The sequence below is a fragment of the Paraburkholderia sp. RL17-347-BIC-D genome, from assembly GCF_046027915.1.
GTDB lineage: Bacteria > Pseudomonadota > Gammaproteobacteria > Burkholderiales > Burkholderiaceae > Paraburkholderia.
In genome coordinates this window covers 1-57,671 of the sequence record NZ_JARESS010000019.1, presented here as the reverse complement: position 1 = coordinate 57,671, position 57,671 = coordinate 1, and the positions used below count along the sequence as shown (strand labels likewise).

Annotated in this window: 43 protein-coding genes and 1 tRNA gene; 35 read left to right on the top strand and 9 right to left on the bottom strand. The window is 62.9% G+C overall.

Annotated features, from left to right (window positions below; all coding sequences use genetic code 11):
- Positions 1 to 183 precede the first annotated feature (183 nt).
- Positions 184 to 259 (bottom strand) — tRNA-Ala (locus P0D96_RS24420).
- A gap of 571 nt (positions 260 to 830) precedes the next feature.
- Between P0D96_RS24420 and P0D96_RS24415 the strand changes: the two genes are divergently transcribed.
- The 3 genes from P0D96_RS24415 to P0D96_RS24405 all read left to right on the top strand — a co-directional run bounded on the left by P0D96_RS24415 (position 831) and on the right by P0D96_RS24405 (position 4,381).
- Positions 831 to 1,733 (top strand): methyltransferase, encoded by a 903-nt coding sequence (locus P0D96_RS24415; protein WP_408182071.1) that lies wholly within the window; start codon positions 831 to 833, stop codon positions 1,731 to 1,733.
- Positions 1,734 to 1,864: 131 nt separating this feature from the next.
- Positions 1,865 to 2,998: an acyltransferase family protein gene (locus P0D96_RS24410; RefSeq protein WP_408315738.1), complete on the top strand. Its 1,134-nt coding sequence runs from the start codon at positions 1,865 to 1,867 to the stop codon at positions 2,996 to 2,998.
- Between the two features lie 120 nt (positions 2,999 to 3,118).
- On the top strand, positions 3,119 to 4,381 hold the full coding sequence (locus P0D96_RS24405; RefSeq protein ID WP_408280071.1) for an MFS transporter: 1,263 nt from the start codon (positions 3,119 to 3,121) through the stop codon (positions 4,379 to 4,381).
- A gap of 18 nt (positions 4,382 to 4,399) precedes the next feature.
- Here the strand turns inward: P0D96_RS24405 and P0D96_RS24400 are convergent, their stop codons facing one another.
- Positions 4,400 to 5,311: a DMT family transporter gene (locus P0D96_RS24400; RefSeq protein ID WP_408182066.1), complete on the bottom strand. Its 912-nt coding sequence runs from the start codon at positions 5,309 to 5,311 to the stop codon at positions 4,400 to 4,402.
- A 127-nt stretch (positions 5,312 to 5,438) separates the two neighbouring features.
- Between P0D96_RS24400 and P0D96_RS24395 the strand changes: the two genes are divergently transcribed.
- Both P0D96_RS24395 and P0D96_RS24390 read left to right on the top strand, forming a co-directional pair.
- The gene (locus tag P0D96_RS24395; protein ID WP_408315735.1) at positions 5,439 to 6,368 is read left to right on the top strand and encodes a LysR family transcriptional regulator; all 930 of its coding nucleotides are present in this window, start codon (positions 5,439 to 5,441) and stop codon (positions 6,366 to 6,368) included.
- Between the two features lie 92 nt (positions 6,369 to 6,460).
- The gene (locus P0D96_RS24390) at positions 6,461 to 7,552 is read left to right on the top strand and encodes an asparaginase (RefSeq protein ID WP_408315733.1); all 1,092 of its coding nucleotides are present in this window, start codon (positions 6,461 to 6,463) and stop codon (positions 7,550 to 7,552) included.
- 275 nt (positions 7,553 to 7,827) lie between these two features.
- Here P0D96_RS24390 and P0D96_RS24385 read toward each other — a convergent pair whose 3' ends face one another.
- Complete coding sequence (locus P0D96_RS24385; RefSeq protein WP_132375160.1) at positions 7,828 to 8,805, bottom strand: chemotaxis protein; 978 nt, start codon at positions 8,803 to 8,805, stop codon at positions 7,828 to 7,830.
- 411 nt (positions 8,806 to 9,216) lie between these two features.
- Between P0D96_RS24385 and P0D96_RS24380 the strand changes: the two genes are divergently transcribed.
- The 3 genes from P0D96_RS24380 (at position 9,217) to P0D96_RS24370 (ending at position 12,843) form a co-directional block, all read left to right on the top strand.
- Positions 9,217 to 9,786, top strand: a complete 570-nt coding sequence (locus tag P0D96_RS24380; protein WP_408315731.1) for a DUF4142 domain-containing protein — start codon at positions 9,217 to 9,219, stop codon at positions 9,784 to 9,786.
- 197 nt (positions 9,787 to 9,983) lie between these two features.
- A complete protein-coding gene (locus P0D96_RS24375; RefSeq protein ID WP_408315728.1) occupies positions 9,984 to 11,708 on the top strand; it encodes a tetratricopeptide repeat protein in 1,725 nt (574 codons plus the stop codon).
- A gap of 109 nt (positions 11,709 to 11,817) precedes the next feature.
- Positions 11,818 to 12,843: an aldo/keto reductase gene (locus P0D96_RS24370; protein ID WP_408182652.1), complete on the top strand. Its 1,026-nt coding sequence runs from the start codon at positions 11,818 to 11,820 to the stop codon at positions 12,841 to 12,843.
- Positions 12,844 to 12,893: 50 nt separating this feature from the next.
- On the opposite strand, the gene P0D96_RS24365 is transcribed toward P0D96_RS24370, so the two are convergent.
- The 3 genes from P0D96_RS24365 to P0D96_RS24355 form a co-directional block, all read right to left on the bottom strand.
- Positions 12,894 to 13,337, bottom strand: a complete 444-nt coding sequence (locus P0D96_RS24365; protein WP_408315726.1) for a cyclic nucleotide-binding domain-containing protein — start codon at positions 13,335 to 13,337, stop codon at positions 12,894 to 12,896.
- Positions 13,338 to 13,471: 134 nt separating this feature from the next.
- Positions 13,472 to 14,368: an SDR family oxidoreductase gene (locus P0D96_RS24360; protein WP_408182649.1), complete on the bottom strand. Its 897-nt coding sequence runs from the start codon at positions 14,366 to 14,368 to the stop codon at positions 13,472 to 13,474.
- Between the two features lie 71 nt (positions 14,369 to 14,439).
- On the bottom strand, positions 14,440 to 15,183 hold the full coding sequence (locus P0D96_RS24355; protein WP_408315723.1) for an SDR family oxidoreductase: 744 nt from the start codon (positions 15,181 to 15,183) through the stop codon (positions 14,440 to 14,442).
- Positions 15,184 to 15,348: 165 nt separating this feature from the next.
- Between P0D96_RS24355 and P0D96_RS24350 the strand changes: the two genes are divergently transcribed.
- Positions 15,349 to 16,260 (top strand): LysR family transcriptional regulator, encoded by a 912-nt coding sequence (locus P0D96_RS24350; protein ID WP_408315720.1) that lies wholly within the window; start codon positions 15,349 to 15,351, stop codon positions 16,258 to 16,260.
- Between the two features lie 57 nt (positions 16,261 to 16,317).
- Here P0D96_RS24350 and P0D96_RS24345 read toward each other — a convergent pair whose 3' ends face one another.
- Positions 16,318 to 17,349 carry a glutathione S-transferase family protein gene (locus P0D96_RS24345; RefSeq protein ID WP_408315717.1) on the bottom strand — a complete coding sequence of 344 codons (1,032 nt, stop codon included), beginning with the start codon at positions 17,347 to 17,349 and terminating at the stop codon, positions 16,318 to 16,320.
- A gap of 227 nt (positions 17,350 to 17,576) precedes the next feature.
- On the opposite strand from P0D96_RS24345, the gene P0D96_RS24340 reads away from it, so the two are divergent.
- A complete protein-coding gene (locus tag P0D96_RS24340; protein ID WP_408182644.1) occupies positions 17,577 to 18,500 on the top strand; it encodes a LysR family transcriptional regulator in 924 nt (307 codons plus the stop codon).
- Positions 18,501 to 18,627: 127 nt separating this feature from the next.
- Entirely contained in the window at positions 18,628 to 18,945 is a 318-nt protein-coding gene (locus P0D96_RS24335) for a single-stranded DNA-binding protein (RefSeq protein ID WP_132375150.1), read from the top strand.
- Here P0D96_RS24335 and P0D96_RS24330 read toward each other — a convergent pair.
- Complete coding sequence (locus P0D96_RS24330; protein ID WP_408182642.1) at positions 18,915 to 19,841, bottom strand: LysR family transcriptional regulator; 927 nt, start codon at positions 19,839 to 19,841, stop codon at positions 18,915 to 18,917. The two genes, P0D96_RS24335 and P0D96_RS24330, sit on opposite strands and share 31 nt — an antisense overlap.
- A 132-nt stretch (positions 19,842 to 19,973) precedes the next feature.
- On the opposite strand from P0D96_RS24330, the gene P0D96_RS24325 reads away from it, so the two are divergent.
- The 21 genes from P0D96_RS24325 (at position 19,974) to P0D96_RS24225 (ending at position 54,062) form a co-directional block, all read left to right on the top strand.
- Positions 19,974 to 21,737, top strand: coding sequence for an acyl-CoA dehydrogenase family protein (locus P0D96_RS24325; protein ID WP_408182640.1), 1,764 nt, complete (start codon positions 19,974 to 19,976; stop codon positions 21,735 to 21,737).
- The gene (locus tag P0D96_RS24320; RefSeq protein WP_408315714.1) at positions 21,737 to 22,942 is read left to right on the top strand and encodes a CaiB/BaiF CoA transferase family protein; all 1,206 of its coding nucleotides are present in this window, start codon (positions 21,737 to 21,739) and stop codon (positions 22,940 to 22,942) included. Before P0D96_RS24325 ends, P0D96_RS24320 begins: the two co-directional genes overlap by 1 nt.
- A gap of 69 nt (positions 22,943 to 23,011) precedes the next feature.
- Positions 23,012 to 24,325, top strand: coding sequence for an MFS transporter (locus P0D96_RS24315; protein ID WP_408315712.1), 1,314 nt, complete (start codon positions 23,012 to 23,014; stop codon positions 24,323 to 24,325).
- A gap of 156 nt (positions 24,326 to 24,481) precedes the next feature.
- Positions 24,482 to 26,044 carry a cysteate racemase gene (gene cuyB, locus P0D96_RS24310; RefSeq protein WP_408315709.1) on the top strand — a complete coding sequence of 521 codons (1,563 nt, stop codon included), beginning with the start codon at positions 24,482 to 24,484 and terminating at the stop codon, positions 26,042 to 26,044.
- A gap of 289 nt (positions 26,045 to 26,333) precedes the next feature.
- Positions 26,334 to 32,219, top strand: a complete 5,886-nt coding sequence (uvrA, locus tag P0D96_RS24305; RefSeq protein WP_408315706.1) for an excinuclease ABC subunit UvrA — start codon at positions 26,334 to 26,336, stop codon at positions 32,217 to 32,219.
- A gap of 1,038 nt (positions 32,220 to 33,257) precedes the next feature.
- The gene (locus tag P0D96_RS24300; protein WP_207915680.1) at positions 33,258 to 33,923 is read left to right on the top strand and encodes an energy transducer TonB; all 666 of its coding nucleotides are present in this window, start codon (positions 33,258 to 33,260) and stop codon (positions 33,921 to 33,923) included.
- Between the two features lie 76 nt (positions 33,924 to 33,999).
- A complete protein-coding gene (locus P0D96_RS24295) occupies positions 34,000 to 34,908 on the top strand; it encodes a MotA/TolQ/ExbB proton channel family protein (protein WP_408280116.1) in 909 nt (302 codons plus the stop codon).
- A gap of 12 nt (positions 34,909 to 34,920) precedes the next feature.
- Positions 34,921 to 35,343: an ExbD/TolR family protein gene (locus P0D96_RS24290; protein ID WP_012432473.1), complete on the top strand. Its 423-nt coding sequence runs from the start codon at positions 34,921 to 34,923 to the stop codon at positions 35,341 to 35,343.
- A 57-nt stretch (positions 35,344 to 35,400) separates the two neighbouring features.
- The gene (locus P0D96_RS24285; protein WP_011487696.1) at positions 35,401 to 35,829 is read left to right on the top strand and encodes an ExbD/TolR family protein; all 429 of its coding nucleotides are present in this window, start codon (positions 35,401 to 35,403) and stop codon (positions 35,827 to 35,829) included.
- Positions 35,830 to 35,838: 9 nt separating this feature from the next.
- Positions 35,839 to 37,023, top strand: a complete 1,185-nt coding sequence (locus tag P0D96_RS24280) for a tetratricopeptide repeat protein (RefSeq protein ID WP_408315703.1) — start codon at positions 35,839 to 35,841, stop codon at positions 37,021 to 37,023.
- 304 nt (positions 37,024 to 37,327) lie between these two features.
- Positions 37,328 to 37,903 (top strand): helix-turn-helix domain-containing protein, encoded by a 576-nt coding sequence (locus tag P0D96_RS24275; protein WP_132375140.1) that lies wholly within the window; start codon positions 37,328 to 37,330, stop codon positions 37,901 to 37,903.
- 302 nt (positions 37,904 to 38,205) lie between these two features.
- Positions 38,206 to 40,947: a TonB-dependent receptor plug domain-containing protein gene (locus P0D96_RS24270; RefSeq protein WP_408280122.1), complete on the top strand. Its 2,742-nt coding sequence runs from the start codon at positions 38,206 to 38,208 to the stop codon at positions 40,945 to 40,947.
- Between the two features lie 282 nt (positions 40,948 to 41,229).
- Positions 41,230 to 43,119 (top strand): extracellular solute-binding protein, encoded by a 1,890-nt coding sequence (locus P0D96_RS24265; protein ID WP_408183156.1) that lies wholly within the window; start codon positions 41,230 to 41,232, stop codon positions 43,117 to 43,119.
- Between the two features lie 8 nt (positions 43,120 to 43,127).
- On the top strand, positions 43,128 to 44,180 hold the full coding sequence (locus tag P0D96_RS24260; protein ID WP_091795321.1) for a microcin C ABC transporter permease YejB: 1,053 nt from the start codon (positions 43,128 to 43,130) through the stop codon (positions 44,178 to 44,180).
- A complete protein-coding gene (locus tag P0D96_RS24255) occupies positions 44,134 to 45,249 on the top strand; it encodes an ABC transporter permease (RefSeq protein WP_132375138.1) in 1,116 nt (371 codons plus the stop codon). The genes P0D96_RS24260 and P0D96_RS24255 overlap by 47 nt, the downstream gene beginning before the upstream one ends.
- Positions 45,246 to 46,913 (top strand): ABC transporter ATP-binding protein, encoded by a 1,668-nt coding sequence (locus P0D96_RS24250; RefSeq protein WP_408315698.1) that lies wholly within the window; start codon positions 45,246 to 45,248, stop codon positions 46,911 to 46,913. The genes P0D96_RS24255 and P0D96_RS24250 overlap by 4 nt, the downstream gene beginning before the upstream one ends.
- Entirely contained in the window at positions 46,906 to 48,342 is a 1,437-nt protein-coding gene (locus P0D96_RS24245; protein WP_408315696.1) for a TldD/PmbA family protein, read from the top strand. Before P0D96_RS24250 ends, P0D96_RS24245 begins: the two co-directional genes overlap by 8 nt.
- Complete coding sequence (locus P0D96_RS24240; protein ID WP_408315921.1) at positions 48,342 to 49,703, top strand: TldD/PmbA family protein; 1,362 nt, start codon at positions 48,342 to 48,344, stop codon at positions 49,701 to 49,703. Before P0D96_RS24245 ends, P0D96_RS24240 begins: the two co-directional genes overlap by 1 nt.
- A gap of 4 nt (positions 49,704 to 49,707) precedes the next feature.
- Entirely contained in the window at positions 49,708 to 50,289 is a 582-nt protein-coding gene (locus P0D96_RS24235) for a GNAT family N-acetyltransferase (protein ID WP_408280135.1), read from the top strand.
- 4 nt (positions 50,290 to 50,293) lie between these two features.
- Positions 50,294 to 50,842: a GNAT family N-acetyltransferase gene (locus P0D96_RS24230; RefSeq protein ID WP_132375133.1), complete on the top strand. Its 549-nt coding sequence runs from the start codon at positions 50,294 to 50,296 to the stop codon at positions 50,840 to 50,842.
- 13 nt (positions 50,843 to 50,855) lie between these two features.
- Positions 50,856 to 54,062, top strand: coding sequence for a multidrug efflux RND transporter permease subunit (locus tag P0D96_RS24225; RefSeq protein WP_408315693.1), 3,207 nt, complete (start codon positions 50,856 to 50,858; stop codon positions 54,060 to 54,062).
- A gap of 22 nt (positions 54,063 to 54,084) precedes the next feature.
- Here P0D96_RS24225 and P0D96_RS24220 read toward each other — a convergent pair whose 3' ends face one another.
- The gene (locus tag P0D96_RS24220) at positions 54,085 to 54,438 is read right to left on the bottom strand and encodes a DUF4148 domain-containing protein (protein ID WP_408280142.1); all 354 of its coding nucleotides are present in this window, start codon (positions 54,436 to 54,438) and stop codon (positions 54,085 to 54,087) included.
- A gap of 365 nt (positions 54,439 to 54,803) precedes the next feature.
- Here P0D96_RS24220 and P0D96_RS24215 point away from each other — a divergent pair, with 365 nt between their 5' ends.
- From P0D96_RS24215 to P0D96_RS24205, 3 genes are read left to right on the top strand one after another with little or no spacing between them, the layout of a single operon-like run.
- Positions 54,804 to 55,481, top strand: a complete 678-nt coding sequence (locus P0D96_RS24215; RefSeq protein ID WP_310812328.1) for a response regulator transcription factor — start codon at positions 54,804 to 54,806, stop codon at positions 55,479 to 55,481.
- A gap of 13 nt (positions 55,482 to 55,494) precedes the next feature.
- A complete protein-coding gene (locus P0D96_RS24210) occupies positions 55,495 to 56,892 on the top strand; it encodes a HAMP domain-containing sensor histidine kinase (RefSeq protein ID WP_408315691.1) in 1,398 nt (465 codons plus the stop codon).
- Positions 56,893 to 56,927: 35 nt separating this feature from the next.
- Positions 56,928 to 57,629: a response regulator transcription factor gene (locus P0D96_RS24205; RefSeq protein ID WP_408315688.1), complete on the top strand. Its 702-nt coding sequence runs from the start codon at positions 56,928 to 56,930 to the stop codon at positions 57,627 to 57,629.
- Positions 57,630 to 57,671: the final 42 nt, after the last annotated feature.

The following is a 57,671-nucleotide window of genomic DNA, read 5'->3' as shown; positions in this document are numbered from 1 at the left end:
GTGTGCAAAAGGGGGAAGTTGGCCAGACGGCGTCCGGTGCGACGGGCAAACCGTATCAGCGCGCGGTGCTGGAGATGCAAGCATTGTGTCAGTTGACAGCGCCAGACGGCATGCTCCGCATCACTGTGGGGAGCAGTGCGTTACATCGTGAGACGAAGTGCGCTGTTCCCAGAGACAAATTCTTGGTGGAGCGGAGGAGGCTCGAACTCCCGACCTTCGCATTGCGAACGCGACGCTCTCCCAGCTGAGCTACCGCCCCATCGTTTGACGATATTAGCACGGCGTTCAGTTCACGTATTCGCGCCGCACCGCGCAATAATACAACATCGGTCAGATGGGGTATAGCGCGCTGTACATGAAAGACACTCGTGAAGACAACTTCTTCATGTGCATGTCGCCAGCGACTCCTGAACGTAGTGTTCATCAAAGGCCGCCGATTCTGACAGGCGCCCGAGCGGCTGCCGTTCGCCAATACTTGACGGTAACCGGCGTCTCCCCGTAGGCCATCGAGGCGAGGCGTGCGCGGTGTGTTTACGGGGCGTGCGAAGTGTGCCAGACTGTTATTGTCCGGTTTGCAGAAATTCTTTGAAAATCAATGACTTGCGGCGTGGGCGTCGGTCCGGTGCGGCGAATCCCCCTCTCTCCGCCAGGAACGAATGATAAGCCGTTGAATCCGTAAGGATTCAGCGGCTTTTTGTTTTGGCTTGCCGACCGAGCGTCGACCCGGGCTCTTCGCGCCGTATCCGCACGTCGAACCCAATAGCGCAACGCGCAATCCAACGGACCTTCGATGCGGTAGACTTCCGCGGAACCACCCCGGAGATCGCGCAATGGATCGCAAGGTCAATCTGCTATCTGGACTGAATCTGTCTACTGCAATTGGTGCGGAAATCGGCGCACTCTGCCGGCCGGTGGTGACACGATCGGACGGTACGGTCTATTACATCGACCACGCCAGCACCGACGCTCTGCGCGAAAAATATAAACATGATCCGAACGTCGACATCGGCGCGCTCGTCGATGTCGACGCCGTCTGGGGCAAGCAATCGCTCTCCGAAGCGCTAGGTGGCAAATCCGTCGACTACGTGATCGCATCCCATGTGGTCGAACATGTGCCCGATCTGGTCGGCTGGTTTGCCGAGATTGGCGCGATCCTCAAGCCGGATGGCCAACTGCGTCTCGCGGTGCCCGACAAGCGCTTTACTTTCGATCTGATGCGGGAGGAGTCGCGCATCAGCGACGTGTTGAGCGCTCATATCGTGCGGGCGCGCATTCCTCAGCCGCAGGCCATCCTCGACCATGTCGTGAATGTGCGTTACGACGTGAATGCAGGGGCGATCTGGGCCGGTCTCGCGTCCGGTGGACGGCCGGCGCATACGTTCGCGGAGGGCATGGCCGCTGCCCAGGATGCTTTTGCCAACGGCAATTATCATGACGTGCACGTCTGGGTGTTCACGCCAGCCACGTTTGCGCGGATTTGCCGCCTGCTCGTCGAAAACGGCCTGCTGAGCATGTCGTGCGCGAACTTCTTCGACACCGCAAGAAACGAACTCGAGTTTCTGGTTCACATGCAGCAGTGCGCCGATGTCGAATTCGCATGCGCCAGTTGGGCGCGCATGGAAGCGGCCGCCGCACCGTTGCCGCCGGACCAGCCTGCGGCATTGCTTCAGGTTCGCGCCGTGCCTTCGCGGCTGCATCGTGTGGTGCGGCGCGTGGGACGTCTGCTGTCGTAGTGCGAAGCAGAGGACCAGCGCTTCAGTTTCGTCCGCTTGCGGCGCTCGCCTGTCTGGCTCGATTTCGACTCGACTACGCTCGTTTCTGAATCTTGCAGCCGCGGGTATTCTGTAATCTGTAAAATGCGCGGATGGAAACACACAGCATCCGCGACGCAAGTTCTTTGCGCTACGTAACCGGCCTCGATGGACTCCGTGCCATTTCGATGATGCTGGTCGTCCTGTTTCATTACACGAGCTATTTTTCCAGTCGCCTTTCCGGGTTGGGCGGCGTTTGGTCCGTCATCGTGCGTATTGCGTCGACCGGCTGGATAGGCGTGGACGTGTTTTTCGTAATCTCGGGCTTTCTCATCACCACAACGCTATTGAAGCGGCCCGTCAATTCAATCGCGTCATATTCGAAGTTCATTCGGCGCCGGGCAATTCGGTTGCTGCCGGCCTACGTCGCGAGCCTGCTGATATTCACGCTTGTTGCGCTGCTCATCGATCCGCATACCAAAGTGCTGAGAAACGAGTATTTGCTATGGACATTCACGGCCAGTCTGCAATCGCTGTTCGGCGACCGGGTTGCGCTGGCCGATCAACACTTCACCATGGCGCATTTCTGGACGCTCGCTGTGGAATGGCATTTTTATCTCGTCTTCCCGATTCTCGTTGCCCGTTTCCATTCGTACTTTCGCCCGGCCGTGGCGCTGTTGCTGGTGGCGATAGCGTTCAGGGTGGTGTGTCATTTTGCCGGGGTTTCCGACAACGGTATCTATACTTTCACGCTTTGCCGGATCGACTCGATTGCCGTAGGTTGTTTGTTGGCACTGGTGCCTGCCCATCTTCGTTCCAGGCAGTCCGCAGCGGCGGGCGTGCTCGGCGCGGTGATTTTCATGGCGGTCTGGATTGCGTTGGCCTGTTCGGATGTCCCGTTCAAGACCTTGGCGTGGCTTCAGACGTTCGGATACACGCTGTTAGCGGTGTCCGTCGCGTTGATGATTTACCGGGTCATTCATTCCCCGCCGCGCTCGGTAATCGTGCGTGCGCTGGAATTCAAGCCGCTTACTGCAATAGGACGCGCAAGCTATAGCCCATACATCTGGCACGTGCCTTTTTATCCCACCATCGTGCTGGTGGCGCAACACAACTTCACGGACATCAGGCTTGCCTATCTTGTCGCGGTATTGGCCGGCGTCGTGATGACGGCGGTGCTCGGCAGCCTTTCTTATCTGCTCGTCGAATCCCGATTCACCCGGGCGCGTCCAGCGGTGCTGGCGTGAAGGCGGGGTGCCACTTGATGTATGGCGGCGAGACCGGCCGCACGAGGCGGTAAACCAAAACAAATCATCTTGCTCTAAACTAGCGGCCGCCCAAGCCCCCCAGTCAAGAGCAAGAACTCCATGCCTCCAGCGCCCGCCGAGCCACCCGGTTCCTCATCCGTTAGTTTGCCGAAACACCCCGCATTTCAGCGTTTCTGGTGCACCCGCATCCTCTCCTCGCTGTCGTTCCAGATGCTCGCGGTGGCAATGGGCTGGCACATCTACGCGCTCACGCATAGCGCCTTCGCGCTCGGCCTCGTCGGCCTCGCGCAATTTCTACCGATGTTCGTGCTAACGCTCGTCGTTGGACACGTCGCCGACCGCTACGACCGCCGCCGCATCGCGGCCATCTGCCAAAGCCTCGAAAGCGTCGCTGCATTGTTATTCGCTTTCGGCACCTTCGGCGGATGGATCAGCGCGCCCGTGATCTATGTGCTGGCCGCATGCGTCGGCGCGGCGCGCGCCTTCGAATCGCCCGCGGTGGCTTCGCTGTTGCCGGGCGTCGTGCCGCGCGGGCAGTTGCCCAAAGCAACCGCATGGGCCACTTCCGCGAATCAGACCGCGCAGATCGCAGGCCCGGCGTTGGGCGGTCTGCTCTATGGCATCGGCCCCGGCGCGACCTATCTCGCCTGCACGCTGTCGTTCGCGGCCGCGGCAACGGCCGTGTGGGGCATCTCGCTACAGACGAAGCCGGCGAACCGCGCGCCCGTCACGCTTGAATCGGTGTTCTCGGGCATTGCCTTCATTCGCAAGGAACCGGTGATTCTCGGCGCGTTGTCGCTCGATCTGTTCGCCGTGCTATTCGGCGGCACGACCGCGCTATTGCCGGTCTTCGCACGCGATATGCTGCACACGGGCCCGCTCGGTCTCGGACTGTTGCGCTCCGGCACCGCCATCGGCGCGCTCGCGGGCACCATCTGGCTCGCGCATTTCCCGCTGCGCAACCGGCCCGGTGCGGCGATGTTCGGCGGCGTGATCGCGTTCGGCGCGGCCACGGTCGTGTTCGGTCTGTCGCATCAATTTCTCGTGTCGCTTCTCGCGCTGATGGTGCTCGGTGCTTCCGACACCATCAGCGTGGTCGTGCGTCTGTCGCTCGTGCAACTGCGCACGCCGGATGAAATGCTGGGGCGCGTCAGTGCAGTCAATTCGCTTTTCATCGGGACGTCGAATCAATTGGGCGAATTCGAATCCGGCGTGTCGGCGGGGTGGTGGGGCGCGCGACCCGCCGTGCTGGTGGGCGGCGTAGCGACCATCGCGGTCGCCTTGCTATGGATGCGCTTCTTCCCCGAACTCCGGCGCACGCGCTCGCTGGAGCGCGAAGAGGAACTGGCGCCGAGCCATTGATCGACGCAAGACGTTGCGTCAGGCCTGCGCGGCACTCACACGCAGCGCGGTCCATCGCACCGTCGCCAGAATCGATGCCGCGACGATCAATGCGCCGCCGACCCACGCGGTCACCGAAATCCGTTCACCCAGCCAGATGCAGGCAAACAACGCCCCGAACGCCGGTTCGCTGCCCATCAGCAGCGAGACGCGTGTCGGGCTGCTGCGTTTGATCGCGAAGTTCTGCGCGAAGAACGCGAACAGCGTGCAAGCGATCACCAGATAGCCGACATAGCCCCAGAACGCCGCATGTCCCGCAATCGAGGGCAAGGGCTGCCACTGCTGTGGCGCAAACAGCCAGGCGGCCGCCGCGCTGCCGAATGCCACCACGCCTGACTGAACCGCTGTCACCGAGAGCGGCGGCAGGGCCGAATCACGCATCACGCGTTTGGTCACGCACACCGTCAACGCGCGCAGCAGGGCGGCGAGCAGAATCAGCGCGTCGCCGGGATTGAGGCTCAGCGCGCCGTCGCCGGCGAGCAGCCATGCGCCCAGCAGTGAAAGCGCCACCGCCAGCCATTCGACACGGCTCGGCTTGCGCTTGAGCAACAACCATTCGACGATGGGCGTCAGCACCACGCACAAGCTGATCAGAAACGCGGCGTTGGCGGCGCGCGTCATCAGGATGCCGAACGTTTCGCACAGGAAGATGCCGAGAAGCAGCGCGCCGGCGATCAGCACGCCGCGCAGCGTGCGGCCATCGGCGGCGCGCAGGTGGCGAAGGGCGGGCGACAGGATCACGAAAGTGATACCGAAGCGCAGCGCGAGCAAACCGAGCACCGGATAAAACACCAGGGCGCTTTTGACCACACCGTAACTGGTGCCCCACACGACGGCGACGGCGAGCAGCATCAGATCGGACAACATGAGCAGGCGTTCTTGTTTCGACATGGACGGACCTCGAGCTAACGAGACCGTATTGTCGAACTTTGCGCCAAGCGTGATAATCGGGTCTCGGCGCATAGCGTTTATGTCGCAAATGCATAAATAGCCTGCCCGCACTCACGGACCTGGAACGATGACCCCAACCGAGCTTTTCGCGTTGCTACCGGACATGGCGGTTTTCGCGCGCGTCGTCGACGCCGGCAATTTCTCGGTGGCGGCGCGGCAACTCGGCAGCACGCCGTCCACGGTCAGCCGTCAGATCAAGCGTCTCGAAGACGCCCTGGCGACCCGTCTGCTGGAGCGTTCCACGCGCGCGGTACGGGTGACGGAATCGGGTGCCCAGGTGGCGCGATTCTGTCGCGACATGGTGAGCGCAGCGTCGGGCGCGGTGGACGCCGCCGGGCAATTGGCCGGCAGACCGCAAGGCATGGTGAGCGTGAGCGCGCCGACCCAGTTCGCGAAGTCCGTGATACACCCGCTCATTCCCGGCTTCCTGCACGCTTACGACGAAGTCGACCTGCAACTCCTCTTCACCGACCACGACGTCGACCCACTCGCGGACGATGTCGATCTGGTGATCCGCCTGACCGAGCATCCGCCGCAGGGACTCGCGGGGCGCCGGTTGGGCGCGGTGCGCTGGCTGCTGGTGGCGTCGCCAGCATATTTGCGCGAACGCGGCACACCGGCGCAGCCACGCGAATTGCAGAAGCACGCCTGCATCTACCTCGGCGAGACTGCCGACGACAACCGCTGGCGCTTTCGCCGCGGCACGGAGACACAGAGCGTCGACGTGAAGGGCCGCTACATCGCCAATCATGCCGGCGCGCGGCTCGAAGCCGCGCTGCAGGACTTCGGCATTGCGTGTGTACCGGAATTCGCAGCCTCGGAATCACTGCAGAGCGGCGAACTCGTGCAGGTCCTGCCGGACTGGAATCTCGAAGCACGCGCCTACGTCGGCTCGGTGTGGCTGCTGTATCCACCGAATCGTTTCTTGCCGCCGAAGGTGAGGGCATTGATCGACTACCTCGTCGAGCATCTTCACGACACGCTCGCTACCGCCTGAGAACCACCGCACGCGAGACGAAAGTAGAATCGCCCGCGCAATCCATGATTCAATGCAGTCCCAGCGATTCGATCGATCACGAGGAGAACAGCATGAGCTTGCGCGAAACCGGACCGATTGCGGCGACTGTCTATCGCGGCGCTTCGATTGAGAACACGCATCTGGCGCACGTCGCGGTGGTCGACGCGAGCGGCCGCCTGTTGGCGTCATTCGGCGATCCATCGCGTATGACGCTCGCACGTTCCGCAGCGAAGCCCGCACAAGCGTTGGCGGTGTTGGAAACCGGCGCGCTGGAGCGTTTCGGCTTCGACGAAGCCGACCTTGCGCTGATGTGCGGCTCGCACAGCAGTGAGGCGCGCCACATCGAGCGCACGCGACAGATGCTGGCCAAGGCGCAGGCGAGCGAAGCCGACTTACGCTGCGGCGGCCATCCGCCGCTATCCGACGCCGTCTACATCGACTGGCTCAAACGCGACTTCAAGCCGGGCGCCGTATGCAGCAACTGCTCCGGCAAACACGCGGGCATGCTGGCCGGCGCGCAATCGATTGGGGCAGCGATAGCGGGCTACGAGCGACCCGACCATCCGTTGCAGGTACGAGTAAAACACACGGTCGCGGACGTCTGCGATTTACCTGACGACGCGGTGCAATGGGCGACAGACGGCTGCAATCTACCGACCCCTGCGTTTCCGCTAGACCGCCTCGCACGCCTGTTCGCGAAGCTAGCCGCCGCGGAGGACGAGGTATCGTCGCACGCGCAGTCCATCACATCGCGCACGACGGCGCTCGCCCGAATCTACCGCGCGATGACAACCTATCCGGAATGGGTAGCGGGCGAGGGGCGCTTCTGCACGCAGCTGATGCAAGCCTTCGACGGCGCGCTGGTCGGCAAGGTGGGCGCGGACGGCAGCTACGCGATAGGCGTACGAACATCGGAGCAGACGAAGAGGGCGGGCGCGCAAGGCGCACTGGGCATCGCCGTAAAAATCGAGGACGGCAACGTCGGCATACTGTACGCGGTGGTCGCGGAACTGCTTGCGTTGCTAGACATCGGAACACTGGAACAACGAGCGAAACTCGCGTCGTTTCACGCACCGAAGATGTTGAACACAATGGGCATCCCAACGAGCCGAATAACCTATTCGGTCGCGCTCCAACGCGCACCGAAAGCCTCCGCTCGATGAACGACCGCAACGGCGCGCGCAGCGCCGCCGGAAGAATGACTGCTGTGTCACGAACGCGGACTGGGCGAGAGCACAGATTCCAGATGCGCCACTACCGTAGCTGCGCGGGGGATCCGCTTAAAGGCTAGCGGTGTGAAGCCGCTTTCTTTGCCTACTTTCTTTGCGGCAAGCAAAGAAAGTAGGTGCCGCCCCGCACAGGGGCAACACTAATAGACCACCGCGAATTCAAGGAAAGGCCAACAAACCAACAAGAAGCAACAGAAAAAAACCCCAACTCAAGCAGCAACAACAGAAGGCACAACCCCAATAGCATTCCGAATAGCATCCGCCAACTCCGAGGCAGCAAACTTCGCCACATACCCATTAGCCCCGGCATTCTTCACATGCGCCTCATTAGCCGCCCCGGTAAGAGAAGAATGAATAATGACCGGAATATCGCGAGTCCGCTCATCAGCCTTAATTTGCCGAGTGAGCATAAACCCATCCATCTCAGGCATCTCAAGATCAGTCAAAACAAGGGCGATACTATCCTTGACACGAGTCCCATTAGCCTGCGCCTCGCGCGCAACCTGCTGCAACGTATTCCAGGCCTCTTCCCCAGTCTTGGTCATGACATAATCCGCGCCAATAGCACTCAAAGCCTGCTCAATGAGCTTCCGAGCAAACCCCGAATCATCAGCAGCAAGAATCTTCGCCCCACGCCGAATCCCCAACGCCTCCCCAACGGAAGTCGGATCCACACTAGGATGCTGTGACGGAAACACATCCCGCAAAACCTGCTCGACATCGATCACCTGGGCCAAGCGCGAATCACCTGTATTCCCATCGATCCGCGCAATGCTAGTAACCAAATTGCCCCCAGCCGCACCTTCGGCGGACAAAACCTGATTCCACTCCAGCCGCACGATATCGTCGACCTCTTCAACCGCGAACGCCTGCGTCGACCGAGCAAACTCCGTCACCAGCAAAATATTCAGCCCGCGCGTCGGCTGACACCCCATCAGCCGCGGCAAATCGATCACGGGAATGATCTGCCCGCGAATATCCACGGCGCCCATCACAAACGGCGACGAACCGGCGATCGGCGTAACCGTCGGCATGGTCGAGATTTCCCGCACCTTGAAGACGTTGATGCCATAAAGCTCATGCGCGTCGCTGCCGGGCACGGCGCCCAAGCGGTACAGCAACAACTCGAACTTGTTGGAACTCGTCAGGTTGCTGCGTTCATCGTTCGCGCGGTTTTCTACTGCCATCGAATCTCTCCAGGATTGCGTGTGATGCGCCATGCCACCGTTGCGTTCGATCCTGGCGCGCGCCCTACCTTTCTGTTATCGGCGCGGCGGACGGAAAGTTCAGCGATTCGACGGCGATTTCCTCGCATGCTCTGGTTAACGCGCAGCCGATATTGAGTTGAGGGCGGGAATCGGCGCAAGCGCAACGGCCGCAATCCAGCCCTGTCAAGGCATTCATATGAAGGTTACCTAAGGTTACAGAAGCGACAGCGTCGTATCACATGGCGCACAGCGCGCCTTCTAGAATTCACAGCGATAAAAGCGTGGCGCCGTCAGTAGCTCGCAAGCTGACCGCAAGGTAACCGCACAGTCGGCAGGAGCCTGAGGCGCACACGCATCGCAGTTGTTTCGCTTCCACCTCAAGGAGAACGTATGATCCGCTTGCCTCTCGCCACTATCACCAGCGCCTGCCTGGCTGGCCTGCTCGTCGTCGCCGGCGCGGCCAACGCTCAAACAACGCCGGCAGCACCGGCAGCGGCTACGGCCGACGCCGGCCGTCTGCATGCCGCCGACCAGACGTTCATCGCGGACGGCACCAAGGCCGTTGCCACGCAACGCGACGCCGCACGTATCGCGACCTCGCGCTCGACCGATCGCGACGTCAAGGCATTCGCCGAGCGCGTCTCGGCCGACAACGCGAAAATCTCCGATTCGCTGCGCGCAGCGAGCCCACGCGGCGTCGATGTGCCGAAGAACGACCCCGACGCAGCGGTGCTCGCGAGCATCAACAACCTGCGTGGCGCCGACTTCGACAAGGTCTATATCGAGCAGGTCGCGCTCGCCGGCGAACAGAAAGCGCTATCGGCGTTCCAGGCGGAAATCGCTTCGGGCCGCGACGAACAGTTGAAGGACGCGGCGAAGAAGGCATTGCCGACGATCCAGGAACACTACGCGATGGCGCAGGATCTCGCCAAGCGTAAGCATCTGCCGACCGCGCAGTAAGCGGCTTAACGCGCGTCACGTTGCGGCGTGGCGCGCGGCCGTTCGAATGCGTGGTTTTCGGCGATAATCGGCTTCGCTCTTTCGAGTCCGCTGCGCGCAGGGTCTTGCGCGATGCATCGTTTGCGATTCATCTTGCGTGATGCGCGAACCTCGAAAGCTCCCACCACTTTCACGCGCATTCGACCAAAGCTCTCCGCATGAGCAAGTCCGCCAATCTGCCGCAACAGTTGGACCATATGCTTCGGCAAGCCGTCGCGCTTCAGCGCAACGGCGCTTTCACCGAGGCCGAGGAACTCTATCGCGAGATTCTCGAACTCAAGCCCCGTCATTTCGACGCGCTGCAATTGCTGGGCGCGCTGACGCTGCAAGCGGGCCGCCTGCAAGAGGGCGTCGAGTTACTCAGAAAAGCGCTTGCCATCAACGGGAAACAGGCGCCGCTTCATTCGAATCTGGCCTATGCGTTGAACGCCTTGCAGCGATTCGACGAAGCCCTCGCGTGTGCCGAGCGCGCGCTGGCCTTGCAGCCCAAATTTCCCGACGCACTGAACAATCGCGGCAATGCGCAAGCCGGCCTGAATCGGCCGCTCGATGCGCTCGGCAGTTTCGATCGCGCGATTGCCCTGATGCCGGATTTCGCGCAGGCCTGGAACAACCGCGCGTGTGTGCTGCGCGATCTGGGCCGTCCCGCTGATGCGCTCGCAAGCTGCGACCACGCGCTCGCGCTGCAACCGAATTATCCGGATGCGTGGAGCAATCGCGGCAACGCGTTCAGTGACCTGAACCAGCCGGAAGAAGCGGAACGCTGCTACCGTCGCGCGCTCGAATTGGCCCCGGCATTCGCCGATGCCTGGAACAATCTCGGCCTGACGCAGATCGACCTCAATCAGCACGCGCAAGCGCTGTCGTGTTACGAACGCGCGTTGGCCGTGAATCCAGATGCTGCGGAAACACATTGGAATGAATCGCTGTGCCTGCTGCAAATGGGACAGCTCGAGGCCGGCTGGCAAAAATATGAATGGCGCTGGGAGCGCAGCCGCATCAAGGCAAGTCGGCGCAGTTTTGCGCAACCCCTTTGGCTGGGCGATTTTTCGATCGACGGCAAGACGATTCTGTTGCACGCGGAGCAGGGCCTCGGCGACACGCTGCAGTTTTGCCGCTACGCCGCGCTGGTGTCGAAACTCGGCGCCAAGGTCGCGCTCGAAGTGCCGCCCGAGTTGATGCGTCTCATGGCCACGCTCGATGGCGTGGACCAATTGATCGAAGCCGGCCAAACGCTGCCGCCGTTCGATTGCCACTGTCCGTTGCTGAGTCTGCCGCTTGCATTCAAGACCGAGCTCGACAGCATTCCATCGACAACGCCTTATCTCATCGCAAACGCCGAAGCGGCTCGCCAATGGCACGATCGGATTCACGCGCAAGCAGACGGCCGCCTGAAAGTCGGACTCGTGTGGGCGGGCGGAAACCGGCCGCATGTCGCGGAGCTTCGCAAGAACGATGCACGCCGTTCGATCGCTTTCGCACAACTCTCGCCGCTTCTCGAGGTATCGGACGTGCAGTTCTTCAGCCTGCAAAAAGGACCGGCGGCACAGCAATTCGAAAGCAGCGAGTGGGGCGAACGCGTGATCGATTACACAGAAGAACTCAGCGACTTCGCCGACACCGCAGCGTTGGTGGCGAACCTCGATCTGGTGATTTCCGTGGACACGTCCACCGCGCATCTGGCCGGCGCGCTCGACAAGCCGGTCTGGATTTTGAACCGCTTCGACACCTGTTGGCGCTGGATGCTAGAGCGTACCGATACGCCGTGGTATCCGCGCGCCCGCTTGTTCCGGCAACCGGCGCTCGGCGATTGGGACAGTGTGATGCAAGCCGCGCGTGACGCGCTGAGCGCATTGGCTACGGACGTGGCGCATTCACGATAACGATCCCGTTCGCACCCGCCACGTTCCCTGCGCGCTGGCCGACGCGTTTGCGCGGACGCGCGTAGACTGAATGTCCGTTTATGGACGGCTAAGCCACGGAGATTGATCAATGGAATACAGACATCTGGGTGCATCCGGTTTCAAGGTACCGGTGCTGAGTTTCGGCACGGGCACATTCGGCGGCAAGGGCGAGTTTTTCCAGGCGTGGGGCGCGACCGACGTCGCCGAGGCGCGGCGTCTGCTCGACATCTGCTTCGATTCGGGCGTCACCATGTTCGACAGCGCGGACATCTATTCGAGCGGCGCGTCCGAATCGGTGCTCGGCGAAGCGCTCAAGGGCAAGCGCGACAAAGCGATCATCTCGACCAAGGCGACCTTCCGTTTCGACGATGGACCGAACAGCGTCGGCTCGTCGCGCTTCCATCTGATTCAGGCCGTGGACGCGGCGCTCAAGCGCTTGCAAACCGATTACATCGATCTGTTCCAGTTGCACGGCTTCGACGCCAGAACGCCGATCGCCGAAGTCATGTCCACGCTCGACGATCTCGTGCGCGCCGGCAAGATCCGCTACACCGGCGTGTCGAATTTCTCCGGCTGGCACCTGATGAAGTCGCAGGACGTGGCGGATCGCTACGGCTATCCGCGCTACGTCGCGAATCAGACCTACTACTCGCTGGTCGGACGCGATTACGAGTGGGAGCTGATGCCGCTCGGCGTCGATCAGGGCGTGGGCGCGGTGGTGTGGAGTCCGCTCGGCTGGGGGCGTCTTACGGGCAAGATCAAGCGCGGCCAGCCGCTGCCCGATTCGAGCCGCCTGCATAAAACCGCCGACATGGGGCCGCCGGTGCCGGACGAGTATCTGTTCCGCGTGCTCGATGCGATCGACGAGATCGCGGACGAAACCGGCAAGACCGTGCCGCAGATCGCGCTGAACTGGCTGCTGCAGCGGCCGACGGTATCGACGGTGCTGATCGGTGCGCGTAACGAGGAACAACTGCGGCAGAACCTCGGCGCGGTGGGCTGGAATCTGACGCCCGAGCAGGTGGCGAAGCTCGACGCGGCGAGTGCCGTGCGTCCCGCTTATCCGTACTGGCATCAGGAAGGATTCGAGGAACGTAATCCGAAGGCGGTGTAAGCGCGCTTTCGCCTCGAGGCGCGCTGCGTGTCAGGTGCTCCGGTTCGGACTCATTTCGCGAGTTCGGCTGGAGCGGCGAACAGTTGGCCGTAGTAGCGGCGGCCGGCGTCGAGATGCTTGCCGAAGGCAAAGCCTTGCGCGAGCATGGCATCGAAGTCGGCTCGTTCGATTTTCATCACGTAGCTGTGTTCGGTGGTGACGAGGCGGCACGCGGTGCCGGACGCCGCCGCCGCGCTGAACCACTTGCCCGCGCCAGCATGGTCCGCCGGGAAAGCGTTCGGCCCCACTTCGACTTGCCAGCCGCCGTCCAGCAGAATCCACATGGCCTTATCCTCGGCAGTTGCCGCGCTGTCGTTGCATTGCGCGACGACCATACCGGCCTGCGCTTCCCATTCATGCGAGTGGGCGATCACCCATCGCAGTTGGTCGGTCGTCAGGCTCGTAAAGAACGGCGTGTGCTTCAGCAAATGAAGGTACGTGACCGAGGGTTTCATGGTCGTGCTCCTCGTCGTGATGGAAGTGACGGCCGGTTGAGGTTGGGCATCGCATGCGCCGATGAGAACCGGCAGCACAACGGCGCATGCGATCAGCGAAATTGCTTTCACGGCGGTATGCCTTGACGTCACGTTCAACGTTGAACCCGCGCTTCCAGCAAATCGCCCATACCGATTCGCTTGGCGAACTCGATGCGCACACGCTCTGACACTTCGAGCACCTCGCGCGCGCCGTCGCCGACGAAGTCGATCACCGAACGCATCGGCCGCTCGCCTGAAGGCAGGCCGACGATCCGCACGATTTCATTGGCCACGGCTTGCGGATCGGCGTCGTCGGGCGTCAGTTCGGACAGGCGCTGGCCGATCTGATCCATCACGCCGTCGTAGCGTGCGTAGGCCGCGGCGCGTTCGGTATCGGCCGGCTTGCCCGCGCTCGGAAAGTGAGCGGTGCCGCGCGTGAACGCGCCCGGCACCACGATCGAGGTCTCGATGCCGAAGCGCGCGATCTCATATGCGAGCGAAACCGCCAGCGAATCCATTGCGGCCTTCGCGGCGCCGTATGGACCGAGGAAAGGAGGGAAGCCGCCCTTGGTCGTCGAACTGCTGACCCACAGCATCAAGCCGGCTTCCTGCTGGCGCAGATAGGGCAGCACGGCGCGGTTCACGCGCTGCGCGCCGAACAGGTTGGTGTCGAACACCTTCACCAATTCCTCGGGCGTGAAGGCTTCGCTCGGGCCGACCACCAGATGGCCGGCGTTTTGCATCACCACGTCGAGCCGTCCCTGTTCGCGCACGACCGTCGCGGCGGCGGCATCAGCCGATGCTTGCGACAACACGTCGAGTTCAAGCGGATGCAACTGGATGTCCTTCGCTTTCGCAAGCGCGCGCATTTCATCGGCGCGTGGCTTATTGCGTCCTTCGACGTCGCGCATCGTCGCGTAGACAATGTGGCCGGCTTCGGCGAGCGACTGTGCGCTGAGTTTGCCGATACCCGTACCGGCGCCCGTCACGAGGATGATCTTCTTCTGCATTTTTCTTCTCCGATTCGATGAAAGTGAGGCGGCTCGTCAGAGCCTGCCCGCAGTGATGCGCATCGAGCGCGTTAGGCGATACCGCCGTTCGCACGCAGAATCTGCCCGTTGACCCAACCCGCGTCCGGACCGGCGAGGAACGCCACCACCGACGCAATATCGTCCGGTTGGCCGAGGCGTTGCAGCGGCGGCATCTTCGCGAAGGTCTGGATCTGTTCTTCGGTCTTGCCGTCGAGGAATAGCGACGTCGCGATCGGACCCGGCGCCACGGCGTTGACGGTGATGTTGCGGCCGCGCAGTTCCTTGGCAAATACATGCGTGAAGGATTCGACGGCCGCCTTGGTCGCGTTGTAGATCGCATAGCCCGGCATGTTCAGCGCCAGTGTGGTGCTCGAAAAGTTGACGATGCGCCCGCCGTCGTTCATGCGCGCAGCGGCTTCGCGCAAGGTGTTGAAGGTGCCGCGCACGTTGATGTCGAAAGTCTGGTCGTAGAGCGCGTCGCTGGTATCGGCGAGCGGCACGGTCTTGAGCACGCCCGCGTTGTTGACCAGCACGTCCACCTTGCCGAGCTGCTGTTCGGTGATCTCGAACATGCGGCGCACGTCGTCGGCGTTCGACACGTCCGCCTTAACCGCGACGGCTTTGGCGCCGGCTGCCGTGAGTTCCGCGACGAGCGCATCGGCTTCGGCCGAACTGGATGCGTAGTTGACCGCGACCGCGAAGCCGTCCTTGGCCAGACGTTGCGCGACCGCTGCGCCGATGCCGCGGGACGCGCCGGTGACGATAGCGACCTGGGCGTTTTTAGGCGTGTTCATGATTCGTTTCCTTGTGTCTGTTGGGTGGGTGAGGTGAATCATGGACGCTTTCCGCGCATAGATAATCGGGTTAGACTTGGCATCATCATTCCATTTGCTTTAACAATTGACGCAAGGACCGCCCTACAGGCGTCACAAACAGCCACCCACAGCCAGGCATCGACCATGGATCGTTTCGAGGAAATGCGAGTTTTCATACGGATCGCGGAGCGGCAAAGCTTCACGCGCGCCTCGGACGACCTGCAGATTCCGCGCGCCACTGTGACCAATCTGATGAAGCGCATGGAGCAGCGGCTCGGCGCGCGGCTGCTCGAGCGCACCACGCGCACGGTGCGTCTCACGCACGACGGCGAGGCGTACTACCGCCGCTGCGTGCGTCTGATTGCCGACATGGAGGAGGCCGAGGGCTCGTTTTCGAACCTCGCGCCGAAGGGTTTGTTGCGGGTGAACTTGCAGGGCACGCTGGCGCGGCACTTCGTGGTGCCGGCGCTGCCGGCCTTTCTCGCGCGCTTTCCCGATATCGAACTGACCATCGGCGAAGACGACCGGCTCGTCGATCTGGTGCGGGAGGGAGTCGACTGCGTGCTGCGGGCGGGCCATCTGCAGGATTCGTCGATGGTGGGGCGGCGCGTCGCGCAATTGCCGCAAGTGACGGTCGCGAGTCCGGCGTATCTCGCTGCGTATGGCGAGCCGGCCGAGCCGTCGGCGCTATCCACGCATCGGGCGGTCAATTACGTGTCGAGCGCGACCGGCAAGGCCGTGCCGCTCGAATTCAGCGTGGCGGGCCGCGAGGTGGCGATGGTCCTGCCGTCGGCGGTGTCGGTGACCGGCACCGAACTCTATACGGGCTCCGCGCTTGCGGGGCTCGGCATCGTGCAGGTGCCGCAATACCGGGTGGCGGCCGAACTGGCGGCGGGGCGGCTGAAAATCATTCTTGCGGACTTTCCGCCGCCGCCCATGCCGGTGTCCGTGCTCTATCCGCAGAACCGTCAGTTGTCGTCGCGGGTGCGGGTGTTTGCGCAGTGGCTGCGCGATATTTTCGAAGCGGCAACGGCGACCACCGGCGGCGCGCTGTGAATACCCGCGTCTAGGCCGCCGCGCCGTGGGCGTCGAGGATGTTGATCAGCGTGATGTCTATTCCCTGGCTGCATACGGCCGCGAGCGAATAGCGGCAGTGGTGTCCTGCACCCCGAGCCGCGCCCGATCATGCGGCGCCAAGAAATCCTGAACCGGACCAAGCGGCACGACGCCGGTCGGATTGATGCCCCGGTGACTCTCGTAGTAATGCCGCTTGATGTGCGTGAAATCGACCGTCTGCGCGATGCCGGGCAACTGATAGATATCGCGCGTGTAGGCGGACAGATTCGCGTAATCGGCGATGCGGCGCAGATTGCACTTGAAGTGGCCGACGTAGACAGCGTCGAAGCGGATCAGCGTCGTGAACAGCCGGAGATCGGCTTCGGTGAGTTGCGCGCCGGTCAGATAGCGTTGCGTCGCGAGTTGCGCGTCGAGCCAGTCGAGCGTTTCGAAGAGCGGCGTGACGGCTTCTTCGTAGGCCTGCTGGGTGGTGGCGAAACCTGCCTTGTAGACACCATTGTTCAGCGTGTCGTAGACGCGCGCGTTGATCGCGTCGATTTGCGGGCGCAACGGCGGCGGATAAAAATCGCCGGGCTTGGCGCCGATGCCGTCGAACGCCGAATTCAGCATGCGAATGATTTCCGACGATTCGTTGCTGACGATCGTGGCGCGCTGCTTGTCCCACAGGATCGGCACCGTGACGCGGCCGCTGTAGTGAGGATCGGCGGCCGTATAGACCTGGTGCAGCAGCTTCGCGTGATTGACGCTGTCGGCCACGACGCCGGGGCCATCCGCGAAGGTCCAGCCGTTTTCCAGCATCAGCCAGTGCACGACGGAGACGTCGATCATCGCTTCAAGGCCTTTGAGCGCCCGCACGATCAAGGTGCGATGCGCCCACGGGCAGGCGAGGCTCACATACAGGTGGTAGCGTCCCGCTTGCGCTTCGAAGCCGCCGCTGCCGCTCGGACCGGGCGAGCCGTCGGCCGTCACCCAGTTGCGAAACGCCGCGTCCTTGCGCACGAAACGGCCGCCGGTCGACTTGGTGTCGTACCAGCGGTCCTGCCATTGTCCGTCCACTAAAAGTCCCATGTCGCCGCTCCTTGTGCGTACGCCGTCGTGCCACGACCGCGCGCAATGAATGTTCCAGGCGCGGCGTCCGCCGCGTTTGCAGTGGCTCGTCACTGGCTCGTGCGGCTTTTCCGAAAGCCCGCGCCAACCGTGCTTGCCGCCAATTTTGCCGTCATATCGCCATAGTGGACTAGCAGCGGCGCTTTGCCGTACCATCTTTTCGTCGAACTCGTTCGAAGGAGTAGAACATGTTGTCGGAAGACGAACTGGCTTTGCTCGACGCGATTCGCGAGACCGGCAGCCTGTCGCGCGCGGCGGCGCGCCTCGGCAAGGCGCCGTCCACGATCTCGCATGCCGCCCGGCAACTGGAGACGCGCTTCGACGCGCTGCTGTTCGACCGGCGCCGCTACCGGCTGCAACTCACGCCCGCCGGCCAGCTTCTCGCCGACGAAGCCGCGCGTCTCATGCTCGACATGTCGCGCATGACGCAGCGCGTGAAGCAGATCGCGAGCGGCTGGGAAGACCGCCTTTGGGTGGTCACGGACGAGATTCTCGAATTCGAACTGCTGATGCCGGTGGTACGCGCCTTCGACGCACTCGACTCCGGCGTCAAGCTGCGCTTCACGCACGAAGTATTGAGCGGCACCTGGGAGGCGCTACGCGACGGCCGTGCCGATCTGATCGTGGGCGCGACCAACGAGCCGCCGGCGATTCCCGGTCTGCGCTGGTTCGAACTCGGCGTGATGGAGTGGGTGTTCGCGGTGTCGCCGCGCCATCCGCTGGCGGCCGTCGAGGGGACGCTCGGCCGCGAACGGATCCTCGAACATCGCGCGGTGGTGGTGGCGGATTCATCGCGTACGACGGCGGGGCGTGCTTATGGTTTGATCGGCGGACAGGCGTCACTCGCCGTGCCGTCCATGCGCGCGAAAATCCTGGCGCAGCGCGACGGCCTGGGCGTGGGCTGGTTGCCGCGCCAGCGCGTCGCGACGCTATTGAAGCAGGGCGAGTTGATCGAGAAAGCGACCTCCGATCCGCGCGAGCCGAACGTGCTGTACGTCGCGTGGCGCGGCGATCATGAAGGGCGCGCATTGCAGTGGTGGCTCGAACAGTTGCGGCAACCGCGGCTCGCGAAACGCCTCGTGCGCGGCGTGGATTTGACGATCGGCGCGTGATGCTCACGCCGTTGGTCCGCGATCGAGCGGCGCTTTTTATAGAGGCCGCGCCGCTTCTCGTGGGATCATACGCGCCGTGCTGGGCGATTCTGCTTTCTGCACGGTACGAAACAAGAGGAGCAAGGCGATGATCGATGGACTGGTGGGCGGGCGGCTATACGGCGAGGCGCAGATTCGCACGGGGCAGAACGGCAGGCGTTTCGTGACCTGCAAGGTGCGCGCGGCCACCAACGACGGCGACACGATTTTCGTCAACGTGATCGCTTTCGACGACGACGTGCAAACCGCGCTGCTCGCGTTGAGCGACGCGGACAGTGTCGCACTGAGCGGCACCTTGACGCCCAAGGTCTGGACCGACAAGAACGGGCTCGTCAAACCGGCCGTGGATATGGTCGCCCACAAGATGCTGACGGCTTACGAAGGCCGCCGCGAAGCGGATGAATGAGCCGTGTGCGGCGGCTCGCCACCGGCATCCCTGAGATACTCGACGAAACGGTCCGCGACGGGTTCCGCGTCGCCGCTCCGGCGCAGCAGCAGCACTTGCGACATCAGCGTCTCGCCCGTCAGCGGCAAAAACGCGACCTTCGGGTCCTGGACCTGACGCAACGTGTACGGCACTAGCGCAACGCCCATGCCGAAGCCGACCATCGTCACGACGGTCTGCCACAAGCGCGCCTCATGGCGGATCAAGGGACTGAATCCCGCTCCCACGCACTGCGCGATGATCAGATCGTGATAGTGCGGCGACACGGTACGCGGAAATAGAATGAACGGCTCCTGCGCCAATGCCCGCAGATCGACCTTGCGTTTGCGCGCCAGCGGATGAGCGGTGGGCAGGCAGCACAGGAACGGCTCGGAAAAAATCGGCGTGGAAATGACGTCGGTCGGAAAATTGCCCCAATGCGCGCAGCCCATATCGATCTGCATGCGCTGGATCGCGTGCACCTGCTCGCTGGTGTTCATCTCCTTCAGGACGATTTCGACGCCGGGGTAATCAGCCTCGAAGCGATTCACCGCCTGCGGCATGCCACGGTACAGCATCGAATTCACGAAGCCGATACGCAAGCGGCCGGCGAGGCCATGCGCCGAGCGCACCGTCATGCGTTCCGCCTCGTTCGCCTGCAATAACAGGCGGCGCGCTTCGCCGAGCAGCACCTGGCCGGCGTTGGTCAGCGACACCGTCTTGTTGGTGCGCGCGAGCAACTGCACGCCGAGCTGCTCCTCGAACTTGCGAATGTCGAAACTGAGGGCAGGCTGCGAAATGAACAGCCGCTTGGCCGCGCGGCCGAAATGCAGCTCCTCGGCGACCGCCACGAAATAGCGCAACTGCTTCAGGTCCACGGCTGTCTCCTTGGTCTTGATCGATAAGCTGCGTCTATCGTACCGGATATAAGTTGTATTAGACGATTATCGACACCGCTCCTATGCTCCTCCCACAAGCACTGACGTGCATAGCAGAGTAAGGAGACACGTATGAGCGAAATCACCGCGCAGCCGGCACACGGCTCGTCCAACATTCCCGATAGCCGGGGCATCAACTTCTTCACCAGCGATCCCGACTTCGAGCGTCTGTTGAAGCTGCATCTCGGCGAGACGCTGTTTCACGAACTCGAAAGCCAGCTCGTCTCGCTGGGCCAGCGCGCGTCCGACGAACTCGACGTGTGGGCGCTGTCCGCCGACAAGAATCCACCGCAATTGCACCATCGCACGCGACGCGGCGAAGCGCTGCAAAGTATCGACAAGCATCCGGATTACGTCGCGCTGGAACGCGTGGCTTACGCGGAGTTGGGACTGGCCGCGATGAGCCACGAAACCCGCGATGGCAAAAAATCGCCGCCGCCGCTCGTGAAATACGCGCTGACCTTCCTGTTCGTGCAGGCGGAATTCGGCCTGTGTTGCCCCGTGAGCATGACCGATTCGCTCACGCGCACGCTGCGCAAATTCGGCGCGCCGGAACTGGTCGCGCGTTTTCTGCCGATGCTCGCCTCGCGCGATTTCGACACGCTATTCCAGGGCGCGATGTTCATGACCGAACAGGCAGCGGGTTCGGACGTCGCGCGCATTGCCACGCGTGCGTCGCTCGAAACCGATGCGAACGGTGACGAAACGTGGCGTCTGTATGGCGACAAATGGTTTTGCTCGAACGCCGACGCCGATCTCGCGATGGTGCTCGCGCGGCCGGACACGGCGCCGCCCGGCATCAACGGACTCGGACTGTTCCTGTTACCGAAGACGCTGCCGGACGGCTCGCGCAACAGCTACCGGATCGTGCGTCTGAAGGACAAGCTCGGCAGCCGTTCGATGGCGAGCGGCGAGATCGTGCTGGAAGGCGCGGTCGCGTATCTGATCGGCGAAGTGGGCCGCGGTTTTCATCAAATGGCGGACATGATCAATATGTCGCGTCTGTCGAACGGCGTGCGTGCCGCGGGTTTGATGCGCCGTGCGCTGACCGAGGCGTTGCACATCGCGCGCAATCGCGAAGCGTTCGGCCGCAAGCTGATCGACATGCCGTTGATGCAGCGTCAGTTGCTCAAGATGATGCTGCCCGCCGAACAGGCGCGCTCGATGTTCATGCGCATCGCGCTGCTGCTGGAGCAGGCCGACGCGGGCGACCGGCAGGCGGCGAAATGCGTGCGCATCCTCACGCCGCTCATCAAGTTCCGTGCATGCCGCGACGCGCGCCGCGTGACCGGCGACGCGATGGAAGTGCGCGGCGGCACCGGCTATATCGAAGAGTGGAGCGACGCGCGGCTCGTACGCGACGCGCATCTCGGCTCGATCTGGGAGGGCACCAGCAACATCGTCGCGCTCGACATCGCGCGAGCGGCGAAACGCGACGGCGCGCTCGAACCGTTGCGCACGTATCTGCAGGATCTGCTCGGCGCGGTGGGATTGCCGGCGGCCAGTCTCGCGTTGCTGCGCGCGACACTCGCGCGTGCGTGCGACGCGTTGGCGAGCGTGGCGGATTCCGGCCGCGACGAATGGGTCCGGCAAGCGGGCACCGCGCTGTATCACGCAAGCACCGCAGTGTTGATGGCCTGCGAGGGCGTGCGTCTCTCGCCGGATTACCGGCGTCTTGCGCTTGCGCATCTGGTGGTGCGGCACAAGCTGTTGCCGTTCGATCCGCTGGCCTTGCATTCGGCATCGGACGAGAGCGATGTAATCGACGCTTTGGTTAACGGCCGCAGCGTCACGCTCGAACAGGCGCTGCAACTGTTGCCGCAAAGGAGCGCGTAATGGCCGCACCGCTTCCGAACGATGGCAAGCAAGGCGCGTTGCAAGGCATCAAGGTGATCGACTTGAGCCGCGTGCTCGGCGGCCCGTACTGCACGCAGGCGCTCGCCGATCACGGCGCGCGGGTGATCAAGCTCGAGCCGCCCGACGGCGACGAAACACGTGGCTGGGGGCCGCCGTTTTACGGCGACACCGCGTGGTACTTTGCGGGCGTGAACCGCAACAAGCAGGGCATCGCGGTCGATCTCGCGCGCGATGAAGGCCGCGCGATCCTGTGGAAGCTGCTCGAAGATGCCGACGTCCTGGTCGAAAACTTCAAACCCGGCACGCTCGGGCGCTGGGGCATGGATTACGAGCGCGATCTGCGCGAGCGTTTCCCGAAGCTGATCCATTGCGCCGTATCGGGTTTCGGTCCCGATGGTCCACTCGGCGGCTTGCCCGGCTACGACGCCGCGATTCAGGCGATGACCGGCCTGATGAGCGTGAACGGGGAGCGTGACGGTCCCGCCACGCGCGTCGGCTTGCCGGTCGTCGACATGGTCACCGGCCTGAACGCGCTCGCCGGCATTCTGCTCGCACTTGCCGAACGCGCGAAGAGCGGCCGTGGCCAGTCGATCGATATCGCGTTGTACGACTGCGGCGTCTCGCTGCTGCATCCGCATCTGCCGAACTATTTCGGCTCGGGCCGCACGCCGCAGCGCAGCGGCAACGCGCATCCCAACATCACGCCGTACGACAGCTATCGCACAGCGAGCGCGCCGATCTTTCTCGCGGTGGGCAACGACCGGCAGTTCGCGAAACTGTGCGCGCATCTCGGCGCGCCCGAACTCGCCGACGATCCGCGTTACGTCGACAACCGCAGCCGCTGCGCACATCGCGAGCCGCTGAAGGCGGCGCTCGAAAGTCTGCTCGCCACGCACGAGTGCGAGCCGCTCGCGCATGCGCTGATCAACGCGGGCGTGCCGTGCGGCCCGGTGCAAACCGTCGACGTCGTGGCGCGGCATCCGCATACCTTGCATCGCGGCATGGTGGTCGAGATGGGTGAGTATCGCGGCACCGCGTCGCCGATCAAGCTGTCGCGCACGCCGGCCACGTATCGCAGCGCGCCACCGTCGCTCGGCGCCGACACGCGCGACGTGCTCGACGCATTGGGTATCGATGCCGCCACCCAGCAGCGTCTGCTCGAAGCGGGCGTGCTCAAAGCTTAAACACCGCAGTTCCCGGCGACGGCACGCAGAAGCCGCGCCATCCAGAAGAAAGACCTTGGAGACAGAGACATGAATCACGAGTCCGACGACCACGCCGCAAGCCGGCAACCGACGCGCGCCGCAGCCGCGGCTTTTGTCGGCACCACGATCGAGTGGTACGACTTTTATATCTATGCCACGGCGTCCGCGCTGATATTCGGCAAGCTGTTCTTTCCTGGCAGCGATCCGTTTTTCGCCACTCTCGCTTCGTTCGGCACCTTTGCGGTCGGCTTCTTCGCGCGGCCGTTCGGTGGGCTGGTGTTCGGCCACCTGGGCGACCGCATCGGCCGCAAGAAAGCACTCGTGGCGACGCTGGCGATCATGGGCATCGGCACCGTCGGCATCGGCTTCCTGCCGACCTATGCAAGCGCCGGCGTGTGGGCGCCCGTGCTGCTCGTCTTGCTGCGGGTCGCGCAGGGCATTGCGATCGGCGGCGAGTGGGGCGGCGCGGTGCTGATGGCAAGCGAACACGCACCGCAGGGACGGCGCACCTTCTTCGCGTCGTTCGCGCAGCTCGGCAGTCCGGCGGGCTTGATCCTGTCGCTGCTCGCGTTCCGCGCGGTGGCCTCGATGAATAAGGACGCGTTCCTTGGCTGGGGATGGCGCCTGCCGTTTCTCGCGAGTGCCGTGCTGCTGGTGGTCGGCTTGCTGATCCGCGCGGGTGTCGACGAATCGCCGGAATTCAAGGCGCTCAAGGCGCAACGACGCGTGGCCGCGCTGCCGGTCGCCGAGGTCGTGCGCGATGCGTGGCGCACGCTGTTGCTATGCCTCGGCGCGAACGTGATCGGCGTGGCCGGCGCATGGTTCGTCAACACCTTCATGCTCAACTACACGACGCAAACGCTCGGCCTCGACCGTTCGTTGATTCTCGATTGCCTGTTCGTGGTCGCGTTCATCCAGTTGTTCACGCAGCTGGGTTCCGGATGGTTCGCGCAACGCATCGGCACGGGGCGCTTCCTGAAGGGCGCGGCCGCGTTGGCGATGCTGTCGCCTTATCCGATGTTCGCGCTCGTTTCGACCGGGCGGCCGGTGGCGATCGTGATCGGCATTGCGCTCGCTGTGATGTGCATGTCGAGTTCCTACGCCGTGATGGCCGGCTTCATGTCGACCGCGTTCCCGGTGCGCGTCAGGTATTCGGCGATTTCGCTGTCGTATCAGGTGTGCGCCGCGCTTGCCGGTGGTCTGACGCCGCTGATCGGGACGTTGCTCGCGCATCGTTATCCGGGCGCCTGGTGGCCGTTGGCCGTGTTCTATAGTGTTCTGGCCGGCGTATCGCTGGTATGCATCGGCACGCTGGAGCGCCGCAAGCGCGGTGCGGCGCACGGCGTCGCCGAAGCGGCCTAGGCGTTTGCCGGTGCGCTCGACGCCGGGAAACACAGGGTAATTGTGGTTCGTGGTTGACCCCACGTCATAGTCCGCCTACATAATGTCATCCTCAACCGCGCAAAAGCCGCCTACCATCGAGGCGGGCGGCAAAAAAAACGACGGGGGGAAGCCATCATGAATCGCTATCGTTCGCTGGGTGTCGTGACCGGCGCGGCGCAGCTCGCCAGCGCCGACGTCCTGTGCCGGATGAGCGCCGCCTGGAACCGGCTGGGCGCGGGGTGGCCATTCGATCTCGTTCTCGAGCAGCGGTCCTGGCAAGGGCCGGCCTCGCAGAGCGAGGCGAGCGCCCAGTTCAAGATTCACGTATTCGACACCATGCGCGCGTTCGAAAAGCGCGGCGTCGAGGCGATCGTGTTGCCGTGCTTCCTCAGCCATACCTTCATCGACGAACTTTCGGCGAACGTGGCCGTGCCGGTCGCCAACATCATGACGGCGCTCTCGGCGCACGTGCGGCAAGCGTTTCCGTCGGTGCGCCGGATCGGCGTGCTGACTTCGGAGGTCATCCGTCATCACGGCCTCTTCGAACGTTATTTCGATGCCGCGCGGTTCGACGTGCTGCATCCGCGCAACGAAGCGGGCGTCGATTGCGTGACGAGCGCGGTCTATAGCGATGAAGGCATCCTAAACGGCCGCTTCCATGGCCGCCCGGTCGAGTTGCTGCGCGCCGCGTGCGCGGACCTCATTGCGCAGGGCGCGGAGATCATCCTGCCGGGGCTCGTCGAAATCGCGCTGGTCGCGCGCGCGCTCGGCCGGCTCGAGGTGCCGCTCGTCGACGCCAATCTCGTTTACGCGCGCTACGTCGCGGCGGCCCAATATGCGCAGCCGGAGCGGCGCTTCAAGGTGGGCGTGCTGGGCGGCGTCGGGCCGGCGGCGACGGTCGACTTCATGGCCAAGCTGGTGCGCAATACGCCCGCCGCATGTGATCAGGATCACATCAAGATCATGGTCGAGCAGAATCCGCAGATTCCGGACCGCACCGCCGCGCTGCTCGGCAACGGCGACGATCCGACGCTCGCGCTGTATGCCGGCTGCAAGACGCTCGAGGACGGCGGCGCGGACCTCATCGCGATTCCGTGCAATACGGCGCATGCGTTCGTCGAGCGGATCCAGCCGTCGCTCGGCATTCCGATCGTCAATATGCTGACCTGTACCGCCGATTATCTGCGCGAGACCTTTCCGGACGTGCGTGAAGTCGGCGTGCTCGCCACTTCGGGCACGCTCGCGAGCCGCGTCTATGAGCAGGCGCTCGAAGCGCGCGGTTTCGTGCAGATTGCGCCGGGCGAACCGGCGCAGGCGCGGCTGATGAACGCCATCTACGGACCGAAGGGTGCGAAGGCGGGCTTCACGTCGGGCGAGTGCTGCGATGATCTCGCCGCGGCGCTCGACGATCTGGTCGCGCAAGGCGCCCAGGTGATCGTGCTGGGTTGCACCGAGTTACCGCTGCTGTTGCGTGACGCGACGCTGGCGTGCGCGGGCGGACGGGTGATGCGGCTCGTCGATCCGACCGAGGTGCTGGCTAAGTGCTGCGTAGCGTATGCGCTGGGTAACAGCGGGGCGCTGGATGCAGCGCCGGGGGCTGCGGTGCCGACAGGGAGCCGATCAGTGCGGAAAGCGTCTACGGTTAAGAAATGTGCGCCCGTTACCACACCATTGCGCCTTGCAAGTCTGGCGCGATAGCGCCGCTTCACGTCTCCGACGCCGCTTCGAGCGGCTTTAAACCTTTCTCTGCCCAACGGCACAACGCTTGCTGCCGCGCCAAGCGGCGCGCATTTTTGCCGCCGGTCACCGCCTGACGGGCCTGCAAAGCCCACCCGGGCCGCGTCGTGGAAAACTGTATAAATATACAGTATAGTATCCCGTTGCAAGCCGGGCTTCGGCGCGAGTTTCCGCCAGCCCGGCGCACCGAACTTGCGCGGTCGCGAGGCGTCCGTGAGAGGTGACCCACTCATTCAGACGGTCGGAAAAATTGGCATCTAACGGCACTATCAAGATTCGCGGCGCACGCCAGCACAACCTCAAGAACGTCGACCTCGACGTACGAACCGGCGAAATGACGGTCGTCACCGGCCCGTCCGGCTCCGGCAAGTCGAGCCTCGTGTTCGACACGCTTTACGCGGAAGGGCAGCGGCGCTACGTCGAAACATTCAGCGCTTACGCCCGGCAGTTTCTCGACCGCATGGACCGGCCGCAAGTCGACCGCGTCGACGGCGTGCCGCCGGCCATTGCGATCGACCAGACCAATCCGGTGCGCAGTTCGCGTTCCACCGTCGGCACCATGACGGAGCTCAACGATCACCTGAAGCTCCTCTACGCGCGCGCGGCCGAACTGTTCGACCGCAAGACGGCCCATCAGGTGCGCCACGACACGCCGGAAACGATCTACGCCGAGTTGCTCGAACGCACGGCGGAAAACGAGCCGCGGCTCGTCGTCACGTTCCCGGTCGAGTTGCCGGAATCCGCGTCGGAGCAGGAAGTGGAGCAGTGGCTGTCGGCCAGTGGCTACACGCGCGTGCAGGCGCAGCGCGAAGTCGATTCGCCCACCGGCAAGCGCAAGCTGCTCGACGTGGTGGCCGACCGCTTCCGGCTGCGCTCGGTGGACAAGCAGCGGGTGGTCGAGGCGATCGAGGCCTCGCTCAAGCGCGGCGGCGGGCGCGTCAATATCTATGTGCTGCCGGCGTCATCGGAAGGGGCGGACAGTCAGGAAGCCGAACCGCAAATCTGGCGTTTCTCCACCGGCTTGCACAGCCCGGAAAGCGATCTGCGCTACGCCGATCCGCAGCCCGCGCTGTTCTCGTTCAACTCGGCCTACGGCGCGTGCGAAGTGTGCCGCGGTTTCGGCCGCGTGATCGGCGTCGACCTCGGGCTAGTGATTCCAGACGCGCGCAAGACGCTGCGCGACGGCGCGATCAAGCCCATGCAAACGCCCGCGTGGAAGGAATGCCAGGACGATCTGATGCGCTACGCGGCGAAAGCCGATATCCGCCGCGGCACGCCGTGGGGCGAACTGACGGACGCCGAGCGCGACTGGGTGATCAACGGCTCGCCGGATTGGAACGGCAAGTGGCAAAGCCACTGGTACGGCGTCAAACGCTTCTTCGAGTATCTCGAATCGAAAGCGTACAAGATGCATATTCGTGTGCTGCTGTCCAAGTACCGCAGCTATACGCCGTGCGAAACCTGCGGCGGCGCGCGTCTGAAAACGGAATCGCTGTTGTGGCGCCTCGGCAGCAAGGCCAATGCGGACGACGTGCTGCCGGCCGAGAAGCGCTTCCTGCCGCGCGGCGTCGACTGGACGCGCGGGCAGCTCGAAGCGTTGCCGGGTCTGACCGTGCATGACCTGATGCTGATGCCGATCGAGCGCATCCGGCGCTTCTTCGACGAAATCAGTTTGCCGAGCGCCTTGCTCGACGACGCGCTCAAGCTGCTGCTAGCCGAAGTGCGCACGCGCCTCAAGTACCTGTGCGACGTGGGCCTCGGTTATCTGACGCTCGACCGGCAAAGCCGCACGCTGTCGGGCGGCGAAGTACAGCGGATCAACCTGACCACGGCACTCGGCACGTCGCTCACCAAGACGCTGTTCGTGCTCGACGAGCCGAGCATCGGCTTGCATCCGCGCGATCTGAACCGCATCGTCGAAGCCATGCACCGTTTGCGCGATGCGGGCAATACGCTGGTGGTGGTCGAACACGATCCCTCCGTGATGCTCGCGGCGGATCGTCTGATCGACATGGGTCCGGGACCGGGCGAGCGCGGCGGCTCGATCATTTACGACGGCGTGCCCGAGGCGATCCGTTCGTCAGGCACGCTCACCGGCGAGTACCTGGGTGGCCGCCGGCATGTGGCCGACGCGGCGCATTGGTCGCAGCGTCCGGTGGATGCCGCCACGCCGCGCATCGTGCTCGAAGGCGCGACTGAGCACAATCTGCGCGATGTCACGGTGGAGATTCCATTGCAGCGGCTCGTCTGCGTGACGGGGGTGTCGGGGTCCGGCAAATCCACGTTGCTGCAAGACGTGTTGTATCCGGCCATGGCACGGCACTTCGGTCTCGCCACTGAGTCGCCGGGCGCATTCACTAGTTTGAGCGGCGCCGATCAGGTCACCGACGTCGTGTTCGTCGACCAGTCGCCAATCGGCAAGACGGCGCGTTCGAATCCGGCGAGTTACGTCGGCGCGTTCGACGAGATCCGCAAGCTGTTTGCCAAGGCGCCGCTCGCGCAGCAACGCGGCTACGGTCCGGGCATGTTCAGCTTCAACTCGGGCGAAGGCCGTTGCCCAACCTGCGGCGGCTCGGGTTTCGAGCATATCGAAATGCAATTCCTGAGCGACGTGTACCTGCGCTGCCCCGATTGCGACGGGCGCCGTTATCGCGCGGAACTGCTCGAAGTGAAGATCGAGCGCGGCGAACCGGCGCGCGCGCTGAGCATTGCCGACGTGCTGGAATTGACGGTGAGCGAAGCCACCGCATATTTCGCCAAAGATGCCGAAGTGCTGCGCGTGCTGCAGCCAATCGTCGACGTGGGCCTCGAATACGTGAAGCTCGGCCAGCCGGTGCCCACGCTGTCGGGCGGCGAAGCGCAGCGGCTCAAGCTCGCCGGTTTCCTCGCGGAATCGGCCCAGGCGCGGACTGCGCGCAGCGCGAAGCAGCCGGTTGCCAAACGTCTGTTCATGTTCGACGAACCCACCACGGGCCTGCATTTCGATGACATCGCCAAGCTGATGCAGGCGTTCGGCAAGCTGCTCGCGAGCGGTCATTCGCTGATCGTGATCGAGCACAATCTCGACGTGATCCGCGCGGCCGACTGGCTGATCGACCTGGGTCCCGAAGGTGGCGATGGCGGCGGCCGGGTCTTGTGCGCCGGCACGCCGGAAGACGTCAAAGCTTGCCCGGAATCGCATACCGGCGTGGCGCTGCTGCAATATGACCGTGCCATGGGCGCAGCGGCCGAACCGGCGTCGCAAGGCATTCCGCTGCAAAAGGCGCTGAGCGCCGCGCGCGCGCGCCGGGCGATCGAAGGCGAGGACGTGGTGCGCATCGTCAATGCGCGCGAGCACAACCTGAAAGCGCTGGACGTGGACATTCCGCACGGCAAATTCAACGTGATTACCGGCGTGTCCGGTTCGGGCAAGTCCACGCTCGCCTTCGACATTCTGTTTCACGAAGGGCAGCGCCGTTACCTCGAATCGCTGAATGCCTACGCACGTTCCATCGTGCAGCCGGCGGGGCGGCCCGAGGTCGACGCGGTGTACGGCATTCCGCCGACCGTCGCGATCGAGCAGCGGCTCTCGCGCGGCGGCCGCAAGAGTACCGTGGCGACCACGTCGGAGGTCTGGCACTTCCTGCGTCTGCTGTATGTGAAGCTCGGTTTGCAGCATTGCATTCACGACGGTACGCCGGTCACGTCGCAAAGCGTCGAATCGATCGCGGCGCAGTTGCTGCGCGATCACAAGGGGCAGCACGTTGGCTTTCTCGCGCCGCTGGTCGTGAACCGCAAGGGCGTTTATACGGATCTGGCGAAATGGGCGAAAGCGCGCGGCAATACTCATCTGCGTGTGGACGGCGAGTTCGTGCCGGTGGACCCGTGGCCGAAGCTCGACCGCTTCCGCGAGCATACGATCGAGCTGCCGGTGGCCGACATTGTCGTGTCGCCGGACAACGAAGCCGAACTGCGTCAGGCGCTCGACCAGACGCTGGAAGTCGGCAAGGGCGTGATGCATCTGCTGGCGCCGCTCGACGGTTTGCACGACGCGATCAGCGGCGGCCATCCCACCGCGAAACTCGGCGCGGTGAAGGTGCTGTCCACCAAGCGCGCGTGTCCGGTGTGCGGCACGAGCTATCCCGAACTCGATCCGCGCATGTTCTCGTACAACAGCAAGCATGGCTGGTGTACCACGTGTGTCGGCACGGGCCTCGCGCTCACGCGTGAACAACGCGCGGTGTACGACGACACGATCGTCGTCGACGACAATCGCGGTCGCGAACAGAGCCTGCCGTCGGAAGAGCAGGAACCCGAAGGTCTCGTGGACGAACCATGTCCGGATTGTGCGGGTACGCGTCTGAACCCCACCGCGCGCGCGGTCACGTTCGACGCGCAGGCGATTGTCGATGTCGCGCAGTGGACCGTGTCCGACACGCGCGCATGGATCGACTCGCTGGAGATGACCGGTCGCGACGCGGAGATCGCGCGTGACGTGGTGAGCGAAATCGGCAGCCGCCTGCAGTTCCTCGAGGAAGTGGGGCTCGGCTATCTGAGTCTCGATCGCGCGGCGCCGAGTCTTTCCGGTGGCGAAGCGCAGCGCATCCGGCTCGCCGCGCAACTCGGCAGTAACTTGCAAGGCGTGTGCTATGTGCTCGACGAACCGACCATCGGTCTGCATCCGCGCGATAACCAGATTCTGTTGAACGCTTTGCGCAAGCTCGGTGAAAAGGGCAATACGCTGGTGGTCGTCGAGCATGACGAGGACACGATTCGGCGTGCGGATCACATCATCGACATCGGGCCGGGCGCGGGCAAACGCGGCGGCACGCTGGTCGCGCAAGGCAGTGTGGCCGACCTGTCGGCGCAACCCGATTCGCTGACCGGACAGTTTCTAGCGCAACCCATCGTGCATCCGTTGCAGCCGCGCCGCGACGTGATCGCGCCGGGCAAACGCACGGCTGCAGTGCCGGAGAATTGGCTGACTGTGCACGGCGGCAAGTTGCACAATTTGCGCAACGTCACGGTAGGCATCCCGCTCTCGCGGCTGGTGGCGGTCACCGGCGTCAGCGGCTCCGGCAAGTCGACACTTGCGCGCGACGTGCTGATGACCAACCTGCTGGATGCCGTCGGACGTTCAGTGCTGTCGTCGCCGGCCACGCGGCGCGCGCGTGCGGCGGCCGAGGAGAAGCCCGCGGCGAACCGGCGTTCCAGCGTGCTGGCGCGCACAGCGCCGCGTGCGCCGCTCAACGTGACGCATGCATGGCAAGGGTGCGATTCGATCACCGGCTGGGAAACCATCGACCGTGTACTCGAAGTCGATCAAACACCGATCGGCAAGACGCCGCGTTCGTGTCCCGCCACTTACATCGGCGTGTGGGACGCGATCCGCAAGCTGTTCGCCGGTACGCTCGAAGCGCGCGCGCGTGGCTATACGGCCTCGCGTTTCTCGTTCAACACCGGCGAAGGCCGTTGCCCGGCCTGCGAGGGGCAGGGCGTGCGCACCATCGGCATGAGCTTTCTGCCCGACGTGAAGGTGCCTTGCGATGTGTGTCACGGGCAGCGCTTCAATCCCGAGACGCTGGCGGTCACGTGGCGCGGCAAGAATATCGGCGACGTGCTGACCATGGAAATCGACGAGGCCGTCGAGTTCTTTGCGCCCATCTCCAACATCGCTCATCCATTGCAGTTGATGAAAGACGTCGGGCTCGGCTATCTCACGCTGGGTCAGCCGTCGCCCACGTTGTCGGGCGGCGAGGCGCAGCGTATCAAGCTCGTCACCGAATTGAGCAAAGTGCGTGACGACATCACACGGCGCGGCCAGAAACCGCCGCATACCTTGTATGTGCTGGACGAACCGACCGTGGGCCTGCATATGGCGGACGTCGCCAAGCTGATTCGCGTGCTGCATCGTCTCGCGGACGGCGGGCATAGTGTCGTCGTCATCGAGCACGATCTGGATGTGATCGCCGAGGCGGACTGGATCATCGACCTCGGCCCGGAAGGCGGAGTGGGCGGCGGGGCGATCGTCGCTGCTACGGATCCCGAAGGATTGTCGCGCGTTGCGGCGAGTCATACGGGCGCAGCATTGCGGCCGGTTCTCGCGCGATCGCGTAATAACAGCGCTGTCGTGGCAGGCGAGGGCACAAACGGTTGATGCAGCAGAGCGGCGCGATCAACGTTGCGCCGCTCCCGCTTGCTCCTTTGTTGAGTTGAACCCGCAAGAGTTTGCCGGCGCATGATTCATGTCATTCTGGCCGGGCGAATTCGGCCCTCACGAAATTGCCCTATCTGCCTACCAACATCGCGCCGACATCGCCCGCGCCCAACATGATTCGCGTTGTTGGCTTAATGTAATTTATTGGAATTGTTTTGTAATTCAATTCAACGCGTAATTGAGATGCGTATTTAGACTGTCGTAAATACCGCTAAAATATTTTTAAACGCTTCTACTCTTCTGCTATCGTCTCGCCTTCGGCGGCGGTCACACCCCCGGCGCCCGATCACCACAACAAACGTCCTATCCGCGATCCACGCGAGTCATGTTGAGATGGCGCGAAAACGCCTGCCCAGCGGGGGCTTTCGCGATCCGGATCAGACGTGCTGCCGGCCGTTTCGCGTGCATCGATGCACGACGAATGTGCAGCGAATTCCCAATTGTCGGGCAGAAAAAGCCGAATGCTTATCTGCTCGACATACGCTTATTCTTTTAATGCGGAGCGAATTTCGCTTGCGTTAGAGTTACCTCTCTAAACTAAGTATGTTGTCATCAAAAAAAGTTTGACCGTACATTTTTTGTCCTGCTATCGTTGCGACCGATGAAACGCGTGTGACGTTTGCGCAAAAAGTTCCAGGCGCTACGACTTATAGCGATCGGGTGGTCTCCAGCGTTCATGCAAGGCAGAAGTGAGCGGCTCAAATTTAATCTATTAGTAGTTCTACTTAGATCGGCTATTCGGCTCACATGACGCACGGCCGTGGTCTCCTGGAGACGCGTCCGTGTCGTCGGATCGGAGCCGGGTAGTGTCACGTCCGTTTTGGACTCCGAATCAAGGACCACCGGTCATCGGATGGTTGAAGTGAATGTTGTTCGCGGTAGATAAGCGCACTGCAGTTACAGAAATGGACGATTCACGCCGGAGGAGTAAAGGTGGGTACGAAAGTCGAAGGGCAATTTCCGGCAGTAGCGGCCCGTATGGAGAGGCCGGGGCGCCCGCGTGAGTTTGGGCGCAAGCAGCAAAACCCAGTACGCCGCTTTGGCGGTATCGCAGTTGTTCTGCTTTTGCACATCGTGCTGATTTATGCGCTGATCAATGGCCTCGCCACCAAGGTCGTGCAGGTCATTCAGCATCCTATCGAGACGAAAATCATCGAACCGGTGAAGCCGCCGCCTCCGCCGCCGTTGCCCACGGTTCAATTGCCGCCGCCTAAGTTCGCGCCGCCGCCGCCGCCGTTCGTGCCGCCGCCGGAGGTGCAGGTGCAAACGCCGCCGCAGCCGACCATTACGCATCAAGCCGCGCCGGTCGTGTCGGCGCCTGCAGTGGCGCCGCCCGCACCGCCGGCGCCGCCCGCGCCGAGCAAGCCTGTGAGCACCGAAGTTGGAGTCGTGTGTCCGAACTCGGATCAGATCCGTTCGTCGATCCGCTATCCGAAGGAAGCGCAGGAAAACAACGTGACGGGTGATGTTCTCATTGAATTCGTTGTCGACCCGCAGGGCCATATTACGAATGAACGCGTTGCCAAATCCTCGGACGACTCCTCACTGGATCGTGCCGCATTCAACGCAGTCAAGCAGTTCACGTGCGTTTCCCAAGGCCAGGCTGTCCGTGTTCAAGTTCCGTTCTCGTTTAACCTGAACTGAATTCACAGACTGTTCGGTACCGGTAGCGATTTATCAGTCTTAGTTTAGAAGTTGTACTAATGAACTTGGAGCAGGCATGAAGAAGCGTACTCTCGCCGCACTGGCGGCAAGCATGTTGATCGCCGTAACCACGGTGGATACCTTTGTTGCACCGCAAATGGCCCATGCGCAGGCTAGCGACGCCACCGCGTCGGCAACCGTCGCACCGGCCACCGCCGCGCCGCAAGCCGCGAGCGCGGCCGCCGACGAAGCGGTGCCGCCGCCGGCGCCAGCTACGTCCGAAACCGTCAGCAACCCGTACGGCCTTAGCGCCCTCTGGAAGAACGGCGACTTCGTTGCCCGTTTCGTGCTGATTCTGCTGGTGATCATGTCGATGGGCAGCTGGTACATCATGATCACCAAGTTCTTCGAACAGTTCCGCGCGAACCGCCGCGCAAAGAGCGCCGACGAGCAGTTGTGGACCGCGCCGTCGCTGGGCGAAGGCGCGAAGCTCCTCGACGAAGCCTCGCCGTTCCGCTTCATCGCTGAAACGGCTATCGAGGCCGGCGAGCATCACGACGAAGCGCTGCTCGAAGCCGTGGACCGCAACACGTGGATCGATACCTCGGTCGAGCGTGCGATCACCAACGTGTCGAATCGTCTGCAAGACGGTTTGGCTTTCCTCGGCACGGTCGGTTCCACGGCGCCGTTCGTCGGCCTGTTCGGTACGGTGTGGGGGATTTACCACGCGCTGACGGCCATCGGCATTGCCGGCCAGGCTTCGATCGACAAGGTCGCGGGTCCGGTGGGTGAGGCGCTGATCATGACCGCTATCGGTCTCGCGGTAGCCGTGCCCGCGGTGCTCGGCTACAACTTCCTGGTTCGCCGCAACAAGTCGGTGATGGAGCGTGTGCGTGCATTCGGCGCGCAACTGCATACCGTTCTGCTGGCCGGCAGCCGCCGCCCGGCGCGAGCCGCGGTTCGCGAAGCATCGCTGGTTCAATAAGCGGAGTCCGTCATGGCAATGAGCGTTGGGCAGGACGACAACGACGAGGTCATCTCCAGTATCAACACCACGCCGCTGGTCGACGTGATGCTGGTTCTGCTGATCATCTTTCTGATCACGATTCCGGTCGTGACGCATACGGTGCCGGTGCAATTGCCGAAGGAGACGATCCAGCCGCTGCAGACCACGCCCAAAAGTATCGTCATCGCGGTCAACCGCGACGGCGACTTCTTCTGGAACGAGAAGCAGGTCGACGCGCCGACGTTGCTGGCACGCCTGAAAACCGTGTCGGTCATGACGCCGCAACCGGAAGTGCATGTTCGCGGCGACCAGAGCGCGCGTTATGAATTCATCGGCCGGGTCATTACCGAGTGCGAGCGTGCCGGTATCGCGAAGGTTTCGTTTATCACTGAGCCGCCCGCGCGCGGCGGCTAACTTTGCATGGGATCGGACCAAGCGTAAAGCGCCAGGTCCGATCGACAGGAGGCGATGATGGGAATGAACGTATCGTCGGGCGGCGGCAGCGAACCGGATGTGATGGTCGACATCAACACCACGCCGCTGATCGACGTGATGCTGGTGCTGCTGATCATGCTGATCATCACGATCCCGATTCAGACGCACGCCATCAAGATGAACCTGCCGGTCGGCAATCCGCCACCGCCGATCACGCAGCCGGAAGTGGTGCAGATCGATATCGACTTCGACGGCACCACGACCTGGAATGGCCAGCCGGTGCCGAACCGCGCGGCGCTCGAATCCAGGCTCGCGCAAGTGGCCGCCGAACCGGTTCAGGCGGAAATCCATCTGCGTCCGAACAAACTGGTGCCGTACAAGGATGTCGCGGAGGTGATGGCGTCGGCGCAACGATTGGGCGCGACGAAGATCGGCCTGATCGGCAATGAGCAGTACATGCAATAGGGAAGGGCAATGCAAACGATTCATCAACGGTTCAAGCGCGCCGTCATCGCGGCCGCTCTCGCGCTGCCGCTCGCCTCTCATGCCGCCGACACTTTGCGGCCGGATGTGGCGAAACCGCTGAATGCCGCACAGGATCTGTATCGCGCGCACAAGTACAAGGACGCGCTGACGAAGATCGATCAGGCGGCGGCAGTGCCCGGCAAGACGCCGTACGAAAGCACCATGGTCGAGCAGATGCGTGGCGCGGCAGCGGCGGCGGCGGGTGACACCGGCGTGGCTGCTCAGGCCTACGAAACGTTGCTGAGTTCCGGGAAGTTGAGCGGCGCGGACGAGCAACGTACGTCAGCGGCATTGGCCGGCATCTACTTCCAGCAAAAGAACTATGCGCAGGCGGCGAAGGTTGCACAACGCTATCTGAAGTCGGGTGGCGGTGATCCCGACATGCGCACGCTGCTGGTTCAGTCTTATTACCTGTCGAACGATTGCGCGAGCGTGGTGAGCTTGCTCAAGCCCGGCGTCGATGCGCAGGTGCACGCTGGCCACGCGCCTGACGAGTCGCAACTGCAATTGCTCGGCACCTGTGCGCAGCGCGTGAAGGACGATGCCACGTACCGCAGCACGCTCGAAAAGCTGGTTGCTTATCATCCGAAGCAGTCTTACTGGGACGATCTGTTCTCGGCGATTCGCAACAAGCCGGGCTATTCGTCGAAGCTCGATATCGACACGTATCGCTTGCGTCGCGCGACCGGCTCGCTGTCGACCGCCGACGACTACATGGAAATGACCCAACTGGCGATCGTGGCGGGCACCACTGCGGAAGGCAAGCAGGTCATCGATCAGGGCTTTACGTCGGGCGTGCTGGGGCGTGACGCGCAGGCGGATCGCGAGAAACGTCTGCAGGCACTCGCGGCCAAACGTGCGCAAGCGCCCGCCGATCCGGCAAACCCCGTTGCCCCCGTCGACATGGGTTTCAATCAGGTTTTCGCGGGGCAGGCGAAGCAGGGTCTGGCGGCGATGGATGCCGCGATCGCCAAGGGTGGACTCGATCACCCGGACCAGGCGCAGCTGCATCTCGGTGAGGCGTACTACATGGCGGGCGACAAGGCTCGCGCGGTGCAAACCTTCCGTGCAGTGAAAGGCACCGATGGCTCAGCCGATCTCGCGCGTTTGTGGGTGCTGGTGGCGTCGAAATAAGAGCACTCCGTTCCCGTTATGTTCCATTGGACGAGGCGCGCCCGAGCTCTCCTCATGGCGGGCGCGAGGGGGACGCGCTCGTCGTAGGAAATGTGGCTCGTCTCCGATGCCTGCTTGGCGTTGCAGCCGCGATCGTCACAAGGCATTTCGCAGTATCCGGAAGTCTTCTGGACAACCAATTGTTCCCGTTGTCCATGGCGTAATTTCAGTTGACCTATCAGCAACGTTTGGGGAGAACGTTGCGCCGGACGAAACTTAATTTGCATATATCAAACTATTTTTGACTACGGGATTCTGTCTTGCTATGGTCTTGCCACTCAATAACAAGGCACACGTTGCAGTCTCTATAGGAAGCAAAATCCGCGCGCTGCGCCAACGGCTCAGTCGAACGCTGGATGAAGTGGCAAAGACCGCGGGCATTTCCAAGCCCTTTCTGTCGCAAGTGGAACGGGGTCACGCAACACCTTCGATCACATCGCTGGTCGGTATTGCGCGAGCTCTGGGTGTCACGGTGCAGTATTTCGTCGACACGCCGACCGAAGACAAGTCGGTGCGTAGAGGAAGCGAGTTGAAGTACTTCGGATTTGATGGAACCGCCAATCTGTTTGGAAGGCTGACGAACCTGTCGGTCGGCGGCAAGCTGGAAGTGATCCTCGTCAGGATGCCGGTGGGACAGAACCCATCAGAAGTCACGACGCACGCCGGCGAAGAATTCTTGTATGTGATGAGCGGCCAGATCTCGCTCACGTTGGAAGGCACAACGTTCGTATTGCAGGCGGGCGACACCGCGCATTACGAGTCTACCGTGCCGCACTCCTGGTCCAACACTGCGCGTGAAGAAGCGGTGGTCGTGTGGGTAGGGACGCCAAGATTGTTTTAGTGCCGTAGGCCATGCTTTAGAAAAAGCAGTCACTCGATATTTGTAAGTATTACTTAAGTGTGTACCCGCGATTTGGGAAAATAAGCCGGCGCATAGCGGCATCCGTTCGCCTGGCAGTAGAAGTGGCATCAATTGGAAAGCGCTGCGCATTCCGATTGCAATAAATTAGTAGTCCGACACTGACTTATTTGACGTTGCTTTAACGGAACGCGGCGCAAGATCGCCGTATATCGAGTAGAGCGGTTCACGAGACCACTCTTCACATACTGCTGTGGCCTTACTGACGAGCGAGAAGGGGAAAAATGAAACAAAGGGCATTGGCGCTGGCCATTAGAAGAATAGTCTGGGCTGAACTGGCATTGTCGGCCGTAATCGCGGTACCGGCGTTTGCACAAAGCCAGCCGGCCGCCACCGGCACTGCGGCAGGCGCGACGACGGAAAGCACCCCGGCAACGGGCACTGCTGCCACACCGTCCGCGGATGGCAACACCGCGACGCCGACGGGGAAAGGGGTTCAGCAACTCAAGAAATTTGAAGTGACCGGCTCGCTGATCCGCACGTCGGACAAGGTCGGCAATACGGAAGTTCAGACCATCACGGCCAAGGACATCCAGCAAAGCGGTTATACGACCGTGGCCGACTTCCTGCGCGGCACGTCCGCGAACTCGGGGAGCAGCTGGGGCCAAACGACGATGAATAGCTCCGCGCAAGGCGGCGGCGGCATTGCATTGCGCGGTCTGAGCGAGAAGTACACGCTGGTGCTGGTGGACGGGCAACGGGTGGCGAATTACGGCAAGGCGGTGAACTTCACCGACACGTTCTTTGACGTGAATTCGATCCCGCTCAACATGATCGACCACATCGACATCGTGAAGACCGGTGCGGTCTCGGTGTATGGTTCGGATGCAATTGCGGGCGTCGTCAACATCATCACGAAGAAGGACTTCCAGGGCCTGCAGATCGATGGCCAGCTCGGCAAGGCGCAGCATCCGGGCGACGCACAGGGCAACTTCAGCGTGCTCGGCGGTATCGGCGATCTGAATGGCGACCGCTTCAACGTGACGGCCGCAGCGAGCTACTACCGCGACACCGGGTCGTCGCTCGGCGATCGCGACATGACCGCGGGTCAGGACTTCAGCCAGTTCCCGGGTGGCCTCGCGGGCCCGCTCGGTCCGAACCAGCAGTCGTTCTGGACCACGGCCGACGGCACCAACATGGCGCTCAACCCCTGTCCTCCGGGCAGCGTGTCGGCGAACGGCGCGTCCACGTGTAAATCGAATCCGGCCAGCACCACCTCGCTGGTGCCGGCGATCACGCGCCTGAACGCGAAAGTGCGCGGCACCTTCAAGGTCAACGACGACGTGCAGGCTTACGCCGACCTTTGGGTGAGCCGCAACGAAACCGTGCAGAACGAAGGTCCGGCGGTGCTGAGCAGCCAGACCAACGCGTTCAACCCGGCCACCGGTTCGGCGTTGCCGATCTCGCGCACGGTCTCGGGCACCAACCCGTACAACCCGTTCGGCGTGCCTACGCTGATCAACTACACGTTCCCGAACACGGTGTCGGCGGATACGGTGTCGACGTTCTGGCGTGCGATGACCGGTGTGAAGGGCTCGTTCACCACGGCCAAGTTCGGCGACTGGGATTGGTCCGCGGATTACGGCCATTCGCAGAGCACGGTCGACACGACCTACGGCAACGCGCTGAATGTTGCAGGCCTCGAGAACATTCTGCAAAACGGCGTGTTCAACTTCTCGAACCCGTCGGCCACGCCGAACGGTTTGAACGGCGTCTTCCAGAACGACTATGAGCAGGCGATCTCGAAGCTCGACAGCGTCACGGCGAAGACCTCGACGGGCAACCTGTTCAACCTGCCGGGTGGTCCGGTCGGTGTCGGTTTCGGTACGGAATTCCGTCACGAAAGCAACATCATCAACTCGCGCACGTATAGCGCGCTTGGGGTGACCGCGCCGGCCAACGTGCAGACAGTCGACGGCGAACGCAATGTGGCCGCCGTCTACTATCAGGTCGATATCCCGATCATCCGCAACCTGACGTTCACGCAGGCGGGCCGTTACGACCACTACAGCGACTTCGGTGGTGCGTTCTCGCCGAGCTTCGCATTGCGCTTCCAACCGGTGCAGGCTCTGACGGCTTTTGCATCGTATAGCCGCGGCTTCCGTGCCCCGACGCTGGTCGAAAACTCGCAGGCGACCTATCTGGCTCACCAGAACCTGGTCGACCCGAACGACCCGAGCGGCACGCCGACCAAGCACTTCACGACGGAACAGGTCAACGGCAATCCGGCGCTGCAGCCTGAGCACACCAAGAACTACAACATCGGCTTCCAGCTTTCGCCGGACTCGTCGACGGATATCGGTGCGGCGTTCTACAAGATTCACATTGACGGCGTGATCGGCACGGACGATCCGAACGCGGTGATGGATGCGAACAACCCGTCGACCGTGATCCGCAATCCGGACGGCACGGTGGCCTTTATCAAGGAGCAGTTCGTCAACCTCGGTTCGCTCGACACCGACGGCTTCGACATGAACTTCCGCAAGTCGGTGGGCACGAAGTACGGCACGTTCACGCTGGCAGGCGACTGGGCCTATGTGTGGCACTTCAAGCTGAATAGCCCGGGTGCGCCGACGCAGGACTTCGCCGGCAACAACCTCGCGCTGCTGCAGCCGTTCGGTGCGTCCAATCCGCGCTGGAAGGGTAATACCAGCTTCTCCTGGGATTACCGCAAACTGACCACTACGCTGACGTGGCAGTACACTGGCCCCTACACCAACGCGGTGGCGGCCGAGTTCGGCGACGGCGGCACGCTGTCGGTGGCGTCGTACAGCCAGTTCAATCTGATGGCCACGTATCGCGGCTTCAAGAACTGGACGATCTACGGCGGCATCAACAACATCTTCGATCGCAAGCCGCCGTTCGACGTCGAGTGGCAGGCTACCCCGGATATCACGGGCTACGACCAGTCGCTTTACACCAACATCGGCCGCTTCTTCCAGGTCGGTGCGACGTACCGCTTCTGAAGTCCTTGATGTTTGTGATGCACCGGCAGTCTGTCTAGCCGGCCGGCCGCTCCGGCTTCCGTTCATCGGTACCGGAGCGGCGCAATTCTGTTAGAGACGTGCTTTGGAGTTCCCCGTGCACACTGCCCGTTCAAGCTCACAGCGAGCGACGGCGGCCAGTCATCAGCAGCGCTGCGCCAGCGGGGAAAGCTACGGGAGCGACGGCGTCGGGCCGTCACTCACGCCGATTCGATTTACCGCGCGCCGGCCTGAAGCCGGCGCGCGTCCTTACGCATTCCGAAGATGAGACTTGTGAAGTTTCTCTGGCCGCGCACCTCCGGGCGAATCGCCCTGTGCGCCGGTGCGTGTCTGGCATTGAGCGCGGTCTGCGCGCAGGCGCGGCCCTCGATTGCGCAATACGACGAGCCCAAATATCCCGCCGGCTTCACGCACTTCGACTATGCGGATCCCACGGCGCCGGGCGACGGCAAGCTCAGCTTCCAGAACTTCGACGAACTGCAGAGCTACGATTCGCTGAATCCGTTTCTCGTACGCGGTGCGCCCGCGCCGGACATCCTGCATCTGATGTTCGATACGCTGATGCAGCGCAGTTGGGACGAACTGGCTTCCGAGTATCCGCTGATCGCCGACGATGTCGAAGTCGCGCCGGACCTCGCTTCGGCCACCTTCCACATCAATCCCGCCGCGCGCTTTTCGAACGGCGATCCGATCACCGCGGCCGACGTCAAATACTCGTTCGACACATTGACGAGCCCGAAGGCATCGCCGCTCTTCAATGCGCAGTTCTCAGTCATCAAAAGCGCGACCGTGGTCGATAAAAACACGATCCGCTTCGTTTTCAGGCACGCGGAGCGCGACGCGCCGCTGATCGCGGGCGATTTGCCGATCTTCTCGCCGAAGTGGGGCATGCGCGCGGACGGCACACGTCTGCCGTTCGACCAGATCGCGAACGAGCCGCCGGTCGCGAGCGGTCCGTATCTGATCGAGTCGCGCAAGAACGACAAGCAGATCACCTATCGCCGCAACCCCGATTACTGGGCCGCGAATTTACCGTCGCGGCGCGGCATGTTCCGCTTCGCGAGCATCACCTTCAAACTCTATCGCGACCATTACACGCAACTGGAAGCGTTTAAGGCCGGCGACGCCGACGCGATTGTCGAATACAGCGCAACGCAATGGGCGCGTAAATACGTCGGCAAGAACTTCGACAATGGACTGCTGAAAAGAGGGGAATTCGCCGACGGCCCCGCGCAGATGCAGGGCATGCTGATGAACCTGCGCAAGCCGATGTTTCAGGACCCGCGCGTGCGCCACGCACTGACGATGGCATTCGACTACGACTGGATGAATCGCCTGATGTTCTACGGTCAATACCGGCGCACCAGCAGCTATTTCGCCGCGAGTCCGTTCGGTGCGACCGGCATGCCCGGCCCGAAGGAACTGGCCTTGCTTGAACCATTGAGAGCCAGCGTGCCGCCGGAAGTGTTCGGTCCCATGCTGAAGCAACCCACGACGATCACGCCGGATTCCTTGCGCGGCAACTTGCGCGTGGCGCGCGATCTGCTGGCGCAAGCGGGCTGGCACTATCGCGACGGCGCATTGCGCGACGCCAACGGCACGCCGATGACGATCGAGATCATGGACGATCAGCCGGGCATGGACCGCCTGATCCTGCCGTATATGCAGGCGCTCGGCATGCTCGGCATTCAGGCGCATATGCGCGAGATCGACAGCGCGTTGTACCAGAAGCGGCTCGACAACTTCGAGTACGACATGACCACGTTCATCTACCCGCCGGTGACGATTCCCGGCGCGGAGTTGACGCGCCGCTTCGGCAGCGCGGCGGCCTCGGAAGTCGGCTCGGAAAACTATCCGGGCATCCGCTCCAAGGCGGTCGACTCGCTCATTCACTCAGCGCTTTCCGCCGACAATCTGGACGACCTGGAAGCGGCGACCCGCGCCCTGGATCGCGTGCTGATCTACTCGTTCTACCTCGTGCCGGAGTATTACGCGCCGGGCGCGCGGATCGGCTACAAGTCGACGCTCGGTCATCCGGACAAGGTGCCGATGTCGTATCAATACGAAGACTGGGTGATCGACTACTGGTACACGAAAACGCCGGCCGCCCAGACCGCATCTTCCACCGCGGCCACGGCCGCTACGGCCCACTGAGGCACAGCATGCTTGCCTACATTCTCAGACGATTGTTGTTGATGGTGCCGACCCTGCTCGGCGTGGTCACGTTGACGTTTGTCGTCACGCAGTTCGTGCCGGGTGGGCCGGTCGAACAGGTGATGACGCAACTCCGCCACGGCGCTGGCCGTGGCGGAGAGGCGGGGGCGGGCGGCGGCGGTTATCACGGCAGTCAGGGCGTCGATCCGCAGCAGATCGAGCAGATCAAGAAGCAGTTCGGTTTCGACAAGCCGCCGCTCGAACGCTATCTGCTGATGCTCAAACGCTACGCGACGTTCGACCTCGGCCAATCCTACTATCAGCACGACAGCGTGTGGGACGTCATCAAATCGAAGCTGCCGGTGTCGATCACGCTCGGCTTATGGACGGTGCTGCTCACGTATCTGATATCGGTGCCGTTGGGAATCGCGAAAGCGGTGCGCAACGGCTCGCGTTTCGATACTGTCACGAGCGTGCTGGTACTGGCCGGCTATGCGATTCCCGGTTTCGTGCTCGGTGTGTTGCTGCTGATGTTGTTCGGCGGCGGCACGTTCTGGCAGGTGTTTCCGATGCGCGGCCTTACCTCGGATAACTTCAACGACCTCAGCGCGTTCGGCAAGGTGCTCGACTATCTGTGGCACATCGTGCTGCCGGTCACGGCATCGGTGGTGGGCAACTTCGCGATCGTCACGATTCTGACCAAGAACACGTTCCTCGAGGAAATCGGCCGGCAGTATGTGCTGACCGCGCGCGCCAAGGGCGCGCCGGAGCGCGACGTACTGTGGAAACACGTGCTGCGCAATGCCGCGATTCCGCTGCTCACCGGTTTGCCGGCGGCGTTCGTCGGCGCGTTTCTGAACGGCAATCTGCTGATCGAAACGCTGTTCTCACTCGACGGCATGGGCCAACTGTCGTACGACTCGGTGATTCGCCGTGACTATCCGGTCGTGCTCGGTTCGCTGTTTCTGTTCACGCTGATTGCCCTCGTAACCAAACTCATTGCTGACGTCTGCTATGTCCTCGTCGACCCCCGCATCCAATTCAACCGCCTGGACCGCTGACGCGGCCGGCGCGGCGCACGCGGCGTCGCCTTCTCCGTGGCGGCGTACGTGGCTGCGCTTCAGGCAGCAGCGTCTGGGCTACTGGAGCCTCGTGATCTTCGTCTCGCTGTTCGTCATCAGCCTGCTTGGCGAGGTGTTGTCCAACGATCGTCCGTTGCTCGTGCGTTACGACGGGCACTACTACTTTCCCATCGTGAAGGACTATCCGGAGACGCTGTTCGGTGGCGACTTTCCGGCGCGCGCGAATTACCTCGATCCGTATATCCGTTCGCGGCTCGAATCGAACGGCAACTTCGCGGTCTATCCGCCGAATCATTTCCACTACGACACGATCGATTACTTCGCCGCGCATCCGTATCCGGCGCCACCTACCACGAGTAACTGGCTCGGCACGGATCAATTCGGGCGCGACGTGCTGGCGCGGCTGCTGTACGGTTTCCGCCTGTCGGTGCTGATGGCGCTGGCGCTCACGGTGTCCGGTGTCGTGGTCGGCGTGCTGACCGGCGCGGTGCAGGGCTTTTACGGCGGACGCACCGATCTGATCGGCCAGCGCCTGATCGAAATCTGGAGTTCGATGCCCGACCTGTACCTGCTGATCATCTTCGCGTCGATCTTCGAGCCCACCTTGTGGCTGCTCTTCATCCTGCTATCGATGTTCGGCTGGCTGGTGCTGTCGGACTACGTACGCGCCGAGTTTCTGCGCAACCGTTCGCTCGATTACGTCAAGGCGGCGCGCACGATGGGTCTGTCAAACTGGCAGATCATGTGGCGCCATGTATTGCCGAACAGCCTCACGCCGGTGATCACCTTCCTGCCGTTTCGCATGAGCGCCGCGATTCTCTCGCTGACCAGCCTCGACTTTCTCGGCCTCGGCGTGCCGCCGCCCACGCCGAGCCTCGGCGAACTGCTGCAGGAAGGCAAGAACAATCTCGACGCATGGTGGATCTCGATGTCGGCGTTTGCCGCGCTGGTGATTACGCTTCTGTTATTGACCTTCATGGGCGACGCATTGCGCAATGCACTCGACACGCGCTCGCGCGGTTCGGCTTTCGGCGGAGGTCCGCGATGACCAACACTCAGGCGCCGATCGGCCGGCCGTTGCTGGAAATCGACCGTTTCTCCGTGCGTTTCGGCGACAAGGTCGCCGTGCACGAACTCAGTCTTTCCATTGCACGCGGCGAGCGCGTTGCACTGGTCGGCGAATCGGGTTCGGGCAAGAGCGTGACCGCGTTATCCATTCTGCGGCTCGTCGAGCATGCCGAATTGAGCGGCCGCATGCTGCTCGATGGTGAAGACCTGCTGCAGAAAACCGAGCAACAGATGCGTGGCCTGCGCGGCGCGGACGTCGCGATGGTGTTCCAGGAACCGATGACGGCGCTCAATCCGCTCTTCACGATCGGCAAACAGATCGCCGAGAGTCTGCGTCTGCACGAAGGTTTGCGGCCGAATGCGGCGCGCGAGCGCGGCATCGAGTTGCTCAGGCGCACCGGCATTCCCGAACCGGAACGGCGCATCGACAGCTTTCCGCATCAGTTGTCCGGCGGCCAGCGGCAGCGCGCGATGATCGCCATGGCGCTCGCCTGCCGTCCGCGTTTGCTGCTCGCGGACGAACCGACCACCGCGCTCGACGTCACCGTTCGCCAGCAAATCGTCGACCTGTTGATTTCATTGCAGGAACAGGAAGCGGCCGAACGCGGCATGGCCGTGCTGCTGATCACGCACGACCTGAATCTGGTGAAGCGTTTTGCGCAGCGCGTCGCGGTGATGGAAAAGGGCGTGCTGGTCGAAACCAATACGACCGAGGCGCTGTTCACGAGCCCGCAGCATCCGTACACGCGGCGGCTGCTCGACAGCGATCCGCAACGCGCGGTGGAGCCGGTCGAGGAGGGCGCGCGTCGGCTGCTGGAAGTACAAGGCCTGGCCGTCGATTACCGCACGTCGGCGAAAGGCTGGCGGTCCATGTTCGGGCGCTCCACGTTTCGCGCGGTGCAGGACGTCGATCTGAGCGTGCGGCGCGGCGAAACACTCGGCATCGTCGGTGAATCGGGTTCGGGTAAATCGACGCTGGCCGCCACCGTGCTCGGCCTGCAGCAGCCGGCCGCCGGTCATATCCATATCGACGGCTTGCCGCTTTCCACGCTCAAGACGGCGAGCTCGCGCCGCGCGCTGTATTCGCGCATGCAAGTCGTGTTTCAGGACCCGTTCGGTTCGCTGTCGCCACGCATGACGGTGGAGCAGATCATCGGCGAGGGCCTGGCCGTGCATCGGCCGGAAGTGGATGCGAAGGCACGGCGCGCGCGCGTCGGCAGCCTGCTTGAAGAAGTCGGCATGCCCGCCGACGCGATGCTGCGTTATCCGCACGAATTCTCCGGCGGGCAGCGTCAACGCATTGCGATTGCGCGCGCGCTGGCAGTCCAGCCGGAATTGATCGTGCTCGACGAGCCGACCAGCGCGCTCGATGTCTCGATCCAGAAACAGGTGCTGAATCTGCTGACAAATCTGCAGAAAAAGTACAAGCTAAGCTATTTGTTCATTACGCACGATCTGGCGGTGATGCGAGCCATGGCGCATCGCGTGATCGTGATGAAGTCGGGACGCATCGTCGAAGCGGGCGACACACTCGATGTGTTGCATGCGCCGTCGCATCCTTATACCCAGTCGCTGCTGGCTTCGTCGCTCAACGTGCCGGAGCCGGGCGCCGCCGCGACTCATACGGGACACGCCAATGATTGACGAACGTTGGGCGCAAGCCGCCCAAACGCTGAAGAGCCGCGCGGCGTTCTGGTCGCTGCGCATTGTCGACGAACAGGTCGACGACCACGAGATCCGCAATGACATCGCGCAGCCGCTGCGCACGGTGCGCGATCGCGGTGCGATGCTGATCGCGTGGGTGGGCGCCGGCGCGGGTTATGCCGCGACCGCGAATCTGTCGGCAGCGGGTTTGCAGGCGGCGCTCGATATGGCGACCGCGCGCGCTGAAGCGAGCGCGGCTTTTTCGCTGATCGACCATCGCGAAGTTGCACGTCCGATTGCGAGCGGGCAGTACGTGTCGCCGAATGCGCAACGCGCGTTGCCGAGCCGCACCGAATGGCTCGAGCTTCTCGGCGCGGAATGCGCGGGCGCGAACCTCGATGCAAAGATTGTCGAACGTGTGGCGGCGGTGCAGATCACGCACGCCGATCAACTCTACATGACCGGCGACGGCGTGCGGATCGACCAGCAGTTCCGCTTCGTGATGCCGCAATTGAGCGTCGCCGCGCATGCGAACGGCGATACGCAAGTACGCACGCTGGGCGGCAACTACGGCACGCTCGGACAGGGCGGCATGGAAGTGCTGACGCGCTTCGGCTTCGAAGGATCGGGCGCGCGCGTCGCCAATGAAGCGCTGCAATTGCTGGCCGCGCCGAATTGCCCGTCGGGCAAGCGCGATCTGTTGCTGATGCCCGACCAGATGATGCTGCAGATTCACGAGTCGATCGGCCATCCGCTCGAACTGGACCGCATTCTCGGCGACGAGCGCAACTTCGCGGGCTGGAGTTTCGTCAAGCAGGACATGTTCGGTTCGTATCGCTACGGTTCGGAACTGTTGAATGTCACCTTCGATCCGGAGCTGCGCGAAGAAGCGGCAGCCTACGCATTCGACGACGACGGCACTGAAGCGCACAAGCAATATCTGATTCGCAACGGCGTGCTGGAACGTCCGCTTGGCGGCGCGCTGTCGCAACAGCGCGCACGCATGGCGGGTGTGGCGAACTCGCGCGCGTCGAACTGGAACCGGCCGCCGATCGACCGCATGGCGAATCTGAATATCGAGCCGGGCGAGAGTTCGCTGGAGGAGCTGATCGGCAACATCGAACACGGCATTCTGATGCGCACCAACACGTCCTGGTCGATCGACGACCATCGCAACAAATTCCAGTTCGGCTGCGAGTTCGGCCAGCTGATCGAGAACGGCAAGCTCACGCAGGTCGTCAAACAGCCGAATTACCGCGGTATTTCGGCGAATTTCTGGCGCAGCCTGAGTGCGGTGGGCAATGCGGCCACGCGTGAAGTGTATGGCACATCTATGTGCGGCAAGGGCGAACCGGCGCAGATCATCCGCGTCGGCCATGCGTCGCCGGCCTGCGTGTTCAGCGACGTCGACGTGTTCGGAGGCGCATGATGAGCCAGTTCATCTCTTCGCGCGCGGCTACGTCGGTGGATTGGGAGCGGCATTTCACTTTGCTCGCCGATGCGATCGAGCGCCTGCAACAAGGCGGCGAAACCACCCTCAGTTCATTTGCCGGCGAGCAGTCCGACTTCATTCGCTTCAATTCGGGCAAGGTGCGGCAGACCGGCAGCGTGTCGCAAGGCAAGCTGACCTTGCGCCTGATCGACGGCGCACGTCAGGCCTATTCCACGCTGACCGTATGCGGCGATCTGCAACAGGATCTCGACGAAGTGAGCGCGGCCCTCGCCACCTTGCGCGAAGGTCTGCGCGATGCGGCGGACGATCCGCATCTGCTGTTCGACACCTCGAAATGGCAGCGCACCACGCAGCGCTCCGGCAAGCTGGCGAATTCCGACGGCCTCGCGCGCATCGTCGCGGAATGTGCGCAAGGGCTCGACTTCGTGGGCTTCTATGCGGGCGGCACCATTGTGCGCGGCTTCGCATCGACGAAGGGCAGCCGCGGCTGGTACGAAGTGGATAACTTCAATTTCAGCTGGTCGCTGTACGACCCGAGCGGCCGCGCGATCAAAACCAGCTACGCCGGCGACGACTGGAGCGATGCCGTGTTCGCTCGCAAAGTCGAACAGGCCGCGACGCGTCTTGCCGTTCTGGCGCGCACGCCGCGCACGTTGGCGCCGGGACGCTACCGTTCCTATCTGGCACCCGCCGCGCTCGCGGAATTGCTCGGCGTCACCGCATGGAGTGGCTTTTCCGCGCGCGCCCAGGCGAGCTCGCGCAGCGAGTTGTACAAGCTGCATGTGGGAGAAATCGTAGTCGACCCGCGCGTAAGCATCAGCGAAGATCTGAGCCTCGGCATCACGCCAGGCTTCAACGACGACGGCTACCTGCGTGACAGCGTCCCGCTGATCGAGGCCGGCCGCAGTGCCGAACGCCTGACCAACGCACGCAGCGCGCGCGAGTACGGCTTGACGCCCAACGGTGCGCTGGCCAGCGAGTCGCCGGCCGCGCTGTCGATGCAAGCGGGCGATCTGCTGGAAGAAGACGTGCTCGCCAAGATCGGCACCGGGCTCTACATCGGCAACCTGTGGTACGTGAACTTCTCGGACCGCATGAATTGCCGCCTCACCGGCATGACGCGCTTCGCGACGTTCTGGGTCGAGAACGGAGAAATCGTCGCACCGTTCGAAGCCATGCGTTTCGACGACAGCCTGTACCGTTTGCTCGGCAGCGAACTCGAACAACTCGGCGCGCAAGCCGAACTGCTATTGAGCGACTCGACATGGGGCGAGCGCGCCACGGGCGGCATGCAACTGCCTGGCATTCTGGTGAGGTCATTCGAATTGACGTTATGAGCCCATGGATCGACAAATAAAAACAAAATCAAACCCTGAGAGCTTGCCCGAGGGCCTGACGCTGCGCGCATTGCGCGTGGCCGACACAGAACAGTTTCACGCGCTGCTCCAGTTGCCCGCGGCGATGAACGGCAATCCGCAGCTGCCGTTTCGGACCATTGCGAGCACCCGCGAGTACCTGGAAAAACTCGAGGCGCCCGAAATCGCGATCGCGGCGACGGTCGGCGACACGCTGGTCGGTTCGGCGAGCCTCAGGCCTTTCAAGGGGCGCCGTGCGCATGCGGCATCGCTTGGCATCGGCGTGCACGACGCATGGCAGCGGCGCGGCATCGGTCATGCCTTGATGGCCGAACTGCTCAATCTCGCCGACAACTGGCTCGGTCTGCGGCGCGTCGAGTTGCATGTCTACACCGATAACCACGCAGCACTCGCGCTATATCGCAAGTTCGGCTTCGAGATCGAAGCGCATCAGCGCGGCGCGGTATTGCGCCGCGGCGTGCTGATCGATTGTTTCTTCATGGCGCGGCTGCGCGAGCCGGCGCCCTGGATGTCGCCGCCATCGGCCGCCCATCTCGCAGCGGAATAAGACCATGAAACAAACAAGGTTGCCGGACGACGCTGCACATTACAAATGTATTATGGTGCGCGCTCTCGAATCGTCGGACATGGATGCGTTCGCCGAGATCATGAGCTTGCCCGGTGTGCGGCGCGGCACGCTGTCGGTCGGCTATCGCAGTCCTGAGCAACTCGCGGCCTGGTACGAGCGGCGCCTCAAAGGCGGCGTGAACGTGTGCGCGATTATCGACGAACGCATGGTCGGCCATGCCGGCCTCGAGGTCCATCGGTCGAGCCGCGCGCACTGCGCGCATTTGGGCCTGGCCGTGCACGACGCGTATCGTGGCCGCGGTGTCGGCGCCGCGCTTTTGCAAGGCTTGATCGATTGCGCGGATGCGTCGCTCGGTTTGCGCCGCATCGACCTCACGGTGTTTTCCGACAATACGCCGGCCATTGCGCTGTATCGCAAGTTCGGCTTTGTCGAAGAAGGCCGCTCGCGCGGTTTTGCCCTGCGTGACGGCGTGTTGGCCGACGTGCTGCATATGGCCCGTCTCGTCGATGCACCGCGCCTCCAGACCATCTGAACGGATTCTTTGAGTGCCATTTTTCTTCATCGACCGCCCGGTCTTCGCATGGATCGTCGCGCTCGCCATTGTCGTGGCGGGCGCGCTGGCTATTCCGCAACTGCCGGTGGCGCAGTATCCGCGCCTTGCGCCGCCGCGCATCGTGATATCCGCCATGTATCCGGGGGCGTCGACTGAAGTCGTGGACGAGAGCGTCGGCAGCATCATCGAGGAGAGTCTCGATGGCGCCGACAATATGCTGTACTACCAAACGACCAGCGACAACCTGGGCGAGCTCGAAATCGACGCGACCTTCGCGCCCGGCACCAATCCGGATCTCGCGCTGGTCGACATCCAGAACCGGCTCAAGCAGGTCGAGCCGCGTTTGCCGCAGCAGGTGGTGCAGCAGGGCATCAGCGTGTTCAAGGCGGCCAACACGTTCCTGATGCTGGTCGCGCTGAGTTCCACCGACGGCACGCGCGACTCCGTGCAATTGAGCGACTATCTGAGCCGCTACGTGTTGCGTGAGCTGAAGCGCGCGCCGGGCGTGGGCTCGGCCCAACTCTGGGACGCCGACGAAGCGCTGCGTATCTGGCTCGATCCGATGAAGCTGCGCGAATACGGCCTCGGCGCCGCCGAAGTGAACGCCGCGATTGCCGCACAGAACGCGACTGTGACCGCCGGCACGCTCGGCGACGCGCCGTTCGTGCCGGGCCAGCAGCTGACGGCCTCAGTGAGCGTGAAGGGCCAGTTGATCTCGCCGGCGGAATTCGGCCAGATCGTGCTGAAGGCGCGGGCGGACGGTTCGGCTGTACGTCTGCGTGACGTCGCGCGAGTCGAACTCGGGCGTGACAACTATTCGTACTATTCGCGCCTGAACGGCAAGGCTGCAGCGACGGTCGGGATTCAACTCGGGCCGCGCGGCAACGCGCTGGAAACGTCGAACGCGATTCGCGCGCGGCTTGCCGAGTTGGCGAAAGGATTGCCTTCGGGCGTCGCCATCGAAATCCCGTTTGACAACGCGCACTTCGTGCAGATCGCGATTCACGAGGTGCTCGTCACGCTCGCGGAAGCGGTGGTGCTGGTGTTCTTCGTGATGTGGCTGTTCCTGCGCGATCTGCGCTATACGCTGGTGCCGACCGTGGTGATTCCGGTCACGCTGATGGGCGCGTTTCTCGCCATGTATGCGTGCGGTCTGTCGATCAACGTATTCACCATGTTCGGTCTCGTGCTTGCCATCGGCATTCTCGTCGACGACGCGATCGTGGTGGTGGAGAGCGTGCACCGCGTGATGGAAGACGAGGGCCTGCCGCCACGCGAGGCCACGCGCAAGGCCATGTCACAGATCGGCGGGGCGATCGTCGGCGTGACCGCGGTGTTGACGGCGGTGTTCGTGCCAATGGCGTTCTTTCCCGGCGGCGTCGGCGGGATTTACCGGCAATTCGCGGTGGCGATGATCGCGTCGATGCTGGTGTCGTCGTTCATGGCCTTGTCGTTGACGCCCGCGTTGTGCGCGAATCTGCTGAAGGCGCACACCCAATCGGTGCGTCAACGCGATGCGCGCCGTGGACTGCTGGGTTTCGCGGCACGTGCGGCAAGCCACTTCACCTCCGGTTTCGACCGCGCCGCGCGTGGGTATCGCGGGCTGACCGCGCGCACGCTGCGCCGCATCGGCCCGATGCTGGCCGTCTACGCGGTGCTGGTTGGTGCGTGCGGTGTGCTCTACTGGCAAATGCCCGGCGGTTTTCTACCGAGCGAGGACGAAGGCCAGTTGCAGGTGATGGTGCAATTGCCCGCGGGCGCCACCCAGGCACGCACGTTGGCCGTGGTGCAACGCATGGAAGAGATTCTGCATGCCGAGCCCGCCATCGCGAACGTTACGAGTGTGATCGGCTGGAGCTTTTCGGGCAGCGGTCAGAACGTGGCGATGGGGTTCGTCGAACTCAAGGATTGGGGCAAGCGCGATATCGATGCACTGGCCCTGCGCGACCGGCTCAACGCAAAGTTCGACAAGATTCTGGACGGCAGCGTCGAGGCGCAATTGCCGCCTTCGGTGCCGGGACTCGGACATTCCGACGGTTTCGTGTTCCGCCTCGAAGATCGCGGCGGCGTGGGGCTCGATGCGCTGAAGGCCGCGCGCGAGCAACTGTTCGCGCAGGCCAAGGCGAGTCCGGTGCTGGCCTCGGTGCACTCGGAAGATCTGCCTGACGCGCCGCGCGTCGAGCTCATCGTCGACCGCGCGAAGGCGTATGCGCTCGGCGTGTCGTTCGATCGCATCGCCGACGTGCTGGGCAGCACCTTCGGCTCGACCTATATCGACGATTTCCCGGCCGGCGGCCGCATGCGCCGCGTGATGATCGCCGCCGACGCCGCCACGCGCATGACCGAAGACGATCTGCTCGCGCTCGCCGTGCCCAACGCGACGGGCGGCATGGTGCCGCTTTCGGCCATCGCAACGCGTCAGTGGTCGATCGGCCCGGTGATGCTGACGCGCTACAACGGTTATCCGTCGCTCGACGTGAGCGGCCACGCTGCGCCCGGCTACAGTTCCGGCGCGGCGATGGCGGAGATGGAGCGGCTTGCCGCTTCGTTGCCGGTCGGCGTGCGCTATGACTGGGTCGATGCGGCACGCGAGGAAACCGCGGCCGCGAAACTCACGCCGCTGTTGATCGGCCTCTCGTTGCTGGCGGTGTTCATGGCGCTGGCCGCGCTCTACGAAAGCTGGACGATTCCGCTTGCCGTGCTGATGGTCGTGCCGCTCGGCGTGATCGGCGCGGTCGCCGCGGTGCTGTTGCGCGGCATGCCCAACGACGTGTACTTCAAGGTCGGCATGATCACGGTGATCGGCCTCGCGGCGAAGAACGCGATTCTGATCGTGCAGTTCGCCCGCGATCTGTACCAGCGTGGCCTGCCATTGACGCGCGCCGTGACCGAAGCCGCGGGCGCACGCTTTCGGCCGATCGTAATGACCTCGGCGGCGTTCCTGCTCGGCGTCGTCCCGCTCGTGGTGTCGAGCGGCGCGGGCGCCGAAAGCCGCCGCTCGATTGGCACCGGCGTGTTTGGCGGCGTGCTGGCCGCCACGCTGTTCGGGCTGGTGTTCGCGCCGGTCGCGTTCCATGCGGTCGCATCGCTCACGCATGGACGGCGGCGGCTTGCGGAACTGCATCGCAAGCGTGCGGAGCGGCGGGCGCGCCGTGTTGCGCTCGAGCGCGGATCATTCGACGAATCGCCGACGGCCTGACCGTGCTCCACCGGTGCCGTGCTCAACCGGCCGGCTGATTCGCGGCTTGCACGGGCGCCGCGCTAGTCGGCATCTGGGCATTGCTTGCCGACACGCGCGGCGCGGCCGGCATGCAGTCCGCGCGATACTCGGCCTGCAGCTTATTCTCCGCGTGTTGCAGATCGCGCGGGTAGTCGTCGTCATCGGCGGTCGGTTGATAGCCGACCGCTTCGAGTTCGCCGAGTTCGCGCATCAACTGCTTGTGCGTCACTTCGCCTTTCAACGGTGTGAACGGATAATCGTTGCATTGCTGCGGCGTGAGATGCGGTGCGGCCATGGCCGATGCGCTGCCAATCAGAAGAAGGGCGCTGAGCAGGGTTTTCGTTGCAAGCTTCATGTTCATGTCATCCACGAGAGGGTTCGAATCGTCCCGCGTTGAGGGCTGCGGGTTGACATCAGGCTAGTGGAGTGCGCCTGCCGGAGCGGCGTCGGCAACATTAAACTTGTTTTATCCTGGCGTGATTTGCCGGGTTTTCATGACTTTGCGGCGAACTTAAATTTTTCTTCATGAAGCGGACATCTATCCGCTATCAGCCCCCGCGTAGCCTGCATGCAGGCACCGAGGCAAAGCGCCGACATTCGTCGAACCGCACGCCCGTGCTCTGAACGCGCAAGCCGAATATGGCATCATGTCCTTCTACTGATAACCGGTCGCGCCCGCCGCTTGCATCGGTAGAGCGGGCTGTGGCGCATGCAATGATCATGTCGCGAGTACTGACGATCGAAGATGATGAAATTACCGCGAATGAAATTGTCGGTGAACTGAAAAGCCGCGGCTTCACCGTGGATTGGGTGGCCAACGGCCGCGACGGCATGGCGCGCGCGATCAGCGAAGACTACGACGTGATCACGCTCGACCGCATGCTGCCCGGCATGGACGGCCTGACGATACTCACCACCATGCGCAGCATCGGCATTCAGACGCCGGTGCTGATGTTGAGCGCGCTCGGCGACGTGGATGAGCGGGTGCGCGGCCTGCGCGCCGGCGGCGACGATTATCTGACCAAGCCGTTCGACCCCGAAGAGATGACCGCGCGCCTCGAAGTGCTGCTGCGCCGCAGTCAGACGCCGGCCGCGCAACTCGAAACGCACTTGCGCGTTGGCCCGCTCGAACTCGATCTGATTTCACGCAAGGTGCAGCGCGACGGCGAGGAAATCGTTCTACTGCCCACCGAGTACCGCGTGCTCGAATTCATGATGCGCCACGCGGGGCAGACCATCACGCGCACCATGCTGTTCGAGGCCGTGTGGGGCTATCACTTCGATCCGGGCACCAATCTGATCGACGTGCACATGGGACGCCTGCGCAAGAAAATCGACCCGCCCGGCGTGACGCCGATGATTCAGACCGTGCGGGGCTCGGGTTATATCCTCGCATGAGCGACACATTTTGATGGACACAACCTTCCCCGCTCAATCTGCGCTCGGGCGGCGCTGGCATTCCACCACCTTTCGCCTGCTCTCCGTCTACGCGGTCATCTTTTCTTTTTCCGTGATGCTGCTGCTGGGCTTCATCGGCTGGGCCGTGACCGGCGACATGGAGCGTGAGACCGATGTGGTGATGGACTGGCAACTGATCTACTTCGATTCGCTGCCCGATTCGGGTCTCGCGGACGCGATCCACCGGCGCATCGAGCATGAGCGCATGCACACGAATTACTACGGCCTGTTCGCCGCCGACGGCCGGCTGCTGGCCGGCGACGTGCTCGCCTATCCGGGCGCGCTGCCCACCAATCGCACCGGCAAGACGCTCGATCTGACGCTCGCGCTCGGGCGTAACGATCAGGCACCGGTGGTGCGCGCCATGGCCGAGCGTCGCAAGGACGGCTCGACGCTCGTGGTCGCGCGTGACCTCACGCACATTCTGCGGATTCGCGAGACCATCATCAATGCGCTGGTGGGCGGAGGTGTTTTCTGTCTGCTCGCCGGTGTGGCCGGTGGTCTCGCACTGAGCGTGCGGCAGATGCGCCGTCTGAGAGCGATCCGGCGCGTCACGCAGCGCATCGCGCAGGGCGATCTCGCGCAGCGTTTGCCTATCGGCGGACGCGACGAAGTGGATATGCTCGCGCATCTCGTGAATCATATGCTCGCCGAAGTCGAGCGTCTGATGAACGAAGTGAAGGGCGCTTGCGATGGCATCGCGCATGATTTGCGTACACCGCTTGCGCATGTGCGGACGGTGCTTGCGCACGCGGCGGAGCGGACCGGGACGCTCGACGACGCCGAGTTGGCGAATCTGGTGGAGCGCGCGCGCACGGAAACGGATGCGCTGCTCGATCGGTTCCGCGCGATGCTGCGGATCTCCGAGATTGGTACGTTGCAGCGGCGCGGCGGCTTCGGTGAGATGCAGTTGGAGACGCTGATCGAAGAGGTCGGCGAACTGTACGAACCGCTCGCTGAGAGCCGTTCGATTCAGCTTTCTGTTCATGCACAGCCTGTGGATGCGATCTATGGCGATCGTGCGTTGCTCTTTGAAGCGTTGAGCAATCTGGTGGATAACGCTATCAAGTTCACGCCTGAAGGCGGCGTGGTGCGGATGGAGTTGCGTCAGACGGCTGCTGGGCCGCAGGTGGATATTGTCGATAACGGGCCCGGTATTGCTGCCGATGAGCGTGATGCGGTTTTGCAGCGATTCTATCGCGGTAAGAGTACGCGGCATCTGGCCGGGTCAGGGCTGGGTTTGAGTATTGTCTCCGCGGTGATGCGGGTGCATGACTTCACGATGAAAATCGGTAATGCGCAGCCGGGCACTCGGATTTCGATTGAATGCTGGTCGAGGACGCTTGCATGAGCCTGGTTTCCTTTCTTGTTCTTGCGGGGGCGTGAATGCGCGTTCTCTTCGTGGGGCCTTCTCATCCGGAAGCTGCGTGGCTTTTCAAGGCGCTTCAGGAGAGCGCACATAGTTTGCAGCGAGCTGATGATCTGCGGGATGGGGTCTTTCTCGCGGCTCAGGAACCGTTTGATGCGATCGTTTTGATGGTGTTGGAGGTGGGGTTTTATTCTGCCTTGCTGGAGTTTGTTGTCAAGTTTGCTTCGGCTGGGAGTGGGGCGGCGATTGTAGCTGTACTGGGCGCGGCTACGGCGCAGGATCGCACCAAAGTTTTGCGCGCCGGCGCGGATGCTTGCTTCTGTCAGCCTTATTCGTTTATTGAAATGCATGAGCGGATGCAGGCTTTGCAGCGCATCGGAATGGGGCGAGGAGCTGTTGGGGGCTCGGGTTCTTCTGTTTTTTCCGCGGTTGATGAGCCCTCTCTGGATACCGCGACTCGGGAGCTTGTTTTTGGTGGACGGAGGGTCGGGGTCACTCGTAGAGAGTTTCTTTTGCTCGAGTGTCTGATCAAGCAGGTTAATGCGCCTGTGGCGCGGGATCAGCTTATTCGGTATGCCTGGCCGGAGAAGGAAGATGTCGATCCTTCTAGTGTCAATCTGGTTGTTTCTCGGTTGAGGAGGAAACTTTTGGGTGATTTGCCTGAGGTTCGGATTGAGACGGTTAGTCGGTTTGGGTATCAGGTTTCGGTTGGTTTTTAGTTTTCTGTTTGGGGTTTCTTCTTTTCGTGGTGGTCTATTAGT

What these genes read in the sequence shown, in the direction of transcription:
- P0D96_RS24255 (WP_132375138.1), top strand. Translation starts at nt 44,134, where the DNA reads ATGTCCTCGTCGACCCCCGCATCCAATTCAACCGCCTGGACCGCTGAC.
- P0D96_RS24395 (WP_408315735.1), top strand. Translation starts at nt 5,439, where the DNA reads ATGACCCCAACCGAGCTTTTCGCGTTGCTACCGGACATGGCGGTTTTC.
- P0D96_RS24295 (WP_408280116.1), top strand. Translation starts at nt 34,000, where the DNA reads ATGAAGAAGCGTACTCTCGCCGCACTGGCGGCAAGCATGTTGATCGCC.
- P0D96_RS24350 (WP_408315720.1), top strand. Translation starts at nt 15,349, where the DNA reads ATGGATCGTTTCGAGGAAATGCGAGTTTTCATACGGATCGCGGAGCGG.
- P0D96_RS24270 (WP_408280122.1), top strand. Translation starts at nt 38,206, where the DNA reads ATGAAACAAAGGGCATTGGCGCTGGCCATTAGAAGAATAGTCTGGGCT.
- P0D96_RS24235 (WP_408280135.1), top strand. Translation starts at nt 49,708, where the DNA reads ATGGATCGACAAATAAAAACAAAATCAAACCCTGAGAGCTTGCCCGAG.
- P0D96_RS24380 (WP_408315731.1), top strand. Translation starts at nt 9,217, where the DNA reads ATGATCCGCTTGCCTCTCGCCACTATCACCAGCGCCTGCCTGGCTGGC.
- P0D96_RS24300 (WP_207915680.1), top strand. Translation starts at nt 33,258, where the DNA reads ATGGAGAGGCCGGGGCGCCCGCGTGAGTTTGGGCGCAAGCAGCAAAAC.
- P0D96_RS24375 (WP_408315728.1), top strand. Translation starts at nt 9,984, where the DNA reads ATGAGCAAGTCCGCCAATCTGCCGCAACAGTTGGACCATATGCTTCGG.
- P0D96_RS24215 (WP_310812328.1), top strand. Translation starts at nt 54,804, where the DNA reads ATGTCGCGAGTACTGACGATCGAAGATGATGAAATTACCGCGAATGAA.
- P0D96_RS24250 (WP_408315698.1), top strand. Translation starts at nt 45,246, where the DNA reads ATGACCAACACTCAGGCGCCGATCGGCCGGCCGTTGCTGGAAATCGAC.
- P0D96_RS24210 (WP_408315691.1), top strand. Translation starts at nt 55,495, where the DNA reads ATGGACACAACCTTCCCCGCTCAATCTGCGCTCGGGCGGCGCTGGCAT.
- P0D96_RS24275 (WP_132375140.1), top strand. Translation starts at nt 37,328, where the DNA reads ATGGTCTTGCCACTCAATAACAAGGCACACGTTGCAGTCTCTATAGGA.
- P0D96_RS24260 (WP_091795321.1), top strand. Translation starts at nt 43,128, where the DNA reads ATGCTTGCCTACATTCTCAGACGATTGTTGTTGATGGTGCCGACCCTG.
- P0D96_RS24365 (WP_408315726.1), bottom strand. Translation starts at nt 13,337, where the DNA reads ATGAAACCCTCGGTCACGTACCTTCATTTGCTGAAGCACACGCCGTTC.
- P0D96_RS24390 (WP_408315733.1), top strand. Translation starts at nt 6,461, where the DNA reads ATGAGCTTGCGCGAAACCGGACCGATTGCGGCGACTGTCTATCGCGGC.
- P0D96_RS24240 (WP_408315921.1), top strand. Translation starts at nt 48,342, where the DNA reads ATGAGCCAGTTCATCTCTTCGCGCGCGGCTACGTCGGTGGATTGGGAG.
- P0D96_RS24345 (WP_408315717.1), bottom strand. Translation starts at nt 17,349, where the DNA reads ATGGGACTTTTAGTGGACGGACAATGGCAGGACCGCTGGTACGACACC.
- P0D96_RS24325 (WP_408182640.1), top strand. Translation starts at nt 19,974, where the DNA reads ATGAGCGAAATCACCGCGCAGCCGGCACACGGCTCGTCCAACATTCCC.
- P0D96_RS24315 (WP_408315712.1), top strand. Translation starts at nt 23,012, where the DNA reads ATGAATCACGAGTCCGACGACCACGCCGCAAGCCGGCAACCGACGCGC.
- P0D96_RS24360 (WP_408182649.1), bottom strand. Translation starts at nt 14,368, where the DNA reads ATGCAGAAGAAGATCATCCTCGTGACGGGCGCCGGTACGGGTATCGGC.
- P0D96_RS24370 (WP_408182652.1), top strand. Translation starts at nt 11,818, where the DNA reads ATGGAATACAGACATCTGGGTGCATCCGGTTTCAAGGTACCGGTGCTG.
- P0D96_RS24400 (WP_408182066.1), bottom strand. Translation starts at nt 5,311, where the DNA reads ATGTCGAAACAAGAACGCCTGCTCATGTTGTCCGATCTGATGCTGCTC.
- P0D96_RS24230 (WP_132375133.1), top strand. Translation starts at nt 50,294, where the DNA reads ATGAAACAAACAAGGTTGCCGGACGACGCTGCACATTACAAATGTATT.
- P0D96_RS24280 (WP_408315703.1), top strand. Translation starts at nt 35,839, where the DNA reads ATGCAAACGATTCATCAACGGTTCAAGCGCGCCGTCATCGCGGCCGCT.
- P0D96_RS24290 (WP_012432473.1), top strand. Translation starts at nt 34,921, where the DNA reads ATGGCAATGAGCGTTGGGCAGGACGACAACGACGAGGTCATCTCCAGT.
- P0D96_RS24410 (WP_408315738.1), top strand. Translation starts at nt 1,865, where the DNA reads ATGGAAACACACAGCATCCGCGACGCAAGTTCTTTGCGCTACGTAACC.
- P0D96_RS24340 (WP_408182644.1), top strand. Translation starts at nt 17,577, where the DNA reads ATGTTGTCGGAAGACGAACTGGCTTTGCTCGACGCGATTCGCGAGACC.
- P0D96_RS24335 (WP_132375150.1), top strand. Translation starts at nt 18,628, where the DNA reads ATGATCGATGGACTGGTGGGCGGGCGGCTATACGGCGAGGCGCAGATT.
- P0D96_RS24265 (WP_408183156.1), top strand. Translation starts at nt 41,230, where the DNA reads ATGAGACTTGTGAAGTTTCTCTGGCCGCGCACCTCCGGGCGAATCGCC.
- P0D96_RS24405 (WP_408280071.1), top strand. Translation starts at nt 3,119, where the DNA reads ATGCCTCCAGCGCCCGCCGAGCCACCCGGTTCCTCATCCGTTAGTTTG.
- P0D96_RS24245 (WP_408315696.1), top strand. Translation starts at nt 46,906, where the DNA reads ATGATTGACGAACGTTGGGCGCAAGCCGCCCAAACGCTGAAGAGCCGC.
- P0D96_RS24205 (WP_408315688.1), top strand. Translation starts at nt 56,928, where the DNA reads ATGCGCGTTCTCTTCGTGGGGCCTTCTCATCCGGAAGCTGCGTGGCTT.
- cuyB (WP_408315709.1), top strand. Translation starts at nt 24,482, where the DNA reads ATGAATCGCTATCGTTCGCTGGGTGTCGTGACCGGCGCGGCGCAGCTC.
- P0D96_RS24415 (WP_408182071.1), top strand. Translation starts at nt 831, where the DNA reads ATGGATCGCAAGGTCAATCTGCTATCTGGACTGAATCTGTCTACTGCA.
- P0D96_RS24385 (WP_132375160.1), bottom strand. Translation starts at nt 8,805, where the DNA reads ATGGCAGTAGAAAACCGCGCGAACGATGAACGCAGCAACCTGACGAGT.
- P0D96_RS24320 (WP_408315714.1), top strand. Translation starts at nt 21,737, where the DNA reads ATGGCCGCACCGCTTCCGAACGATGGCAAGCAAGGCGCGTTGCAAGGC.
- P0D96_RS24220 (WP_408280142.1), bottom strand. Translation starts at nt 54,438, where the DNA reads ATGAAGCTTGCAACGAAAACCCTGCTCAGCGCCCTTCTTCTGATTGGC.
- P0D96_RS24285 (WP_011487696.1), top strand. Translation starts at nt 35,401, where the DNA reads ATGGGAATGAACGTATCGTCGGGCGGCGGCAGCGAACCGGATGTGATG.
- P0D96_RS24355 (WP_408315723.1), bottom strand. Translation starts at nt 15,183, where the DNA reads ATGAACACGCCTAAAAACGCCCAGGTCGCTATCGTCACCGGCGCGTCC.